General features: G+C 70.8%; 52 protein-coding genes (2 of these 52 only partly in view). 29 read left to right on the forward strand and 23 right to left on the reverse strand.

Annotation, left to right across the window (positions count from 1 at the left end):
• From ACTMTF_RS21445 to ACTMTF_RS21475, 7 genes are all read right to left on the reverse strand, one after another.
• On the reverse strand, positions 1-883 hold the 5' portion of the coding sequence (locus ACTMTF_RS21445; protein ID WP_441112291.1) for an ABC transporter ATP-binding protein. It extends 155 nt beyond the left edge of the window; the window shows 883 of its 1038 coding nt (coding positions 1-883); its start codon is at positions 881-883; its stop codon lies off the left edge, out of view.
• Positions 871-1668 carry an ABC transporter permease gene (locus tag ACTMTF_RS21450; RefSeq protein ID WP_441112488.1) on the reverse strand — a complete coding sequence of 266 codons (798 nt, stop codon included), beginning with the start codon at positions 1666-1668 and terminating at the stop codon, positions 871-873. The genes ACTMTF_RS21445 and ACTMTF_RS21450 overlap by 13 nt, the downstream gene beginning before the upstream one ends.
• 16 nt (positions 1669-1684) lie before the next feature.
• A complete protein-coding gene (modA, locus tag ACTMTF_RS21455) occupies positions 1685-2437 on the reverse strand; it encodes a molybdate ABC transporter substrate-binding protein (RefSeq protein WP_441112292.1) in 753 nt (250 codons plus the stop codon).
• A gap of 11 nt (positions 2438-2448) precedes the next feature.
• Positions 2449-2838 (reverse strand): TOBE domain-containing protein, encoded by a 390-nt coding sequence (locus ACTMTF_RS21460; protein ID WP_441112293.1) that lies wholly within the window; start codon positions 2836-2838, stop codon positions 2449-2451.
• A gap of 41 nt (positions 2839-2879) precedes the next feature.
• Entirely contained in the window at positions 2880-3338 is a 459-nt protein-coding gene (locus tag ACTMTF_RS21465) for a universal stress protein (RefSeq protein WP_397004523.1), read from the reverse strand.
• 66 nt (positions 3339-3404) lie between these two features.
• Positions 3405-4034 carry a DUF998 domain-containing protein gene (locus tag ACTMTF_RS21470; RefSeq protein ID WP_441112294.1) on the reverse strand — a complete coding sequence of 210 codons (630 nt, stop codon included), beginning with the start codon at positions 4032-4034 and terminating at the stop codon, positions 3405-3407.
• A 164-nt stretch (positions 4035-4198) separates the two neighbouring features.
• Complete coding sequence (locus ACTMTF_RS21475) at positions 4199-5125, reverse strand: anti-sigma factor RsbA family regulatory protein (protein WP_441112295.1); 927 nt, start codon at positions 5123-5125, stop codon at positions 4199-4201.
• 180 nt (positions 5126-5305) lie between these two features.
• On the opposite strand from ACTMTF_RS21475, the gene ACTMTF_RS21480 reads away from it, so the two are divergent.
• Positions 5306-5860: a DUF1707 SHOCT-like domain-containing protein gene (locus ACTMTF_RS21480; RefSeq protein ID WP_441112296.1), complete on the forward strand. Its 555-nt coding sequence runs from the start codon at positions 5306-5308 to the stop codon at positions 5858-5860.
• Here ACTMTF_RS21480 and ACTMTF_RS21485 read toward each other — a convergent pair.
• Positions 5827-6909 carry an aromatic ring-hydroxylating oxygenase subunit alpha gene (locus tag ACTMTF_RS21485; protein ID WP_397005431.1) on the reverse strand — a complete coding sequence of 361 codons (1083 nt, stop codon included), beginning with the start codon at positions 6907-6909 and terminating at the stop codon, positions 5827-5829. The two genes, ACTMTF_RS21480 and ACTMTF_RS21485, sit on opposite strands and share 34 nt — an antisense overlap.
• A gap of 231 nt (positions 6910-7140) precedes the next feature.
• On the opposite strand from ACTMTF_RS21485, the gene ACTMTF_RS21490 reads away from it, so the two are divergent.
• Together ACTMTF_RS21490 and ACTMTF_RS21495 are read left to right on the forward strand one after the other, a co-directional pair.
• Positions 7141-7512: a hypothetical protein gene (locus ACTMTF_RS21490; RefSeq protein ID WP_397004531.1), complete on the forward strand. Its 372-nt coding sequence runs from the start codon at positions 7141-7143 to the stop codon at positions 7510-7512.
• An 87-nt stretch (positions 7513-7599) separates the two neighbouring features.
• On the forward strand, positions 7600-9081 hold the full coding sequence (locus ACTMTF_RS21495) for a DUF2079 domain-containing protein (RefSeq protein WP_441112297.1): 1482 nt from the start codon (positions 7600-7602) through the stop codon (positions 9079-9081).
• Here ACTMTF_RS21495 and ACTMTF_RS21500 read toward each other — a convergent pair.
• From ACTMTF_RS21500 to ACTMTF_RS21510, 3 genes are read right to left on the reverse strand one after another with little or no spacing between them, the layout of a single operon-like run.
• Positions 9057-9521, reverse strand: a complete 465-nt coding sequence (locus ACTMTF_RS21500; RefSeq protein WP_441112298.1) for a hypothetical protein — start codon at positions 9519-9521, stop codon at positions 9057-9059. The two genes, ACTMTF_RS21495 and ACTMTF_RS21500, sit on opposite strands and share 25 nt — an antisense overlap.
• Positions 9518-9760: a hypothetical protein gene (locus tag ACTMTF_RS21505; RefSeq protein WP_441112299.1), complete on the reverse strand. Its 243-nt coding sequence runs from the start codon at positions 9758-9760 to the stop codon at positions 9518-9520. The genes ACTMTF_RS21500 and ACTMTF_RS21505 overlap by 4 nt, the downstream gene beginning before the upstream one ends.
• A 15-nt stretch (positions 9761-9775) precedes the next feature.
• Positions 9776-10867: a glycosyltransferase family 4 protein gene (locus tag ACTMTF_RS21510; RefSeq protein ID WP_441112300.1), complete on the reverse strand. Its 1092-nt coding sequence runs from the start codon at positions 10865-10867 to the stop codon at positions 9776-9778.
• A 38-nt stretch (positions 10868-10905) separates the two neighbouring features.
• Between ACTMTF_RS21510 and ACTMTF_RS21515 the strand changes: the two genes are divergently transcribed.
• From ACTMTF_RS21515 to ACTMTF_RS21525, 3 genes are all read left to right on the forward strand, one after another.
• Positions 10906-11724 carry a PIG-L deacetylase family protein gene (locus ACTMTF_RS21515; RefSeq protein WP_441112301.1) on the forward strand — a complete coding sequence of 273 codons (819 nt, stop codon included), beginning with the start codon at positions 10906-10908 and terminating at the stop codon, positions 11722-11724.
• Between the two features lie 38 nt (positions 11725-11762).
• Entirely contained in the window at positions 11763-12824 is a 1062-nt protein-coding gene (locus ACTMTF_RS21520; RefSeq protein WP_441112302.1) for a lysylphosphatidylglycerol synthase domain-containing protein, read from the forward strand.
• A gap of 78 nt (positions 12825-12902) precedes the next feature.
• Complete coding sequence (locus ACTMTF_RS21525) at positions 12903-16277, forward strand: BTAD domain-containing putative transcriptional regulator (protein WP_441112303.1); 3375 nt, start codon at positions 12903-12905, stop codon at positions 16275-16277.
• Here the strand turns inward: ACTMTF_RS21525 and ACTMTF_RS21530 are convergent.
• Positions 16246-16752 (reverse strand): hypothetical protein, encoded by a 507-nt coding sequence (locus ACTMTF_RS21530; protein ID WP_441112304.1) that lies wholly within the window; start codon positions 16750-16752, stop codon positions 16246-16248. The genes ACTMTF_RS21525 and ACTMTF_RS21530 overlap by 32 nt on opposite strands.
• Before the next feature lie 157 nt (positions 16753-16909).
• Between ACTMTF_RS21530 and ACTMTF_RS21535 the strand changes: the two genes are divergently transcribed.
• The 4 genes from ACTMTF_RS21535 to ACTMTF_RS21550 all read left to right on the forward strand — a co-directional run bounded on the left by ACTMTF_RS21535 (position 16910) and on the right by ACTMTF_RS21550 (position 20469).
• Positions 16910-17410 (forward strand): DedA family protein, encoded by a 501-nt coding sequence (locus ACTMTF_RS21535; RefSeq protein ID WP_441112305.1) that lies wholly within the window; start codon positions 16910-16912, stop codon positions 17408-17410.
• Between the two features lie 132 nt (positions 17411-17542).
• Complete coding sequence (locus ACTMTF_RS21540) at positions 17543-18385, forward strand: D-alanyl-D-alanine carboxypeptidase family protein (RefSeq protein ID WP_441112306.1); 843 nt, start codon at positions 17543-17545, stop codon at positions 18383-18385.
• 178 nt (positions 18386-18563) lie between these two features.
• Positions 18564-19370 carry a sugar phosphate isomerase/epimerase family protein gene (locus ACTMTF_RS21545; RefSeq protein ID WP_397004553.1) on the forward strand — a complete coding sequence of 269 codons (807 nt, stop codon included), beginning with the start codon at positions 18564-18566 and terminating at the stop codon, positions 19368-19370.
• Positions 19371-19392: 22 nt separating this feature from the next.
• Positions 19393-20469 (forward strand): Gfo/Idh/MocA family protein, encoded by a 1077-nt coding sequence (locus tag ACTMTF_RS21550; RefSeq protein ID WP_441112307.1) that lies wholly within the window; start codon positions 19393-19395, stop codon positions 20467-20469.
• A gap of 94 nt (positions 20470-20563) precedes the next feature.
• Here the strand turns inward: ACTMTF_RS21550 and ACTMTF_RS21555 are convergent, their stop codons facing one another.
• The gene (locus ACTMTF_RS21555; RefSeq protein WP_441112308.1) at positions 20564-21784 is read right to left on the reverse strand and encodes an RNA-guided endonuclease InsQ/TnpB family protein; all 1221 of its coding nucleotides are present in this window, start codon (positions 21782-21784) and stop codon (positions 20564-20566) included.
• Positions 21785-22012: 228 nt separating this feature from the next.
• On the opposite strand from ACTMTF_RS21555, the gene ACTMTF_RS21560 reads away from it, so the two are divergent.
• Positions 22013-22738 (forward strand): ThuA domain-containing protein, encoded by a 726-nt coding sequence (locus ACTMTF_RS21560; protein ID WP_441112309.1) that lies wholly within the window; start codon positions 22013-22015, stop codon positions 22736-22738.
• 7 nt (positions 22739-22745) lie between these two features.
• Positions 22746-23774 (forward strand): Gfo/Idh/MocA family protein, encoded by a 1029-nt coding sequence (locus ACTMTF_RS21565; RefSeq protein ID WP_441112310.1) that lies wholly within the window; start codon positions 22746-22748, stop codon positions 23772-23774.
• Between the two features lie 15 nt (positions 23775-23789).
• Here the strand turns inward: ACTMTF_RS21565 and ACTMTF_RS21570 are convergent, their stop codons facing one another.
• The 6 genes from ACTMTF_RS21570 to ACTMTF_RS21595 all read right to left on the reverse strand — a co-directional run bounded on the left by ACTMTF_RS21570 (position 23790) and on the right by ACTMTF_RS21595 (position 28611).
• On the reverse strand, positions 23790-25385 hold the full coding sequence (locus ACTMTF_RS21570; RefSeq protein WP_441112311.1) for a sulfatase family protein: 1596 nt from the start codon (positions 25383-25385) through the stop codon (positions 23790-23792).
• Positions 25386-25571: 186 nt separating this feature from the next.
• Positions 25572-25835: a DUF4235 domain-containing protein gene (locus tag ACTMTF_RS21575; protein WP_441112312.1), complete on the reverse strand. Its 264-nt coding sequence runs from the start codon at positions 25833-25835 to the stop codon at positions 25572-25574.
• Between the two features lie 131 nt (positions 25836-25966).
• A complete protein-coding gene (locus tag ACTMTF_RS21580; RefSeq protein ID WP_397004565.1) occupies positions 25967-26317 on the reverse strand; it encodes a hypothetical protein in 351 nt (116 codons plus the stop codon).
• On the reverse strand, positions 26314-26982 hold the full coding sequence (locus ACTMTF_RS21585) for a DUF6232 family protein (RefSeq protein WP_441112489.1): 669 nt from the start codon (positions 26980-26982) through the stop codon (positions 26314-26316). Before ACTMTF_RS21585 ends, ACTMTF_RS21580 begins: the two co-directional genes overlap by 4 nt.
• Positions 26983-27020: 38 nt before the next feature.
• The gene (locus ACTMTF_RS21590) at positions 27021-27836 is read right to left on the reverse strand and encodes a TrmH family RNA methyltransferase (protein ID WP_441112313.1); all 816 of its coding nucleotides are present in this window, start codon (positions 27834-27836) and stop codon (positions 27021-27023) included.
• A complete protein-coding gene (locus ACTMTF_RS21595; protein ID WP_441112314.1) occupies positions 27829-28611 on the reverse strand; it encodes a DUF4184 family protein in 783 nt (260 codons plus the stop codon). The genes ACTMTF_RS21590 and ACTMTF_RS21595 overlap by 8 nt, the downstream gene beginning before the upstream one ends.
• A 135-nt stretch (positions 28612-28746) precedes the next feature.
• Here ACTMTF_RS21595 and ACTMTF_RS21600 point away from each other — a divergent pair, with 135 nt between their 5' ends.
• The 10 genes from ACTMTF_RS21600 (at position 28747) to ACTMTF_RS21645 (ending at position 42371) form a co-directional block, all read left to right on the forward strand.
• Positions 28747-29382, forward strand: coding sequence for a hypothetical protein (locus tag ACTMTF_RS21600; RefSeq protein ID WP_441112315.1), 636 nt, complete (start codon positions 28747-28749; stop codon positions 29380-29382).
• 145 nt (positions 29383-29527) lie between these two features.
• On the forward strand, positions 29528-31303 hold the full coding sequence (locus ACTMTF_RS21605; protein WP_441112316.1) for a substrate-binding domain-containing protein: 1776 nt from the start codon (positions 29528-29530) through the stop codon (positions 31301-31303).
• A 135-nt stretch (positions 31304-31438) separates the two neighbouring features.
• Positions 31439-33058 (forward strand): sigma-70 family RNA polymerase sigma factor, encoded by a 1620-nt coding sequence (locus tag ACTMTF_RS21610; RefSeq protein WP_441112317.1) that lies wholly within the window; start codon positions 31439-31441, stop codon positions 33056-33058.
• A gap of 290 nt (positions 33059-33348) precedes the next feature.
• Positions 33349-33717 (forward strand): hypothetical protein, encoded by a 369-nt coding sequence (locus ACTMTF_RS21615; protein ID WP_397004579.1) that lies wholly within the window; start codon positions 33349-33351, stop codon positions 33715-33717.
• Positions 33714-34835 carry a GNAT family N-acetyltransferase gene (locus ACTMTF_RS21620; protein ID WP_397004581.1) on the forward strand — a complete coding sequence of 374 codons (1122 nt, stop codon included), beginning with the start codon at positions 33714-33716 and terminating at the stop codon, positions 34833-34835. The genes ACTMTF_RS21615 and ACTMTF_RS21620 overlap by 4 nt, the downstream gene beginning before the upstream one ends.
• A 222-nt stretch (positions 34836-35057) precedes the next feature.
• Positions 35058-35891 carry a glycosyltransferase family 2 protein gene (locus tag ACTMTF_RS21625; protein ID WP_441112318.1) on the forward strand — a complete coding sequence of 278 codons (834 nt, stop codon included), beginning with the start codon at positions 35058-35060 and terminating at the stop codon, positions 35889-35891.
• A 28-nt stretch (positions 35892-35919) separates the two neighbouring features.
• The gene (locus ACTMTF_RS21630; RefSeq protein WP_441112319.1) at positions 35920-36861 is read left to right on the forward strand and encodes a glycosyltransferase family 2 protein; all 942 of its coding nucleotides are present in this window, start codon (positions 35920-35922) and stop codon (positions 36859-36861) included.
• Positions 36858-37661, forward strand: coding sequence for a polysaccharide deacetylase family protein (locus tag ACTMTF_RS21635; RefSeq protein ID WP_397004587.1), 804 nt, complete (start codon positions 36858-36860; stop codon positions 37659-37661). Before ACTMTF_RS21630 ends, ACTMTF_RS21635 begins: the two co-directional genes overlap by 4 nt.
• Complete coding sequence (locus ACTMTF_RS21640) at positions 37654-38973, forward strand: lipopolysaccharide biosynthesis protein (RefSeq protein ID WP_441112320.1); 1320 nt, start codon at positions 37654-37656, stop codon at positions 38971-38973. Before ACTMTF_RS21635 ends, ACTMTF_RS21640 begins: the two co-directional genes overlap by 8 nt.
• Positions 38974-39062: 89 nt before the next feature.
• A complete protein-coding gene (locus ACTMTF_RS21645; protein ID WP_441112321.1) occupies positions 39063-42371 on the forward strand; it encodes a hypothetical protein in 3309 nt (1102 codons plus the stop codon).
• A 120-nt stretch (positions 42372-42491) separates the two neighbouring features.
• Here ACTMTF_RS21645 and ACTMTF_RS21650 read toward each other — a convergent pair whose 3' ends face one another.
• The 3 genes from ACTMTF_RS21650 to ACTMTF_RS21660 form a co-directional block, all read right to left on the reverse strand.
• A complete protein-coding gene (locus ACTMTF_RS21650) occupies positions 42492-43880 on the reverse strand; it encodes a GH39 family glycosyl hydrolase (protein ID WP_441112322.1) in 1389 nt (462 codons plus the stop codon).
• A 94-nt stretch (positions 43881-43974) separates the two neighbouring features.
• Positions 43975-44724, reverse strand: a complete 750-nt coding sequence (locus ACTMTF_RS21655; protein ID WP_441112323.1) for an SDR family oxidoreductase — start codon at positions 44722-44724, stop codon at positions 43975-43977.
• Positions 44725-44755: 31 nt separating this feature from the next.
• Positions 44756-45787, reverse strand: coding sequence for a phosphotransferase family protein (locus tag ACTMTF_RS21660; protein WP_441112324.1), 1032 nt, complete (start codon positions 45785-45787; stop codon positions 44756-44758).
• A 165-nt stretch (positions 45788-45952) separates the two neighbouring features.
• On the opposite strand from ACTMTF_RS21660, the gene ACTMTF_RS21665 reads away from it, so the two are divergent.
• Complete coding sequence (locus tag ACTMTF_RS21665; RefSeq protein WP_441112325.1) at positions 45953-47035, forward strand: GNAT family N-acetyltransferase; 1083 nt, start codon at positions 45953-45955, stop codon at positions 47033-47035.
• Positions 47032-48153: a DegT/DnrJ/EryC1/StrS family aminotransferase gene (locus tag ACTMTF_RS21670; RefSeq protein ID WP_441112326.1), complete on the forward strand. Its 1122-nt coding sequence runs from the start codon at positions 47032-47034 to the stop codon at positions 48151-48153. The genes ACTMTF_RS21665 and ACTMTF_RS21670 overlap by 4 nt, the downstream gene beginning before the upstream one ends.
• A gap of 6 nt (positions 48154-48159) precedes the next feature.
• Here the strand turns inward: ACTMTF_RS21670 and pdxR are convergent, their stop codons facing one another.
• Complete coding sequence (pdxR, locus tag ACTMTF_RS21675) at positions 48160-49542, reverse strand: MocR-like pyridoxine biosynthesis transcription factor PdxR (RefSeq protein ID WP_441112327.1); 1383 nt, start codon at positions 49540-49542, stop codon at positions 48160-48162.
• Positions 49543-49614: 72 nt separating this feature from the next.
• Here pdxR and ACTMTF_RS21680 point away from each other — a divergent pair, with 72 nt between their 5' ends.
• The 5 genes from ACTMTF_RS21680 to ACTMTF_RS21700 form a co-directional block, all read left to right on the forward strand.
• Positions 49615-50289 carry a pyridoxamine 5'-phosphate oxidase family protein gene (locus tag ACTMTF_RS21680; protein ID WP_441112328.1) on the forward strand — a complete coding sequence of 225 codons (675 nt, stop codon included), beginning with the start codon at positions 49615-49617 and terminating at the stop codon, positions 50287-50289.
• Between the two features lie 87 nt (positions 50290-50376).
• Complete coding sequence (locus ACTMTF_RS21685) at positions 50377-52860, forward strand: protein kinase domain-containing protein (protein WP_441112329.1); 2484 nt, start codon at positions 50377-50379, stop codon at positions 52858-52860.
• Positions 52861-52972: 112 nt separating this feature from the next.
• Positions 52973-54673, forward strand: a complete 1701-nt coding sequence (locus ACTMTF_RS21690) for a serine/threonine-protein kinase (RefSeq protein WP_441112330.1) — start codon at positions 52973-52975, stop codon at positions 54671-54673.
• Between the two features lie 20 nt (positions 54674-54693).
• Entirely contained in the window at positions 54694-56217 is a 1524-nt protein-coding gene (locus tag ACTMTF_RS21695; protein ID WP_441112331.1) for a hypothetical protein, read from the forward strand.
• A gap of 47 nt (positions 56218-56264) precedes the next feature.
• A protein-coding gene (locus ACTMTF_RS21700; RefSeq protein WP_441112332.1) for a DUF2510 domain-containing protein crosses the window boundary here: on the forward strand, positions 56265-56756 show its beginning. The gene runs 594 nt beyond the window's last position; 492 of the gene's 1086 nt are visible here — the first part of the coding sequence; the start codon lies at positions 56265-56267; its stop codon lies off the right edge, out of view.

A 56756-nucleotide genomic window follows, 5' to 3' on the forward strand; every position in this document is an offset into this window, starting at 1 on the left:
CCATGCCGTCGATGCGGCCCTCCCACAGGTTGCGCGGGGTGCCGTTGGGACGGGCTCGGTAGAGGGCCACGGCTGACGGCCGGAACGCCACGAACACCGGCCCGGTGGTCTCCTCCTGGGCCCGGAGCACCACCTCGGGCCCGAGCCGGACGAGGTGCCCGTCCGCGTCCCCCCGGTAGAGGTTCAGGCCGACCAGGCGGGCCACGTAGTCCGTACGGGGGCGGCGGGCCACCTCGGCGGGCGGTCCCTCCTGGACGACGGCGCCGTGTTCGATCACCACGAGCCGGTCGGCGAGCACCATCGCGTCCAGCGCGTCGTGCGTGACCAGCACGCACGCGCCGTCGAAGGCGGCCAGCCGCCGCCTCAGGTCCGCGCGGATCTCCAGCCTGGTGTGCGCGTCGAGCGCGGCGAGCGGCTCGTCCAGGAGGAGCAGTCTGGGCTGTACGGCCAGCGCGCGGGCCAGCGCGACCCGCTGCGCCTGCCCTCCGGACAGCTGTCCCGGCTTGGCGGCGGCGAAGTCGCCGAGGCCGACGCGTTCCAGCCAGGTCATGGCCGTACGGCGTGCCTCGGCCTTGGGTACGCCGCGCGAGCGGGGGCCGAAGGCGACGTTCTCCAGGGTCGACAGGTGCGGGAACAGCAGGTAGTCCTGGAACACCACCCCCACCGGCCGGGCGGCGGGCTCGGCCAGATGGAGCCGCTCCCCGTCCAGGTCGATGAACCCGCCGGCCAGCGGCTCCAGCCCGGCCAGGGCGCGCAGGGCCGTGGTCTTGCCGGCCCCGTTGGGACCGAGCAGCGCCACCACCTCGCCGGGCGCGACGTTCAGCGCCAGATCCAGCCGGAAGGCCGGCCGCTCGACCACGAGCCGTGCCCTCACGAGATCCACCGGTCCCTGAGCCCGGCCAGCACCACGATGGACACGGCCAGCAGGACCAGGCTGAGGACGATGGCGGCCTCGGGTTCGGTCTCCAGCGCGAGGTAGACGGCCAGGGGCATGGTCTGGGTGCGGCCGGGGAAGTTGCCCGCGAACGTGATCGTCGCCCCGAACTCCCCCAGCGCCCGCGCCCAGCACAGCACCGCGCCCGCCACGATGCCGGGCGCCACCAGCGGCAGCGTCACCCTGCGGAACACGGTCAGCCGCGAGGCGCCGAGCGTCGCCGCAGCCTCCTCGTAGCGCAGGTCGGTGCCCCGCAGCGCCCCCTCCACGCTGATCACCAGGAACGGCATCGCGACGAACGCCTCCGCCAGGACGACGCCCGCCGAGGTGAACGGGAGCTGGAATCCCAGGTACTGCCCGACGAGCCCGTTCCTGCCGAAGACCAGCAGCAGGGCCACGCCCCCGACGACCGGCGGCAGCACCAGCGGCACGGTGACCAGCGCCCGCACCACCCGCCTGCCCCTGAACTCCACCCGTGCCAGCACCCACGCCAGCGGCACCCCGAGCAGCAGGCACAGTCCGGTGGCGATGGTCGCGGTCACCAGCGACAGCCGCAGCGCGTCGAGCACCTGCGGCGCGGCGAGCCGGGCCCCGAGCGTCCCCCACGGCGCCTCGACCAGCAGCCCGGCCAGCGGGAGCACCAGGAACGCCAGTCCGACCGCGGCCGGCACCGCCAGCACCCACGGCACCCGTCCCCGGACCACCCCGGCCTTCACGCTCACCCGCTCCCGCACCGCCCGGCCTTCACCCTCACCCGTCACCGACGTCGAACCCGGCGTCGGTCAGCACCCGCTGTCCCTGCTCCGACAGGACGAGCGCGACGAAGTCCCGCGCCGCCTGACCGTCGCCGAGCGCCGCGATCGGGTAGTCGTTAACCGCCTTCGCCGACTCGGGGAACTCGATCCCCTCCACCTTCCCCTGGGCCGCGAGCACGTCGGTCCGGTAGACGAGCGCCGCGTCCACCTCGCCGAGCGTCAGTTTGGTGAGCGTCGCCTTGACGTCCCGTTCCAAGGTCACGGGCGTGACGCCCAGCCCGGCGAGCACGGTCGCCGCGGCGGCCCCGCAGGGCACCTGGGGCGCGCAGATGGCCACCTTCACCTCACTGCCGGCCAGATCCCGCAGCCCGGTGATCCGGGAGGGGTTGCCGGGCGGCACCGCGATCGTCAGCCGGTTGCGCGCGAACACCCGGGACGCCCCGGTGACCTGCCGCATCGTCGCGGGCGACGCCGCGGCGAACACGTCGGCCGGCGCCCCACGGCCGATCTGCTGGGCCAGGGTGGCACTCGACCCGAAGTTGAGCGTCACCTTCGTCCCGGGACGCGCCGCCTCGAAGGTCTCACCCAGCTCCGTGAAGGTGCCGGTCAAGGAGGCCGCGGCGAAAACGGTCAGCCCCGGCCCCGAGGCCGCACACGCCGTCGACACGGTGAAAAGGCAGACCCCGAGCAGGCAGTGGACAAGAACGCGGAGGCCCAGGAGGCGGGAGACGGGCGGCACACGACGCATCGGGGGCACTCCTAGGAAGCCAGCTCGATGACGACGTTCGTCGACTTGATCACGGCCACCGCGAGCACCCCCGGCGCCAGGCCGAGCTCGTCGGCGGCCTGGCGGCTCATCAGGGAGACCACTCTGTACGGCCCCGCGGCGAGCTCGACCTGAGCCATGACCGCGTCCTTGACGACCTCGGTGACGATGCCCCTGAACCGGTTGCGCGCCGAGGAGTAGCCCCACCGGCTCTCCTCGCCCACCTGGGACCGGGCGAAGACGGCGAGCTCCTCGCCCGGCACGACCCGGTGGCCCTGCTCGTCACGGGTGGCGGCGAGCCGGCCGGCGTCGATCCATCGGCGGACGGTGTCGGGGCTGACGCCGAGCAGCGCGGCCGCGTCGCCGATCCGAAATTCCGTCACAAAACCGTACGATATCCTGGCAGATACCAGGAGAGAACCCCCTAAGAGGTGGATTCTGCGCCTGGCACCACCAGCACGGGCCGGTGCGCGTGGTGGAGCACGCGGTCGGAGGTGCTGCCCAGGAGCAGCGACTTGACGCTGCCCATGCCCCGGGTGCCCGTCACGATCAGCGTGGCGTCGAGCTCGTCGGCCACGTCCACGATCGTGGCCCACACGGCGACGGAGTCGGGCTCGCAGCGGGGGGTGGCGTCCAGCCCGGCCTGCGTGGCGAGCTCGGCTCCCCCCTTGGCCAGCTCGGTCATGGCCTTGCCGACCGCCTCGTCCTCGGCGGCGGAGTTGTCGAGCGTCATGACGAGCCCCGCCGACGCGCGGGCGGTGGTCAGCGCCAGCCGCTCCCACACCGTCAGCACCACCGCCGACTGCCCCGGGAACAGCTTGCCTGCGAACGCGATCGCGGCCTTGGCGTCGTCCGAACCGTCATAAGCGATCAAAATGGTCATTTCCGGCCAACCTCCAGAAGTAAGCAGGCATTCCCTCTAACCCGGTGGGAGCCGTTCACGCCTGGATCAGGCCAGGACGGCCGAGATCCCGCTCTGGGAACGCCGGGCCAGCGGCTGTAGCATCGCCAGCCCGGCCAGGGCGAGCACGCCGAGCTCGGTGACGACCACGGTGCGCTGGATCAGCCCGGCGGGGATGTCGTCGTTGGACAGCGGGATGCCGAACCACCGCACCACGTACGGGACCACGACCAGCACCAGCGCGCCCAGGGCGATCACGCTGAGGATCCGCACGCATCTGGCGTAACGGATGCGGGCCCTGGCCAGCAGCAACCCGGCCAGCGGCATCACCAGGAAGGCCACGAAGGCGGCGTAACGATGGATGCCTCCGGACAGCGACAACGGCAAGCCGGGAGCGTCAGTGGGGAAGGCGCCGACCAGGAACATGCTCGCCCCCCACGTCAGCACCAGCGCCACGACCCAGCGATCCGCCCCCGACCGGCGCAGCGCCTCGGCGATCAACGCGGAGCCGAACGCGAACAACGTCAGGGACAGGGGGAGCATCCAGCCCGCCGCTTGGAAGGCGTACTCACTGATCACGGAGTGCAGTGGGTCGAGCCCCGCTTCCGTGTGCAGGGTGAGCATGGCGCCGGTTCCGGTGCCGATGGCGGTGAATCCACTTACGAGCAAAGCCTTCATGCCTCAAAGGTCGTGCAGCACGGCCTTTTCGAGTATCGGAGATATGCCCCAGCAGGCCCTGAACGATCCCCTAATACTTGAGTCTCACTACCCCTGAGACGACCGCCTGACCAGCGTGAATACCGTCTCCGGTAGGGAAGGCCCCCTCAGGGAGGGTAGGGGGGTCAGCGCGCGGGGACGTCGAAGTAGGTGCGGATGACCGTGGCGCCGGCTCGGGTGTGCACCCGGACCAGGTCGCTGAGCAGGTTGACGATGAGCAGCCCGCGCGAGCCGGCCACCCGCGGATCGACCGGATTGCGCCCGGCCAGCGGGTCGGTGATGTGGCCGGAGTCGCTCACCTCGCAGACCAGCCGGTCGTCCTCGCTCCAGATCCTGATCCGGCCGGAGCCGCCGCCGTGGTCGAGGCTGTTGGCGCCCAGCTCGGCGACCACCAGGCGGACGTCGTCGACCCTGACGGCGCCGAACCCCAGCTCGGCGGCACGGTCGGCGGCGAGGGTGCGGACCTCGGCGAGATTGGTGCGGTCGAAGTGGAGGACCATGAAGTCGACGGGGTCGGCGAGGGGTCCGTTGTGCCCGTCGACGACCCGCTGCGGGGCGTAGTGGTCGCTGACCCGCTCGCCGGATCCGTCGCGCAGCACGGGGTGCGTGATCGCGGCCTCGCGAATGACCTCGGGGTCGAGCCCCTCCAGGTCGTACGGGCACAGGATGGTGGCGTGGCGGCCCCTGAAGGCATAGTTGATCAGCGCCTCGTGCTGGGCGCACGCGGGATATTCGGCCTCGCTGCGGCCCGGCCAGATCGGCTCGCCGATGATCCGCACATGCTCGTCGGGGTGGCGGTCGGCGAACTCCCTGAGCACGCCCGGGATGATCCGCCCCGGATTGCGGCCGGCCTCGGTCATGTCGAGCAGCATGACCCGCTGCGCCTGAAATCCCAGCTCTTTCTCGATCAGCGCGAGGTTGCGCCCGGGAACCGCGACGGCCACGGGCTCGCCGGCTTCGAGGCCCTCGCGGACGAAGGCGGTGGTGGCAGTCACATACTCCCGGTCGCCTCTGTAGAAGAGTGCCGGGTGCGTGAACGGGTCCGCCAACATCGTCTACCACGCTACCCGTCGTTGAGGAGTTCAAGGCACACCGTTGGGTAGCTATTCACCGTGAAGACTCAACAGGTCGTCCAGCGCCCTCGGCCTCCCCGTCGGCCGCTCCCCCTCGATCTGCGCACTCCCACCGGCAAGTTGCTCCCGTTTTGAGACCCTTTTACCTATGCTCGAAGCATGTCGGACATGCAGATCCGCGCCTCCGACGCGGATCGAGAGCGCACCACCCAGCAGCTGCAACAGGCCTTCACCGAAGGCCGGCTGGACCACCTTGAGCTGGAGGACCGCCTGGAACGGGCGCTGACCGCCAAGATCAACGCCGATCTCACCGAACTGGTCGAGGACCTCCCCGCCGAAGCGCCATCGGCGGCGGAGGCCGTCCTGCTGGAGAGCGTGCACGATCAGGTGAAACGCACGGGCGACTGGGCGGTCCCCCGCCGCCTGCGGATCGTCGCCAAGCACGGCGGCGCCCACCTCGACTTCACGGAGGCGGTCATCCCGCACCAGGTCGTCGAGGTCGAACTCGACCTCAAGTACGGCTCCGCCAAGATCGTGCTGCCGGAGGGCGCCACCGCGAACATCGACGGCTTCCGCACCACCTACGGCACGGCCTCCTCCGCCGTGGCGGGCCGCCCCCGGCCCGGCGCCCTGCACCTGGTGGTGACGGGCGAGAGCAAGTACGGCCAGCTCGCGGTCCGCTATCCGCGCAAGCGCTGGTTCACCCAGTCGTGAAAGGCGGAGATGTGGTGCTCGCTGGGCACCAGCACGCCGCCCTTGCTGTAGGCACGTGACGACATGCCGGGCTGGGTCCGCTCGCAGGCGTCGAAGTCCTGCTCGTTGACCCGGTGGAACAGCTCGACCGACAGCGACAGGTCGGCCCCCGAGGCCACCACGTCGGGGTGGTAGAGCCAGTCGCACTCCACGATCGTGCGGTCGGCGGCCAGCGGGTACATCCGGTGCATGATCACATGGTCGGGCACCAGGTTGACGAAGACCTGCGGCTTGACGGTGATCGCGTAGTAGCGCCGGTCCTGCTCCTCCGACACGTCCGGCAGCTTGCCGAAGCCGGGACTGCCGTCCACCGTGAACCCCTCGACCTTCTTGGCGAACTCCGCCCCGTGGCCCACGTAGTACTGCGCGGCGTAGCCTCCGGCGAACTCGGGGAGCACCGCGGTCAGCTCGGGGTGGATGGTGGCGCAGTGGTAGCACTCCATGAAGTTCTCGACGATGAGCTTCCAGTTGGCGCGCACGTCGTAACGGATGCGCCGGCCCAGGGCGAGGGCGTCCACGTGGTAGTGCTCGATCGCGGCCAGGTCGCCCAGCCGTTCGACGGCCGCGTGCGTCACCGTCTCCTCGAACGAGGGCGGCTCGTCGGCCAGGCAGACCCAGGCGTACCCGAGCCACTCGCGCAGGCTCACCGGGATCAGGCCGTACTCGACGCGGTCGACGTCGGGCATCTTGACCAGGTTCGGGGCGGCCACGAGCGTGCCATCGAGGTCGTAGGACCAGGCGTGGTAGGCGCACCTGATGGTCCGCTTGACCTCACCGTCCTCCTCCAGGCACAAGCGCGCGCCGCGGTGCCTGCAGACGTTGAGGAAGGCCCGTAAGGCTCCGTCGCGGCCCCGGACGACGATCACGTTCTCCCTGCCCACCTGGACCGTCTTGAAGGCCCCCGGCTTGCTGAGCTGGTCCGATCTGACCGCGCAGAACCACAGCGCTTCGAAGATCTTCGCTTGCTCCTCGGCGAACACCGCCGGGTCGGTGTAGGAGCGTCCGGGCATGGTGGAGATCAAACTCGAAGTGCTGGTCAAGGGACACTCCTTGTTGCGTAATACGCACCGAGTTGCTCTATATGCGACATAGTCAGCTCGGCCCAGGAGGCTGTCAAGAGGGAGGTTCGCGCGCCGTCGTTTTACGCCCCCTTGATGCCGGTGGTGTTAGTGGGGTGCAAGCGACAGTCAAGAATGCGGCCATACTGTTTCCTCGTCTCCACAACAACGAAGGGCACGGAAATGACTCCCCCTCGCCGTCGCATCGCCATCGCGTTCGCGACGCTCACCCTTGCCGCGATGACCAGCGCCTGTGGCGCCGTCGGAACCGCGGTGGACTGCAACGCCGCCGCGCAAGAGGCAAGCAAGATCACCACTGACTGGTCCGGCACGGTTACCAAGAGCATGACCGACCCGGCGGCCATCGAGAAGGCCTCGCAGGACGCGGCCACGAAGACCAAGGACCTCGCGAGCAAGCACGACGGCGAGATCGCCGCCGCGCTGAACGACCTCGCCGCCGGATTCGAGAGCATGAAGGGCGACATGACCGACGTCAGCACCTTCACCACGAAGATCCAGGGCTTCCAGACCAAGATCACGGCTGCCTGCTCCTGATGAGTCCGGCGGCCGTTCCGCCTGCGGGGGGCAGGACGGCACGGCGAGCCGGGGCACGTTGATGTGACATCGGTAGTGTGATCACCCGTGAAGCGGGACACGCCGGCGGCGCGGTCCGGGGCGACCGTCGCCGCCGCCACCACCGGCCGGAAGGCCGGGCTCGGCGGACATCGCTCGCGCGTCGGTCTCATCTGCCTGGTGGCGGCCGCCGCCTACGCGATGATCGGCCTGGTCAAGCTGGCCACCTACCGGACCTCCACCTTCGACCTGGTCATCGTGGACCAGGCGGTGCGCAACTACGCCGCCTTCCAGCCTCCGTACGTGCCCGTTCTGGGGGCATGGCACGACCGGGGGCTGGACTACCTCCAGCTGGCCGACCACTTCTCGCCCGGCTACGCCCTGCTGGCGCCGTTCTACTGGGTGCACGACGGGCCGGAGTCGCTGATCGTCGCGCAGGCGCTGCTGTTCGCGGCGGCCGTTCCGTTCGTCTGGCTGTACACCCGGCGGGTGCTCGGGACCGCCCCCGCCTACCTGGTCGCGGTGGCGTTCGCGCTGTCGTGGCCCCTCGCGCGGGCGGCCTCGTTCGACGCGCACGAGGCGATGTTCGTCCCCCTGCTCTCCGCGATCGTGATCGAGCGCTACCACGCGGGCAGGCGCCTGCCCGCGTTCCTCGCCATGTTCGCCCTCCTGCTGGTCAAGGAGGACATGGGACTCATGGTGATCGGCTTCGGCGGCTACCTGTTCTGGATCGGCGACCGCCTGCGCGGCGGGTGCTGCGCCCTGGCCGGCCTGGCCGGGATCCTGGCGGCGCGCGGCGCGCTCATCCCCATGCTGGGCGGCGACCCCAAGGACTTCTGGGCCTACGGCCATCTCGGCGCCGACCTGCCGGGCGCGCTGCTCGGGATGGCGCGCGACCCCCTGGCAACCCTGCTGCTGCCGTTCAGCGCCGAGGCGAAGGTCGACACGCTGTTCCTGCTGGCCTGGCCCACGCTGCTGCTCTGCCTGCTGTCGCCGCTGTCGCTGGTCGCGCTGCCGCAGGTGCTGGAGCGCATGCTGTCGGACCGGCCTCTGTGGTGGCAGTCGGACTTCCACTACAACGCCTTCGTCGTGGTCATCCTGTTCTGCGCGGGCGTGGACGGCCTGGCCAGGCTGCTGCGCCGGCTCGGCCGGGGCGGCGACCGCTCGCTCGCGCTGACCTGGGCGGTGGCCGTCGCCGCCGTGGCCCTGACCCTGGTCCCCCGCTTCGGCCTGGAACAGCTCTACCATCGGGACTTCTACCGGGGCGACCCGGTCAAGACGGCCGCCGCCGCCGAGGCCGTCGCCAGGATCCCCTCGGGGGTGACGGTCGAGGCGGCCAACTCACTCGGCCCCGCGCTGACGCGGCGCACCACCGTCCTGCTGTGGACCGGCCGGCCGAACGGCGCTCCCTGGGTGGTGGCCGACACCTCCCGCTGGGAGTTCCCCTTCGGCGGCGCGGAGGAGCAGCTCGCCCAGGTGGACAGGCTGGTGTCGGAGGGGTACGCCAAGCTCTTCGAGCGCGACGGTTACGTGGTGCTCCACCGCGGCTGACCCCGGCGCAACAGGGTCGCGATGTCCTCCTCCCAGGACCGGAGGAAGGACGCGTAGCCCGCGGCGAAGTCGCTCAGCTCCCGCACGCCCTGCGGGGACAGGGCGGTGAGCTCGTAGGTGACCTGGACGGCGGCCCCGCCCCGGCCGTCGCCGTCCGCCGCCACCGTCACCTTGCCGGCCCGCGAGCCGGGGGTCACCCGTGCGTAGGCGATGCGGCGGCCCTCCTCACGCTCGGCCACCACCCAGGTGGTGTGCTCGCCGTCGGCGTGGGTCTCGAACACGGTGCCAGGGGCGGAGTCGTCGTCCGACGGCACCGGGAAGCGCGGCCGCCAGCCCGGCACCCACCGCTCCTCACCACGCGGCGTGAACAGCGCGAGCGCCTCGCCGGGCGGCAGCGCCACCGCGACCTGACCGGTGAGCGAGACCTGGGCCCCGCTCACTTCTCCACCAGCCGGTGGGCGTCGTCGGCGGTCAGCGTCAGGCCGTAGACGGCCTTGAGCTGGTCGATCTTCTCCAGCGTCTCGGGGGTGAACGGCGCGCGCCCCTCGAAGGCGTGCAGCGCGATGCCCTCGACCAGATCGCCCAGCGACATGTCGAGATACTCGGCGAGGCCCTTGAGGACCTTGAGCAGGTTCTTCTCTACGCGGAGCCCGGTCTGCGTCCGCTCGACTGTTACCATGGTAACAATGTACCGCTACATGCTCCTGCCGACGGCCTGGGCGTACGCCCGGTCGAAGCCGGCCAGGACGGTCGGCCACGAGCCCGCGGACGGGGTCGTGGACCGGTTGTGCGCGGTGATGCGCGCACGCAGGCCGGAGTCCACGCAGAGCCGGGCCACCGCCTCGGCCAGCGCGTCGAGGTCGCGGCCGAGCAGCCCCTCGGTGCCGTGCGTGACGAAGTCCGCGACGCCGCTCTGCGCCCGCGCGACCACCGGCAGCCCGGCCGCCCGCGCCTCCAGGGCCGCGATGCCGAACGACTCGCGCGGCGCGGGCGCCACGAAGACGTCGGCCGACTCCAGGACCTTGGCGATCTGCTCACGGGTGTAGCGGCCGGGCAGCGAGACCCACTCGGTCATGCCCTGTCTGGCCAGATAGCGCTCCATGGAGCCGCGGGCCGGGCCGTCGCCCACCACGGTGGCCCGGAGCTGGATCGCCGCCGGGACCCGGGAGCGCACCGAGGCGAGCAGCCTGAGCAGTCGTACGGGCTGCTTGCGCGGCGCCAGGCGGCCCACGGCGACCAGGTGGACGGCGTCCGTCCCGGACGGGGGCCCGGCGGGGGCGAGCCGCCAGCCGGACAGGTCGAGGCCGTTGGACACCACGTGCACCGGCACCCGGGGGCCGGCGACCGAGCGGATGGGGACGGCCGCGGCGTTGCTGACCGTGGTGGCCACCAAGGACCACCGCTGCCAGCCGTACCCGAGCCCGAGCAGGCGGTACAGGGCGCGGGTGAAGGGATCCCACATGCTGTGCACGGTGACCACGCACGGCAGCCCGGCGCGCACCGCGGCGCGCACCCCCATCCAGGCGAACGGCGAGACCGCCCCCGTGTGCACGTGCACCACCTCGGGCCGCGACAGCGCCAGCCGCCGCGTGAGATGCCTCACTCCGGCAGGGTGCACCGGCAGGTCGAAGGGCATCCTCGCGACGATCCTGTGCACGCCCGGCAGCGGCTCCCCACCGGTGGCCGTGGCCACCTCGACGTCGTGGCCGGACTCGCGCTGCATCCGGACGAGATCGGCCACCTGCACCTCGATCCCCCCGAGTCTCGGCAGGTAACAGTCACTCACGTGAAAGATCCGCACCCCTCCCAGACTAATCTGGCCCTGTGCCTCCACGTACCGCTGTGTTCTTCCATGCCCACCCCGACGACGAGGCCCTGCTGACGGCGGGCACGATGGCCATGCTCGCGTCCGAAGGACACCGCGTCGTGCTGGTGGTGGCCACCGCCGGCGAGCGCGGCCTGGCCGAGATGAGGCCGGGCGAGGCGCTCGGCGAGACCCGGATGAAGGAGCTCTACGAGTCGGCCGCCGTGCTCGGCTGCGCCCGCGTGGAGTGCCTCGGCTACGGCGACTCCGGGCTCAGCCCGCAGGGCGGGGTGGCCGACGAGCGCCCCGACAACGCCTTCATCGACGCCGACACCGAGAAGGCCGCCCAGGCGCTGGCCGCCATCCTGGAGGAGGAGGACGCCGACCTGCTGTCGATCTACGACCCGGCCGGCGGCTACGGCCACCCGGACCACGTGCAGGTGCACCGGGTCGGCAGGCGGGCGGCGGAGATCGCGGGCACGGAGATCGTCCTGGAGGCGACGGTCAACCGCGACCCGCTGGTCAAGCTGCTGAAGATGGCGGGCCGGGTCTACCGCTTCCCGCCCGAGTTCGACGTACGGACCTTCGAGAGCGCCTATTCGCCCAGCGAGGCGATCACGCACCGGGTGAACGTGCGCAGATTCGCCCGGCAGAAGCGGGCCGCCATGGCCGCGCACGTCTCCCAGGCCAGCGGCGGCGAGAGCGACCGCACGCTGGCCGTCATGCTGAAGGTCCCCAGCCCTGTTTACCGCCTCGTCTTCGGCACCGAGTGGTTCGTCCGCCGCGATCTGCCCCCGGGCACCCGGCTGGATCATCCGCTCGACCGATGGCCGAAATAGTCCGCAGGAAGGACTCCACGCCCGACAGACTGGTAGCGATGAAGAACAAGTGGCTCCAGATCGCCCTGTCCGTCCTGTCGCTGGGGCTGGCCGTGCTGCTCGTGGTCTACCTGCCGCAGATCGTGCAGGCGCTCACCGGCAAGCCCGTCTCCTGGCATGAGATCGGGGCCGTGTTCGGGGCGCTGGAGGCCGGCACGATCGCGCTGATGGCCGCGCTGTGGTTGCTGAGCCTGCTGGCCTACACGTTCGTGCTGACCGGCTCGCTGCCCGGGCTCAACAACCTGCAGGCGCTCACCCTCAACGCCGCCGGCAGCGCGGTGAGCAACCTGCTGCCGTTCGGCGGCGCGGCCGGGGTGGCGCTGACCTTCGCGATGACCAAGGGCTGGGGCTTCGCCAACCGGTCGATCGTGGTCATGACCCTGGTCAGCGGCATCTGGAACACGCTGTTCCGGTTCATCCTGCCGGCCGTGGGGATCATCGGGCTGCTCCTGGCCGGGCAGGTGCCCGACCGGACGGTGGCCAACGCGGGCTGGGCCGGCGCGGTCTCCATCCTGGCCCTGTGCGCGCTGGTCGCGGCCGCTCTCTACTGGGACCGCGCCGCCACCGCCCTGGGCAAGGGCCTGGACCTCCTCATGCGGCTGGTCCGGCTGAAGGCGCGGCCGTCGGCGGCCTTCCACCGGCTGCGGTCCGACACGGCCGAGATCATCAGGACCCGGTGGGGGCGGCTGTCGCTGGGCATGGCCGGCTTCCTGGTGCTCCAGTGGGCGATCATGGTGGCCTGCATGGTCGCCACCGGCGCCTACCCGGGGCTGGCGCAGTCGATCGCCGTCTTCGCGCTGTCGCGGGTGCTCACCTCCGCCCTGGTCACGCCCAGCGGGGCGGGGATCATGGAGGCCGGGGTGGTCTTCCTGCTCACCAGCGCCTTCGGCATGGCGGCCGCTCCGGCGACCGCGACTGCACTGCTCTTCGGCTTCTGGACTTACACTATCGAGATCCCGTTCGGCGGCCTCGCGCTGGGGGCGTGGGCGCTCCTGCGCAGGCGCAACAGCCGCGGCGCCGCCGCACAGCCACCATCAACGATCTCGAAGGCCCCCCAGTGACTATCCCGAACCGAACCAGCGATTATCGACCATGGGCCTTGTGCGTGATTCGGAAGCACGCATAGCGTGGCGGCTGACATGGTGGCGTTCCGAGTTCTGGGGCCAGTCGAGGCGTACGAAAACGACGAACTCGACCTCGGCGGGTTGCGGCAGCGGGCCGTCCTCGCCCGGCTTCTCGTGGCCAGGGGTCAGGTCGTGCCCGTCGACACGCTGCTCTACGACCTGTGGGCCGACGACACGGCCAAGGGCGCGCAGTCGGGCCTGCAGGTCTACATCTCACGGCTGCGCAGGGTGCTGGAGCCCGGCCGCCCGCGCGGCGGCCCCAACCGGCTGCTGGTGACGGTCGCCTCCGGCTACGCACTGCGGGTGGCCGCCGACCAGGTCGACGCGCTGCGCTTCGAGCAGCTCGTCAGGGCCGCGGGCGAGCACCTCGAAGAGGGCGATCCGCACTCCGCCAGGGGCCGTCTGGAGAAGGCGCTGGGCCTGTGGCGCGGCACCCCCTACTCCGACTTCGCCGACCAGCAGTGGGCCGAGGCCGAGGTCAACCGGCTGACCGAGCTGCGCCTGGTGGCGCGCGAGCGACACGCCGACACCGGGCTGCGCCTGGGTATGCACGCCGAGACCGTGCCCGACCTGGAGGCGCTCACCACCGAGCACCCGCTGCGCGAGGAGGGCTGGCGGCTGCTCGCCCTCGGCCTCTACCGGTGCGGCAGGCAGGGCGACGCGCTCGCCGCGCTGCGCAGGACCCGCGCCATCCTGGCCGACGAGCTCGGCATCGACCCCGGCCCCGCGCTGCGCAAGCTGGAGTCCGACATCCTCTCCCAGGCGCCGGAGCTAGAGCTGGCCGCGCCGCCGCGGACGTCCCGGCAGGTTCCGGCCGCCGACACCTGGCCGCCCAGGCCGGCCACCCCGGTCGAGCCACCGCCGCTGGACCCCGAGCCGTTCGTCGGCCGTGACACCGAGCTGGCCCGGCTCACCACGACCGCCGCCCGCACCGGCAGGTTCCAGGTGGCGATCGTCACCGGCGTGGCGGGCGCCGGCAAGACCACCCTGCTGCGCCGGCTCGGCCAGCAGCTCACCGCTGACGGCTGGATGGCCGCCTCCGGCGCCTGCCCCGACTCCAGCGCCACCCCGCCCGGCTGGGCCTGGGTGGAGATCCTGCGCACGCTCGTGGCCGGGACCGGCGCGGGCGAATACTCCCAGCTGCTGGCCCCGCTGCTGGACGACGCCGCGCCCGACCCCGACGACGACGAGGTGTCCGGCGGTTTCCGGCTGCACCGGGCCGTCGGCGGCTACCTGGCCGGGGTCGCGCGCCGGGCGCCGGTCCTGCTGACGCTGGAGGACCTGCACTGGGCCGACGACCAGACGCTGGCGCTGCTGCGCGCGCTGCCGAGCCTGCTGGCCACCAGCCGGGTGCTGCTCGTGGTGACGTGCCGGGAGAGCGAGCTCGACGACCGCCAGGCCGACGTGCTGGCCGCCCTGGCCAGGCTCGGCCCGGTCCGCGTGGGCCTGTCGGGGCTGGAGCCCAAGGCGGTGGCCGAGCTGGTCCGGGCCACCTGCGTGCGGGAGATCGACGAGGACGCGGTCGAGTCGATCGTGGAGCGCACCGGCGGCAACCCGTTCTTCGTCCGCGAGACCGTACGCCTGCTCGACGCCGAGGGCGCGGCCGACCGGGCGAGCGCGGCCGAGGTGCTGTCGCGGGTGCCGTCCGGCGTGCGTGACGTGCTGCGGCGGCGCATCTCCCGGCTGCCCGCCGGCGCGCAGCAGATCCTGCTGCAGGCCGCCGTGATCGGCCGCGACGTGGACGTGGACGTGCTGGTCGACGTCGCCGGCGACGAGGACGCGGTGGTGGAGGCGGTCGAGGCCGCGCTGCTGGCGGGGCTGGTGACCGAGCCGGGGCCGGGGATGCTCCGGTTCGACCATGACCTGGTCCGCGACACCATCTACTCCGACGCCTCCCGGCTGCGCCGTACCCGCCTGCACGCCGCCGTGGCGGCGGTGATCGAGCGGCGGGCGCCGTCCGACGTGGCCGCGCTCGCCCACCACTACTTCCTCGCCGACGCCGCCGAGAAGGCCGTCCACTATGCGGGGCTGGCGGCCGAGCAGGCCGAGCGGCGCTTCGCGCACCGCGAGGCGGCCACCCTGTGGGAGCAGGCCACCGCCGCGTTCGACCGCACCAGCGGCGACACCAAGCAGCGCCTGCAGCTCATGCTCCGCCGGATCAAGGCGCTGGCGCTGTGCGGCGACATGGCGGCGGCCAGGCTGTTGCGGCGTGACGCCATGGACGCCGCGCTGCCGCTGGGCGACCTGGAGCTGACCGCGCGGGTGGCGGCGTCGCTGGCCGTGCCGCACAAGGGCATCGCGCGCGACTTCACCCGCACCGCGTGGGAGATCGTCGACGTCACCGAGAAGGCGCTGATGGAGCTCCCCGAAGGGGAGCAGTCGCTGCGCGCGAGCCTGCTGACCACGCTGGCGCTGGAGCTGGAGGGCTCCTCCTCGCCCGAAAGGGGCCGTCAGGCGTCGCTGGAGGCACTGGAGGTGGCCAGGCAGAGCGGCGACCCGGTGCTCATCGCGGTGGCGCTGAGCGGGCGGCTGCGTCAGTCCTACGACATCCCCGCCGTCGACACCCGCGAGAGCATCGGCCGTGAGCTGCTGGACGTGGCGCAGCGGTCCGGTCAGATCGCCACCCAGGCGCTGGCCCATCTGGTGCTGCTGGAGTGCGCGGCGGCGCGCGGCGAGTTCGCCGTCGCCGACGAGCACGCGGCCGCGGCCGACCAGCTGGCCAGGCAGTACGACCTGCCCGCGCCGGCGGCCGTGCACGCCTGGTACTCCGGGCAGCGGCAGATGATCGCCGGCGACTACGCCGGCGCCGAGCGGGCCTACCGGGACGCCGCCAGGATGACCGCGCGGGCGGGCATGCTGGAGGGCCGCCAGGACCTGCCGCTGATCGCCGCGTTCTGCCTGCACCTGGTCTCGGGGCGGGCCGCCGAGATGGTCGACATGCTCGCCGAGAAGCACCAGCGCGGCGCCAAGTGGACCCTCGACGCCTACGCGCTGGCACTGGCCTCCGCCGGTCACCTGCCCGACGCCAAGGCGGTCGCCGCCGTGCGCCCGCCCGTGCGGCCGGACTTCCTGTACGAGCTCGCCATGACGTGGCGGGCGCTGGCCGGGATGCTGCTCGACGACCGGGAGCGGATGGTCGACTGCTACGACAAGCTCAAGCCGTTCGCCGACCGCATCGCGGGCGCCGGGACCGGGGTCGTGGCGCTCTGGCCGGTGGCGCTGACCCTGGGCGACCTCGCCGTGCGGCTGGACCTGCCCGACGCCGCCCGCGCCCACTACGACAAGGCGCTGGAGGTGGCCCAGCGGGTCGGGGTGCCCCGGTGGGTGGAGGCGGCGCGGCGCTCGGTCAGCAACTCGATCAGCAACTCACCTGAAAGCGATCGCTCCTGACGGTCTTGCGACCCTCGGCCTTGAGCTCGACGCGGTACCACCCGGGGTTGGCGGAGATCGTGTAGGCCCAGTCGGCGCTGTGCTCGGCGCCGGCGAAGCCCGAATAGTCGACCAGGTAGGTGTGCCAGGTGTTGGTGCCGGGGTTCCAGCGTGACAGCCGCCAGTTGTAGGAGACCGTCTCCCGCGGCGCCGGGTTGACGATGAGGCTGCGGGCCACGAACGTCTTGAGGCAGCTCGGGCCGGTGGCCCGCGTGCTGATGCCGATCCGGCCGGCGGCGACGGCGGGCTCCTGGGCCGCCGGCGCGACGATCGGCCGCTCGTCGGTGGACAGGTGCGCGGCGGGGGCGGGGGCCGAGTCGGCGGTGCCGTAGGCGGACAGACCGACGTAGGCTGCGGTGAAGGTGAGAGCCGCCACGAGGAACTTGGCCGCGCTCGCCGAGCCGCCTGCCAGAATCGTGCTACCGATCTTCGCCATGATCTTTACCCCTCTTCGCTCATATACAGGGATAAGGCAGAGTGGTTGAGCACGGCTTGTCGGGCGGTTGCACCGCGCTGCGGGCCGGTGTGGCGACGGCCTGCCCGTTGAACTAAGGTAAGGCTGACCTTACGGATTTGCTGGGAGGAGTGGGCAGATGCGGCACCTCCCGCTCGCCGTCCCGGGCCCGGCCGACCCCTTCCTGCTCGGCCTGCCCTACTGGCTGGTCGGCGCCGTCCTGATCCTGGCGCTGTTCGGCGCGTTCCAGGTCTACTACTGGGTCGGCCGCGCGCTCGGCGAGAAGATGTACGACTCCCGCCTCGGCCTCAAAGTGGGCCGGGAGCGGATCGAGAAGGTCGAGCGGGTCGTCGAGAAGTGGGGGGCGTTCGCCGTCTACGGCTGCTTCTGGGTGCCGATGCTGCGGCACACGCTGCCGTGGGTGGCGGGGGCGTTGCGGGTGTCGTATCCGTGGTACGTCGTGGCCAGCGCGCTCGGCTGCCTGACCTGGGCGCCGCTGTGGTGGTTCGGCCTGTGGGGCTGGCTGCACCTGGCCGTCCGGTCGCCGGTCACGGCCGCGGCCGTGGCGGTCGTGGTCATCGCGGGGGTGGTCGCGCTCGTCGTCCGGCGCAGAAGGAAGCGGGCGCGCGTCGCCGCTTGACCCGTCCCAAACCATCCGGATATGCCCGATTTGCCCTATTTGCCATTACTTTACTGCGACTAGTGCGTTGTTTCCGCGTCGCGAGTAATTTTCCCCACCCGGCGGCTCCGCCGGGATGCCACCATGTCCGGCATGCGTATTGCCGCTCTCATCAGCTCCACCATCCTCGCCCTGGCCATCGGGGCCTCCTCAGCCGCGCCCGCGACCGCCGCGGACGCCCCGGCCGTGGGAGCCAGGATCGCCTACGTGGTCGACTCGGCGGGAACGATCCACTACGACAAGCGCGAGACGGCCCGCGTCCCGGTCGCCAGCCTGGTCAAGGTGATGACCGCCTACGTGGTGCTGCGCGAGGCCGAGCCCGGCGACATCGTCAGGGTCACCGCCGAGGACGTCCGCTACGCCGCGAAGAACGGCGCCGCCACCGCGTCACTCCGGGCGGGCGAGCGGTTCACCGTCAGGGATCTGCTGTACGGCCTCATGCTGCCGTCTGGCGCGGACGCCGCCAACGCCCTGGCCCGCACGTACGGCCCCGGCAAGCCGGCCTTCATCCGCAAGATGAACGCCGCCGCCCGCTCGCTGGGCCTGGACGACACCCGCTACACCAACGCCGACGGCATGCCCACCCCGTCGCAGGGCGGCTACTCCACCGCCGTCGACCAGGCCAGGCTGGCGCAGCTGGCGCTGTCCGACCCCATGTTCGCGGAGATCGTCGGCAGCCGGGCGCACGTCGTGCGCAAGACCGCCGCGCACCGCGCGCACACCTGGCGCAACACCAACAAGCTGCTGACGCGCACGGATGACGTGCTGGGCGTCAAGACCGGCTACACCCGCGCGGCGGGGCACTGCCTGCTGTTCGCCGGTGAGCGCAACGGCAGGCTGGTGGTCGGGGTGCTGCTGAACGACCAGAACGAGCGCCGCTTCAGCACGGCCGAGAAGCTGCTCGACCATGCCGGCGACCAGATCGCCTTCAGCTGAGGATCGTACTGAAATTTCAGTGAAAAGGAAGTGATCGGGTACCGTATGCGCGCCCGGAGTGGACCGTCAAGTGGCGCGGGAGGCAGGAAAATCGCCCATCGCAACCCATTGACCTCATGAGCATCGCGTCGTAGTTTCACTGAAAATACTGCGAAAAGTGTGATTCGCGAGGAGACGTGTGAACACGATCGCGTTCATGGGCGCCAACTACGTCACCAGAGAGACCGGCTACCGCATGCCCTCCGCCGGATGGGGTGAGGCCGACCGGGTCACCAACGAACGGTTCGCGCCGCTCGACGGGTACGCCGAGCGGTTCGGGCAGATCGTCGCGGAGGTCGAGGAGCTCGGCTTCGACTCGATGGACGTCTGGACCGCCCACCTGAACCCGCGCTGGGCCACCGACGAGCATCTCCGGATCGCCGCCGGACTGCTCGCCGAGCACAAGCTCACCGTGCCGAGCCTGGCCGGGTCCGCGGGGGCCGACCTGGACTACTTCCGCGGCCTGTGCAGGATCGCCCGCGCGGTCGGCGCGCCGGTCATCGGCGGCATGGCGCCCGTGCTCGCCGCCGACCGGGCCGGCGTGGTGGCGGCACTGGAGGAGTACGACCTGGTGCTCGGCGTGGAGAACCACCCCGAACGCACCCCGCAGGAGTATCTGGAGTCCATGGGCGACGCGGCCGGCGGCCGGATCGGCGCGGCGCTGGACACCGGCTGGTTCGGCACGCACGGCTACGACGCCGCCGACGCGATCGAGGCGGTCGCCGACCGGCTCAAGCACGTGCACATCAAGGACGTGGCCGCGCCCGGCGGGCACGACACGGTGTCACTCGGCGAAGGCTGCGTCCCTGTTCAGCGATGCGTGGAGGTGTTGCGGCGCATCGGCTACGAGGGCACGATCAGCATCGAGCACGAGCCCGAGGACCGCGATCCGGTCCCGGAGGTCCTGAGATCACGAGAACTGCTGCGCCAGTGGCTGGCCGCCTGATCCGCTCAGAAGGGATGCCATCGTGACTTCCGAGACCACCGGCGTGGCCGTCGTCGGCTGCGGCAACATCGCCCAGGCCTACGCCCGCCAGCTCGCCGGCTACCCCGAGATCGACCTGCTCGGCGTACAGGATGTGGACGCCGGGCGGGCGGAGACGCTCGCCGCCGCGCACGGGGTGCGCGCCTACGGCTCCCTGGACGAGCTCCTGGCCGACCCCGGCGTGGAGATCGTGGTCAACCTGACCGCGCACCGCGCCCACTACGAGGTCATCCGCCGCTGCCTGGAGGCCGGCAAGCACGTCCACAGCGAGAAGCCGCTCGCCCTGACGCACGAGGAGGCGGCGGAGCTGGTCCAGCTGGCGGACAAGCGCGGCTTACGGCTCGGCGGCGCCCCCGCGACCTTCCTCGGCGAGGCCCAGCAGACCGCGCTCAAGCTCCTCCGCGAGAACGCCGTCGGCCAGGTCAGGCTCGTCTACGGCGAGGTGAACTGGGGGCGGATCGAGGTCTGGCATCCGGATCCGGTCGGCTTCTACGAGGTGGGGCCGCTGTTCGACGTGGGCGTCTACCCGCTGACGATGACCACCGCCGCGCTCGGCCCAGCCCGGCGGGTGACCGCGTTCGCCTCGATCGTGCGGCCACGGCGCGTGCGCCTCGACGGGGAGCCGTTCGCCATCACCACCCCCAACTACGTCGTCGCCCACGTCGAGTTCGACGGCGGCGTGCTGCTCCGGCTGACCTGCGACTTCTACGTCGACAACCACAACACCCACCAGCACGGGCTGGAGTTCCACGGCGACGACGGATCGCTGCTGCTGCACAGCTGGCAGAACTTCGACTCCGCCCTGGAGATGTCCGCCTTCCGCGAGGAGCTCCGGCCGGTCCCGCCGGTGCGGGAGCCGTACCCGGGAGTGGAGTGGGGCAGGCCCGTGCGGGACCTCGCGGCGGCGATCCGGGAGGACCGGCCGCACCGGGCCGCCGGGGAGCAGGCCGCGCACGTCGTGGAGATCCTCTGCGCCATCCGCGCGTCCTACGAGACGGGCAGGCCGGTCGACCTCGTCTCGTCGTTCGTCCCGGCGGCGCCGATGGAGTGGGCGCTTTGAAGGCTCCCCCGCCTGAAGGCGGGGGATTCCCGCCCGGCCTTGCGGCCGGACGCCGCTTGCGCGGCACCTTCGGGCGTGCGTGGGGATTCCAGGCTCAGGCAGCCTCCGGGAGCAGCGCTCCCGGAGGGCTTACGCCCTCAACACCTGCCGGGTTCCAACCTGCCCGGACCAGCATCACGCGGGCGCTGTTCTTGTCCCTGGGGGAGACAGCGCCGCACGCGGTGCAGGCATAGGTTCGTTCTGAGAGAGGTAGTACGTGCTTGGTTCTCGCTCCGCACTGCGCACAGTCCATGGTGGTGTGCGCGGGGTGCACGAGGCGGACGTCCCGCCCGTGCTTGCGGCCCATCTCGATCAGGGCGCGCTTGGTCGCCGAGATGGCCGCGTCCGCGGCCTTGCGTGCCATGCTCGACTTGGCCAGGAACTTCGGCCGGAAGTCTTCCACCGCGATCCGGTCGTGGTCGCGAGCAACGGCCTTGGCCCACTTTCGTCCGGTGTCCTGCCGCTGGGCTGCCACCTTCCGGTGCAGCTTCGCGGTCTGCCGCTTCACCTCGCGGTAGCCCTTCGATCCCGCCTGCCCTTTCGGGGGCTTGCGGCGAGCCATCATCCGCTGATAGCGGGCGAGCCGCCGCGCGGCCGTGCGCCCGTGCTCGGCGTGTGGAAGATCGTGGGTATCGCTGGTGGTCGTGGCCGTCTCTTTGACGCCCCAGTCGATACCTATCGCCCGGCCGGTTTCGGGCAGGGGCTCGGCCTGTACGCAGGCAACGAAGGACGCCCACCAGTGCCCCACCGCATCGCGGTACACACGCACCGAGGAGGGGTCGGCGGGCAGTTCCCGCGACCACACAGGGCGCAGCACGATTCCGCCCGCCAGATGCAGACGGCCGTCCTTGAGGCGAAACCCGCGCTTGGTGTAGTTCAGGCTCGGCACAGCCTCGCGCTTCTTCTTCCAGCGCGGCATCCCGGCCCGCTGCCGCATGGGCAACCGGTCCTTGATGTCCTTCTGGGCCTTGGCGCGGGACTTCCCGAAGTCGCGTATCACCTGCTGCTGCGGAACGCTGGAGCCTTCCGCGAGCCACGGCGTGCGCTTGCGGGCCTCGGTCAGCATCTTGTCGAGCTGCGCCGGGCCACACGTGCGCTTCTCGCCGGTCGCCTTGTTGTGCTGGTGCACCTGCTTGGACTTGGCGACCGACTCATTCCAGATCCACCGGCACCGGTCCCACTCGGCCTCAAGCTGACGCCGGGCCGTGGACGACAGGCGCACGTGGAAGGTGTACCGGGCGTGCCCGGCGTCCTCCGTAGCCGCTTCTGTCGTCATGCATCGGGAATCTACCCGGGAGGACTGACAGTTGAGGCTCTATTGATTTTTGGTGTCCCTCACCTGCGAGATGGTGGACGCCGGATCGCCCTGGCGGCGATCCGGCTACCTCTGCCCCGCTCCGCAGGAGTCCGATTCCTCCCCGGGCCTGAAGGCCGGAGCCTCCTCGGAGGGAAACGGTGACTGGGTAGGCCCTCACAGGACAAGAGGTTCCCAGGAAGGAATGCGATGCCGATCAGGGTCACGGTCTGGAGCGAGAACTACCACGAGCCACGCGAACCGGACGTGCGGCGGCGCTATCCGGACGGCATTCACGGCGCCATCGCGGCCGGGCTGGCCGAGCACCTCGGCGAGCGCGTCCGCGTGCGCACCGCCGTGCTGGAGGATCCCGAGCACGGCCTGTCGGACAAGGAGCTCGCCGAGACCGACGTGCTGACGTGGTGGGGGCACATGGGCCACGAGGACGTGGCCGACGAGGTGGTGGAGCGGGTACGCCGGCGCGTGCTCGGCGGCATGGGCCTGCTGGTGCTGCACTCGGGGCACTACTCGAAGATCTTCCGCGCCCTGATGGGCACCACCTGCAGCCTCAACTGGCGGGACGCGGGCGAGCGGGAGCTGGTCTGGACGGTGGCCCCCGGCCATCCCATCGCCGCGGGCGTCCCGCACCCGCTGATCATCGGCGAGCAGGAGACCTACGGCGAGCCGTTCGGCATCCCGCAGCCCGACGAGCTGGTCTTCATCAGCTCCTTCAGCGGCGGCGAGGTGTTCCGCAGCGGCTGCTGCTACCGCCGGGGCAAGGGCAGCGTCTTCTACTTCAGCCCCGGCGACCAGAACTACCCCGTCTATCACAATCCAGATGTACGCCGCGTCCTGGCCAACGCGGTGCTGTGGGCCGCCCCGGCCCGCGGGGTCGGCGAGCCGCTCGACAACGCGCACACCCCCATCCAGTGGTAGGAGATCCATGACCTTCGACACGGTCGACACGGACCGGCCGCTGCGCGGCGTACTCGTCGGGGCCGGGTTCATCGGTGGCCAGTGGGCCCCCGAGCTGCTCGCCCACCCCGGCACCCGGCTCGTGGGCTGGGTGGACGTACGGCCGGAGCGCGCCCGCGCCGCCGCCGCCGGGCTGGGGCTGACGGGCTTACCCGTCGGCGCGTCGCTGACCGCCCTGCTGGACGGCGAGGAGCCCGACTTCATCGTCAACTGCACCGTCCCGGAGGCCCACCACGAGGTGACCGTCACCGCCCTGGAGCGTGGCGTCTCGGTGCTCAGCGAGAAGCCGATGGCCGTCACGCTCGGCGAGGCCAAGAGCATGATCGCCGCCGCGGACCGGGCCCGGCGGCTGTTCATGGTCAACCAGAACCGCCGCTACATGCCTGCCTTGGCGGCCTACCGCAGGACCGTGGCCGACCTCGGCGAGCTGGGGCTGCTGGCGTCGGAGTTCCTCATGCCGTACAAGGGCGCCGAGTTCCTGTCCTCCCTGGAGCATCCGCTGCTGCAGGACATGGCGATCCACCTGTTCGACGCGGCCAGGGCCGTCTCCGGCGCCGACCCGGTCTCGGTCTACTGCGAGTCCTTCCGGCCGCCGTGGACCTGGTACCCCGGCGCCTGCTCGGCGATGGCGATCTTCGAGATGACCGGCGGGCTGCGCTACTCCTTCACCGGAAGCTGGTCCGCCCCCGGCCTGCCGACCTCGTGGACGGGAAGCTGGCGGGCCTCCGGCACGCGCGGCACCGCCCTGTGGGACGGCCAGGACGCCATCACGGTCGGCGCCGCGTGGGGCGAATCACTCAAACCCGCCGAACCCGAGCCGGACCCGTACCCGGAGCGCCGCCGCTACACCGGCCTGGCCGAAGGGCTGGCGGAGTTCGTCACCGCCCTGCGGACGGGCGACCGCCCGCAGGGCGAGTGCCACGACAACCTTCGCAGCCTCGCCATGGTGACGGCCGCCCTGGAATCCGCCCGCACCGGGAATCGGGTGCCGATCTGACCCCGGTGCGGTAGGTCAGCGCAGCTGGGAGGCGGTCCAGCAGTCCACCGCCCCCGGCTGCCCGCAGTCGCGCAACGTGTCCAGCGCCGTGGCGAGCCCGGCCGTCCCGGCGTGGTCCGGGTCGTTGTTCTCCTGGTGGGGATCGGCGACCGTGTCGTAGTACTCGGGCGTCGCCTCGCCCTCGTACTCGACGTACAGCTCCTTGGCCGTGCGCAGGGCCGCGTAGGTGGGCGGCTGTGCGTTGCCTGCCTGGCGGACGTCGGCGTCGGGGTCCGGCTCGCCCTGCGCGGCGGGGTCCGGCTTGACGTGCTCGATCAGCGCCGCGTCGCGCCAGTTCGCGACCTTACGGCCCTGGATGAGGGGCAGCAGGCTGCGGCCGTCGCGGCTGTCGCGCACCGCCCTGTCGACGCCGGCCATGTCGAGGAAGGTCGCGAACAGGTCCACGTTCTGCGCGACGGCCCCCGTCACCAGGTCGCCCTGCCGGCCCGCCGCCGGACGCTTGACCAGCAGCGGCACCCGGACGTCGTGGTCGTAGGCGGTGGACTTGCCGCGCACCAGGCGGTGCTGGCCCAGGTGGAAGCCGTTGTCGCTGGTGAACACCACGTACGTGGTGCGCTTCTCGTGCTCCGTCAGCGTGGACAGGACGCGCTCGACCATGTCGTCGATCGACTGCACCATCCGCACCCGGTCGCGGAAGTCCCGGCGCAACTCCTTGACGAGCTTCGCGCCGATCGGGGCGCGGCGCACCCAGGAGGGCTTGTCAGCGGTGTCTTCGTTGAAGCCGGGCAGCGTGGTCACGTCGAGGTCGGCACAGTCGGGGCCGCCGCAGTCACCGTGCGGGAACTCTCCCGCGGGCCACTGGGTCTTGGGGCGGTCCCGGCGCGCGGGCGGGAAGAGCGGCTCCTTCTCGCCCGGCTTGGCGCCGACCCTGGAGTGCGGCGAGAACGGCGCGACCTGGAGGAAGAACGGCTCGCCGGGGGCGTGCTCACGGGAGCGCTCGATGAAGGCGGTCGCCCGCCGCCCGAGCTCGTCCACAAGGTACGTGCCGTCGGAGGGGTCGAGCGGCTTCTCGCCGGCCGTCTCCTCCTTGATGTAACCGGTCAGCTTGTACTTGAACTCGTTGTAGCCGCCGCCCGCCGCCACGTGCCACTCGTCCCAGCCGGACGGCACCCGGTAGTCGGCGCCCACGGGGTACTCGTTGATGTACTTGCCCAGGTAGCCCGTGCGGTAGCCGGCCCCGTCCAGGGAGACGGCGTAGGTGCGGCCCTCGTGCTTCTCGAACGCCGGATAGCCGCCGCCGTCGGAGCCCTTGTTCGTGGCCACGCCCGTGTTGTGCGGGAACTGGCCGGTGAACGTGGAGGCGCGCGAGGGGCAGCACAGCGAGTTGGACACGTAGAAGTCGGTGAAGGTGGTGCCGCCGTCGGCCAGGCCGCGCACGGTGTCCATGTACTGGAGCAGTTCGGCGGACAGGTCGTCGACCTGGAAGAAGATGATGTTCGGTCGCTTGGGCGTGGAAACCGTGCCGGCGGGCGCCTGTGACGTCATCGTCAGGGCCAGGGCTACGGCCGGCGCCACCGCCAGATATTTCCGGATATTTCCGCTTAAGGCCATGACTGCCCCTTCAACACCGATTCGAGATCAAAGTTGCGGAAACGCTATTCTCCGGCCCGAGGGCAGGGCAACCGATCCCTCCTGCGGGTTCTCTGGCAAGCCTCCGGCGCTTCCGGAGCGGCCCGTCAGATCCAGGCCTTGTCAGATCCAGGCTCGTCAGATCCAGGCCCGTCAGATCCTCGCTCGTCAGCCCCTGGCCCGGCTCTCGATCGTCCGGCGCCGGAAGGTCTGCGCGCTCGCGCGGTGCACGGCGGCCTTGACCAGGCCGAAGAGCGCACCCTGCATCGCGGCGGCGACGAGGATCTCCGTCCAGCCGCGATCGAGGTCCTCGGCGTCCGGCGCGTCGTCCTCCCCGGACGACAGCTTCCACATCCTCCTGAACATCGCGGTCGCCAGCGCGGCGCTGACCAGGCTGATCCCCAGCGAGGTCACTTTCTCCACGGGGTGCATGTCGTCTCCTCACAGTGGTGTCCGACCACCCCTGGGCCACAGACCCACGGTCTGTGGCCCAGGGTCAGACGACACGCACTACCCCGTCCGGCGAAGAAGATTCGATCGCGGCCGGCTTGGACGAATGCGCCCTATGAACTCGAGAAGCAGCTCAGCAGTTCCTTGATCGCGGTGATCACCGGCACGCCCACTTCTCCGAGAAGGGCCGCGATTCCCGCGATTCGCTTCAGCGGCCCGTCGAGCTCCGCCGCGGTGCCGTTCGCGTCGAGTTGCCGAACCGCCGAATCGACCGCGGCCCGGTCCGTCTCATTGAGATGCCCTTTCAGAACCTGGACCGCCGCGAGCACATTCGCCATCGCGGCCGACGGCGATTCCGGGCCGTGAACGCGCTTGTCTCCGGCCACATTGTCGCCCGATCCGGTGTGCTGCTGCTTGCCGACGCTTCTGTCGCCGTACTGGCGAATGTGGTCGCCGCCGGTCATCTGCCGACCGTGTTGTTTCCGGAGCCGCTGTGCTGCTGCTTGCCGACGCTGCCCGCCCCGTACTGCTGGATCAGGTCGCCCTGGACGGCGTGCTCGACGTTGTAGATCAGCTGGGCTACGTCGGGCCGGCCGATCGCCTTGGCGACCTCGTTGACCAGGTAGTCGACCTCGGACCAGGCCGTGCTCCAGACGGCGTCGCGTTGCGTCCCGGAGGTGTTGACCACCAGGCCGTACAGGTCCGGCCTGGTGATCACCGAGATCAGCTTCCAGGTCAGCAGCGCCAGCACGGCGAGCAGGACGACGAGCCCGGCGGTGTCGAAGAACGGCACCAGAACGCCACCGACGACCAGGGAGATCAGAACACGGACGAGAAATCTCCGCCAGGCGGCCCCCTTGTCCACCTGGAGTATCCGCTGCCCGACATGAGAGATATTCCGCAATGGATAGGCTTCGCCGCCCACCCATAGTATTCCACCCTCGACCCTGACCTGGACCACTGAGTGGTTGATGGCCATTACCCCGCCCCTTTCTTTTGGCAGTGAAAAGAAATGTAGGCAGAGCCAAGACCACAAGCGCACAACAAACGATAACGATGCCATAACCCTAAAAAGCCAAAGAACCGCAAATCCCCCGTACGCCCCTATTGAATTATAATTACTTTGCATTTCGGCTTTTTCAGCAAAAATCGGTATAAGTGAGGAACTCAGTTCTCCTGGCTGGACCTCATCAGCCCATGGCAGGCGATGGCCGCCGCCGCCACGACGTTCAGGGAGTCGACGCCGTTGGCCATCGCCGACGGGCTCATCGGGATGCACACCGGCTCGTCGGCCTCGTGCAGCCAGCGCGACGACAGCCCGTCCCCCTCCGCCCCGAGCAGCAGCGCCACCCGGTCGCCCATCTTCACCCGGTCCAGCGGGGTGGCCGACTGGTCGGGGGTGAGCGCCAGCGTCTGGAAGCCGGCGCCGCGCAGCTCGTCCAGGCCGGTGTACCAGTTGTCCATGCGCGCGTACGGGATGGAGAACACCGCGCCCATGGACACCTTGACCGCCCGCCGGTAGAGCGGGTCCGCGCAGCGGGGGGACAGCACGATGCCGTCCACGCCCAGGGCCGCGGCGCACCTGAAGATCGCCCCGACGTTGGCGTGGTCCACGATGTCCTCCAGGACCACGACGCGGGCGGCGGGGTCGAGGACGGTCTCCGTCGAGGGCAGGGGCAGGCGCTCCATGGAGGCCAGGGCTCCCCGGTGGACCTGGAAGCCGGCGACGCCCTCCATGGTCTCGTCGCTGACCACGTACACGGTCGCCTCGCCGAGGACGTCGGCGAGGGAGGCCACCCAGCGGGAGGTGGTCAGGACCGAGCGGATGGGGTAGCCCGCCGCGATGGCGCGCCTGATCACCTTCTCGCCCTCGGCCACGAACAGGCCGCGCTCGGCTTCGAGGCTCTTGCGGAGCTCGACGTCCCGCAGCCGGGTGTAGTCGGCGAGTCTGGGGTCGGCGGCGTCCGTCAGATGTTCAAGCACCTTCCGATACTGCCACGAGGCGCCTGACCTGCCAGACCGCCGCGTAGCAGGTGAGCACCAGGCACAGGCCGACGACCGTGCCCGCGCCGACCTTGGTGATCACGCTGGCCAGGCCGAACGCCGGGTTCGGCTCGTCCACCAGGGGCCACAGGAAGGCGCCCGCGACGATGCCGGCCGAGCCGCAGCCGATGACCGCGCCGCGGACCCGGGCGGAGATCATGAGAGGGCCGGGCACCGGACTCGCGGGCATGGCGCGCAGGCCGCGCCAGGCCCACCGGACGACGAGCGCCAGGCCCACCGCCGAGGAGACGTACTGCAGGAGGCGGAAGACGGGCAGCACGCCGAAGATCATGACTCCGAGCCAGTGGCCCCACTCCGCGGCGGCGGTGGAGTGGGTGAAGGAGTCCCACAGGACATGGCTGGCCGCGCCGATCAGGGCGCCCGCCACGATGGCGGGCAGGCTGCGCGCGAGGTGACTCCACGAGGGCCGCAGGGTGGCGGCGCGGCCGGCCAGCGCGGGCGGCAGCAGTGACAGCAACGGGTCGCGGAAGAGGCCGTGGAACAGCACGAGCAGGATCAGGACCGAGGCCAGGTCGACCGTGACCACGCCCTGCCAGGAGTGCCAGTCGCTGTAGTCGGGCAGGATCGGCAGGAAGATCGGCAGGTCGGGGACCATGGCGCCGATGGCCAGCGCCCACGGATCGGCGAACCTGCGCAGCCGCGGCGACGATATGAGTGGCAGCACCGCCGCGATGTGGCTGGGCGTGAACGGCATCGGCCCCCGCTTCTCCCCGTCGTGATCATTTAACCCTACCCATTCTTTGCCACCACCCCCTAAGCGTCACGATTGGTAATGGGTAGGTTACGTATCGCTGTCGACGGCCGGAAGGCGGGAATGCGGAGGTTCAAGGTGCCTGAGCAGCGGGTTCATGCGCATCCGGCCGCGTCAGCCGATTGGTTCAGGGCTGCCCGCCTGACGCGGTCGCTGTCGCTGCTCACGCTGGCCTGGCTGGCCGTGGAGAGCTCGCTCGGACTCCTGGCCGGACTGTCGGCGCACTCCGTCGCGCTGATCGGGTGGGGGCTGGCGGCCCTGGTCGAGGCGGCGGGGAGCCTGATCGTGCTGTGGCGCTTCACCGGGGCGCGCACGCTGTCGCCGAACGCCGAGCACCGGGCGCGGCGAGCGATCGCGGTGAGCTTCTGGCTGCTCGCCCCCTACCTGATCATCCATGTGTGGTACGACCTGGACGCGGGACATCGGGCGGCGCCGACCGTCCTCGGCATCGTGGTGACCGCGTTCAGCCTGGTCAGCATGCCGGTCCTGGGGACGATCAAGCGGCGACTGGCGGTGCGACTGGGCTCCGGGGCGACCGCCGGCGAGGCCACCCAGAACTTCATGTGCGGCGCGATGGCGGCCGGAGTGCTGGCCGGCCTGTGGCTCAACACCATCGGATGGTGGTGGGTGGATCCGGTGATGGCGGTGGCGCTCGCGGCGGTCGCGATCAGGGAGGGAGGTCGCGCCTGGAGCGGTCACGGATGCTGCCACTGACCGTAACAGAGGGTCATCACTGCACCAAAAGGGCTGTTTTGCCACAGCAAGCGTACCGAGTATCGTTCCCCGAGTATCGCGGAGCATCTCCGGCTATGGTCTCCGGAAGGTCTCGAAGTCACCAAGCTCACACCAAGAGGACATCGTGGGGCGACACCGCACAGACGAGTTCGAAGGCGGCTACCAAGCCCAGGATCCATCCCCTCGCCGGCGCTCGCGTGCCGGCCGCGGCCGGGTGCTCGTCCCGCTCGCGGGAGCCGTGGCGCTCGCCATGCTGCTCGGTGTGGCCGCATTCGTGATCTTCAATCGGGAGCATGACTGTTCGAGCGGGAAGCTGCCGCTCCAGATCGTGGCGACGCCTGACATCCAGCCCGCCCTCGGCAAGATCGCGGATACGTACAACCAAGCCCTGCACTCGATCGACGCCAAGTGCGTCGAGGTCGCGGTGGCCAAGCAGGCCGCGACGCGGACCGAGAACTCACTGGCCGCCGGCAAGTTCGCGGCCGACGTCTGGGTCGCCGACTCGAGCCTCGTGGTGAACCGGGTGCGCAACCATCCGTCCGGCGCGGTCGAGCTCCCGGAGTCGTCCGGCTCGATCGCCAGCTCGCCCGTGGTGCTGGCGGCCGCCAAGTCCTCGGCGGCCAAGCTCGAAGGCAGCCTCAAGCCGAGCTGGTCGAGCCTGGTGGCGGCGGCCAACGTGGCGAACGTGGACGGTCCCGGCAAGAAGGTCCGGGTGCTGGCCCTCGACCCGCAGAAGAACTCGGCGGGGCTCGCCGCGCTGCTGGCCGCCGCCGGCACCGCCAAGGCGGCCAAGCAGGACAAGGCCCTGGTGGGCGCGCTCAAGGAGCTTTCGGGGCAGCTCGTCTCCGACCCGACCGCGCTGCTGGCCAGCCTCACGGTGAAGGGCGGCAGCAAGATCCCGCTCGGCGTCACCTCAGAGCAGGCGATTCACGCCCATAACGCGAAAAAGCCGGAAACGCCGGTCGTAGCGCTCTATCCCGGCGAGGGCACGCTGAGCCTCGACTACCCCGTCACGGTCGTCACCAAGGATCCCGAGGTGCGCAAGGCCGCCGCCGCCTTCAGCCAGGAGCTCGCCAAGGAGTCCGCGCAGCGGGTGCTGCGCGGGCAGGGCTTCCGCAGCCCGAACGGCGAGGCGGGCGAGGTGCTGACGGCGGCCAAGGGCTTCGTCCCCAGCCCTCCGAAGGCGCTGCCCGCCCCCAACGTCAAGACCGTGGCCACGCTGACCCAGACCTGGACCCGGCTGAACCTCGGCACCCGGCTGCTCACGCTGCTGGACGTCTCCGGCACCATGGCGCTGCCCGTCCCCGGCACGAACCTGACCCGCATGCAGGCCATCGGCAAGATCGCCACCGAGGGCCTGGGCCTCTTCCCCGCCGACTCCGAGATCGGCGTGTGGAAGTTCTCCACGCACCTCGACGGCCGGGGCAAGGACTGGCGGGAGGTCGTCTCCATCGGCCCGCTCACCGAGAGCATCGACGGCGTGCTGCGCAAGGACGCGCTGGCCCGCCAGATGGCCACCGTCCAGGCCAAGGCCACCGGCGACACCGGCCTGAACGACACGCTCAAGGCCGCCTACACGGAGATGACCAAGACCTACCAGCGGGACAAGATCAACACCCTGCTGATCCTGACCGACGGGGCCGGCAACGACGACCCCGACGGCGGCGTCACCAACGCGCAGATCCTGACGTTCCTCAAGAAGACCTACAACCCCGAGCGGCCGGTGAGCATTCTGCTGATCGCGTTCGGCCCCGAGGCGCAGTCGGGCAAGCGGCAGATGGACGCGGTGGCGCAGGCCACCGGCGGCGAGGCCTACATCGCCAAGGACCCGCTGCAGGTGCGCGACTTCTTCCTCCAGGGCATGGAGCGGCGCCTCTGCTCCCCCAACTGCGACGGCTGACGTCATCAGTCACATCTGACCCAGTTTTCCCTGGTCAATGCCTGTTCGGCATGATCTAGACGCGTATGTCAACCTGCCTGCCGCAGGCGGCGTCCTCTACGTCGAGGGGCCGCCGAACCTGCGGGGAGGGAATTCGTGGCTGGATGGCCGACCGTCGAACGCGCCGACGAGCTGGAGCTCGTCAAGGCGCTGCGCCGCGCCGACACCGGCGCCCCTGACAGGTTGTACGGCGCGTACGCCGAGCGGCTGTTCGACTACGCCTCCTCGCTGCTCGGTGACCGGGACCGCGCGGCCGACTGCGTGCACGACGCCCTGGTCACCGCTCAGGGATGCGTCGACCGGCTGAAGGACGCGGGCAGGCTGCGCCCCTGGCTGTACGCGCTGACCAGGTTCCAGGCGATGGCCCGGCTGGGACACCGCGGCCAGGACCGGACACCGCCGCCGGCGATCGAGGACCCGGAGGATCCGGAGCTGGCCGAGCTGGTACGCGAGACGCTGGGTGAGCTGAGCAGGAACGCGCGCGAGGTGCTGGAGCTGTCCCTGCGCCACGGGCTGACCGCGTCGGAGGTGGGCTCGGTGCTGGGGCTCACCTCGCGGCAGGTCGCCGGCCGGCTGGGCCGGGCACGCGACACCCTGGAGAACGCCGCGGCCGCCGTGGTGCTGGCGAGGACGCAACGAGCGCACTGCCCGGACCTGTCGGCGATGGTGGACTCCTGGGAGGGGCCGCTGACCCCGCTGCTGCGCCGGCGGCTGTCCGGCCATATCGGCCGCTGCGAGGTGTGCACCGAGCGGCGGCACCGGCAGGTGTCGGCGGGCCGGCTGCTCGGCCTGGTGCCCGTGCCGCTGCCGCCGCTCTCGCTGCGCGGCAAGGTGGTCGGGACCTGCGTGGACCCCGGGCTCGACCAGACCCGCACGCTGATCACCGACCGCGGCGACAGCTTCGACCGCACCGGTTTCCCCGTCGCGCACGAGGATCGCTCGCGACGCCGGGGCCGGCGCGGGCTCGCTCCGGTGGTGCTGGCCGGCGCGTGCGTGCTCGCGGGGACGAGCGCGCTGATCGTGCTCAACGCCGGCGAAACCGCCACGAGCGCGCTGCACGTACCGCCGAGCTCCCTCCCCACCGAGGACGAGGACTACGCCTTCGAGAGCCCCGAAGGCACGCCGAGCACCGAGCCGGTCGCCACGCCCACGCCCTCACCCTCGGGCGGCGAGCCCACCGGCGCGACGCCGAGCAGGCGGGCCGCCGTCACCGGCGCGACCACCCGGCCACCGGCCGTGCCCACGCCGACCCGCCGGCGAGCGGCGCCCGCCGCCCGGCTCTCCGTCGGCTGCCCGTCCGGGATCGAGGACGCCGCCGAGGTGGGCCTGAGGGCCCGCAACGCCGCCGTCACCTGGAGCGCCGGCACGTCGAGCGGCCTCAACGTGTCTCCCGCGACCGGCTCGATCAAGGCGGGCGGCTCGGTGGTGGTCTTGGTCACAGTGGACGACCCCGGCGCCGCCGGCAGCGGCACGATCTCGTTCACCTCGAACGGGGGCGGCGCCACCTGCTCGCTGTCGTGGCCCGGCGACGATCCGCGGCCGCAGACCCCGCCGTCCGAGGAGCCGCTCCCGGACCTGGACCCGACCGGGACACCCCGTGCTTCCTCGGAGAGCACGCCGGTTGAGAGCGCCGCGGACACGGCGAGAGACACGACCGGAGACGGTGTCCGAGAGGACGCCGGTTCCGAGTCGTTGCACGCCACCGACGGGCATTGATCACCATCGGATCGGCAAGCGCCGGTAGATAATGATTTACGCGACAAAGGGGTAGGTATCGGGCCCCGGGTCGCTACCTCTGCGACAAGTAGGGCATCCTGGGGTGCTTGGGAATGATGTCGGGGACCGGAACCTCTTTTCCATGTGTTGAACGCCACATGGAAAAATCTGCCTACCGGTAAACCAGATGACGCATCCAAGCGTCGGCGTTGACGTACACACGCGAGGATTGATCCCATGAATGCGATCGATCGTCGCTTCGTCCAGCGGGAACGGGAGAGAGACAGTAGATGCTCAAGCACCGCAGAGCGCTCACGTGGCTGCTCGCGCTCGCCTGCATCGCGGGAGCGGTGATCGCGCTCGTCGACATCGACACGCCACTGCGGCCACTGCTGATCTCCCTGTTCCTGCTCGTGGTTCCCGGGGCGGCCGTCGTGGGACTGTTGCGTGATCGTGATCCGCTTGCAGCACTATCTGTAGGAGCCGCGGCAAGTCTCGTCATCAACGTGCTGCTCGCCCAGGCCATGCTGCTCTTCAACGCGTGGTCGCCTCGGGCCGGCGTGGCGACGGTCGCCGTGCTCGGAGGATTCATGTACGTGCTTCGGGTGCTGTACCGGGGGAAGAACATGCAGACCGAACAGGGGGCCAGGGCAAGGTGAAGATCAACGTCATCCGCCCAGGAGAGCTCGGCGCTTCTGAGCGAGCCCGATGGCGGGAGCTTCAGAAGGCCGATCCCAGCCTGGACAACCCGTTCCTGTCGGTGGAGTTCGCCATCGCGATGGACCGTCTGCGCGACTATGTGAGAGTGGCCGTCATTCAGGACGGAAACCGCATAGTCGGCTTTCTTCCGTACGAACGGCACAGCTTCGGCATCGGCAAGCCGCTCGGCGGCTTCCTCACCACCTGCCACGGATTGATCGCGGTCCCGGATCTGAAGATCGACGCGCGGGTCCTCCTTCGGGCCTGCAAACTCACCGTCTTCGACTTCGATCACCTGGTCGCCGGCCAGCCGACGTTCGCGCCCTTCGAGAGCGACGTCCGCCCCGCGCCGGTGATGGACTTCACGCTCGGTTTCGACGCCTGGCTCGACCAGGTCAAGACCAACTCCCCGAAGAACCTGAAGACCGTGCGCTACAAGGAGCGCAAGCTCGGCAGGGAGCATGGTGAGCTCCGCTTCGAATGGTCCTCCGCGGACCCCGAGGTGCTGCGCACACTGCTCAACTGGAAATCGGACCAGTATCAGCGGACCGGCCGGGTCGACCGGTTCGCGCAGCCGTGGATCGTCGAGCTCATCGACCTCATGCACGCCGAGCGGTCGCCCGACTTCTCCGGCGTGCTCACCATGCTCTACTCGGGTGACGTGCCGGTCGCGGGCCATTTCGGACTGAGCACCGCCACCACCCTCGTCGGCTGGTTCCCGGCCTACGACACCGAGTTCGCCAAATACTCCCCCGGCATCGTCCACCACATGCAGATGGCCGAGGCCGCCGCCGCGAGCGGCCTGCACATGGTCGACATGGGCAAGGGCGGCAAGGAGTACAAGGACTGGCTCAAGAGCGGAGTCCTGTACGTCGCCGAAGGACGCGTCTCCCGACCGTCTCCCGCGGCGGCCGTTCACTGGATGGGCCGGACTCCTTTCAACAAGGCCCGAACAATTGTCATGGACCGACCGTCTCTCTATAGGGCGGCCGATCGCGTGCTGAAGGGTTTCGGCCGAGTACGCCGCTCCATGCAGCAGGACAACGCAGTCGCCAAGGATCCGACGGGGGCGGGCTGAGCCCGTCTCCGCCCCGGCACCACGGCAACGCGGCACCACGGCACCACAGCACCACAGCACCACAGCACCACGGCAGCACAGCACCGAAGCAGCACAGCACCAGCACAGCCCTCACCTCAGGACCCACCCGATGCACCGCTCGCCTCATCAGCCATTCCCTCAGCACCAGGGAGTCGCTGACCACGCGGTGCATCGGGAGGTCTCGGAAGGATCAACCTCGCCATGAGTCCCGAGATCACGAAGTACAACGGCAAGACACAGATCAAGCCGCTGCGCTCCATGCCCCCTATCGAGCGGTTCACCCCGGTCACACCTCACCTGGCCATCTCTCCGACGGTGAGCGTCGTGGTGCCCGCGATGAACGAGGCGGAAAACCTGCCTCACGTGTTCGCCACCCTGCCTCAGTGGCTCGACGAGATCGTGCTCGTGGACGGCAACTCCGTCGACGACACGGTGGCCGTCGCCCGCCGCCTCCGGCCCAACATCAAGGTCGTCACCCAGACCGGCAAGGGCAAGGGCGACGCCCTGGCCGCCGGTTTCGCCGCGTGTACCGGCGACATCATCGTGATGATCGACGCCGACGGCTCGACCGACGGCCACGAGATCATCTCGTTCGTCGGCGCGCTGGTGACGGGCGCCGACTTCGTCAAGGGCTCGCGCTACGCCGCGGGCGGCGGCAGCGATGACCTGACGTTCAACCGCCGCTTCGGCAACAAGGTCCTCACCGGCATCGTCAACACGATGTACGGCACCCAGTACACCGACCTGTGCTACGGCTACAACGCCTTCTGGGCCCGCCACCTCGACGTGCTCGACGTCGACTGTGACGGCTTCGAGGTGGAGACCCTGCTGAACATCAGGGCCGCCAAGGCCGGGCTGCGGGTGCACGAGGTGCCGAGCCACGAGCGCAACCGCATCCACGGTGAGAGCAACCTGCACGTGGTCCGCGACGGCCTGCGGGTGCTCAGGACCATCCTGCGCGAGTGGCGCCGCCAGCCCACTGTCTCGCAGCCCGAGCCCGCCGCGACACCGGCCGCTGACCGGGGCGTCGCGTAGGTCGTCCGAGTCGCTCGAAGGAATCGTTGTGAACACGTCTGTTGTCATCTGCGTCTACACCGAGGACCGGTGGGAGGACATCAGGCAAGCCGTGGAGTCGGTCGAGCGGCAAACGCGCCGGCCGTACGAGCTGATCCTGGTGGTCGACCACAATCCGGACCTGCACCTGAAGCTCAAGCGTGAGTATCCCGACGTGATCGTCGTGGAGAACACGCATGAGCAGGGGCTGTCCGGCGGCAAGAACACCGGCGTGGCCACGGCCACCGGTGACATCGTCGCGTTCCTCGACGACGACGCGGTCGCCGACGCTGGGTGGCTGGAGGCTTTGGAGGAGGGCTTCCAGGATCCCGGTGTCGTCGGAGTGGGCGGTCGCACCGAGCCGATCTGGGCGTCGAAGCGCAGGCCGCGCTGGTTCCCGTACGAGTTCGACTGGACGGTCGGCTGCACCTACCGGGGCATGCCCGAGGTGCGGGCGCCGATCCGCAACGTCATGGGAGGCAACGCGGCCTTCCTGCGCGAGGTGGTGTCCGAGGTGGGCGGGTTCCACAGCGGCATCGGCCGCAGCGTGCAGGGCCGTAAGAGCAGGCCGCTGGGCTGCGAGGAGACGGAGTTCTGCATCAGGCTGAGCCAGCGCAGGCCCGGCTCGGTCATGCTGTTCGAGCCGCGGGCGCTCATCGGGCACAAGGTGTCCGGGCAGCGGGAGACGTTCGGTTACTTCCGCTCCCGCTGCTACGCCGAGGGGCTGTCGAAGGCCCTGGTCACGCAGGAGGTCGGCACCCAGGACGGGCTGTCCAGCGAGCGGGCGCACGCGCTCAAGACGCTGCCGCTCGGCGCGCTGCGCGGTGTCGGCGAGGCGCTCAAGGGCGACGTGGGCGGGCTCGGCAGGGCCGGCGCGATCGTGGTGGGGCTGGCCTGGACGGCCTGGGGGTATCTCGTGGGTTCGGTACGGCTGAAAGTGGTGCGGTCATGATCCGGGTGCCGATCCTGATGTACCACTCGGTCAACGACAAGCCCAACGAGGAGACCAAACCGCATTCGGTACGGCCGTCCGACCTGGCCGAGCAGCTCGCCTACCTGAAGGAGAGCGGCTTCACCCCGCTGACCCTGGGCGATCTGGTGGCCTCGTTCAACAACAACAACGGCCGGGTCCTGCCCGACAAGCCCATCGTGCTGACCTTCGACGACGGCTACGCCGACTTCCACAGCCAGGCGCTGCCGCTGCTGGAGCGCTACGCCTTCCCCGCCACGGTCTTCCTGACCAGCGGCTGGGTGTCCGACGCGGGCAAGGACGCGGCGGGCAGGCCGCTGGACGACATGCTGTCCTGGACCCAGGCCCGCGAGGCCGCCGGGGCCGGCATCGAGATCGGCGGCCACAGCCACAGCCACCCGCAGCTCGACCAGCTCCCCAGCGAGGAGCTCCGCCAGGAGCTGCGCCGCAACAAGGCCCTGCTGGAGGACAAGATCGGCGCACCGGTCGCCACCATGGCCTACCCCTTCGGCTACAGCAGCGCCCGTGTCCGGCGTGAGGTGCGCAAGGCCGGCTACTTCGCCGCCTGCGCCGTGGCCAACTCGATCGCCGCCGACAAGCACGACATGCTCGCCATCCCGCGGCTGACGATCTCCACGCACACCACCACCGCCATGTTCAGGCGCGCGGTCGAAGGCACCGGTGTGCCCCTCATCTATCTGCGCGAGCGCATCCTGACCAAGGGGTACGCGGTCGTCCGGCGAACACGGTACGGGCTGCAACGGGTCCGCGGAAATGTCTAGCCTCTGGCAGAAACTGCTCCGCGACCTCCGCAATCCACTGTTCAGGAACGGCTACGCGTTGATGGCCAACACCGGCATCACCGCTGTTCTCGGCATGGGGTACTGGCTGCTCGCCGCGCACTACTTCTCCGAGGAGGAGTTCGGCCGCGGGCAGGCGGTGATCGTGCTGATGCGGCTGTTCGCGTCGCTGACCGCGCTGGGGCTGGTGGGCGCGCTGGCGCGCTTCCTGCCGGTGGCGGGCCGCCGCACCCCGGAGCTTATCCTGCGGGGGTACGGCATAGCCGCCGCCACCGGTGTGACCGCGGCGGTCGGCTTCCTGCTGACCCTGCCGCTGTGGGGTGAGACGTACTCCGTGCTGGCGGGGTGGGGGCCCGGCCTGTTCTTCCTCGCCGCGGTGGCGGTCTGGGCCGTCTTCACCCTCCAGGACGTGGCGCTGACCGGGCTGCGCCAGGCGACCTGGGTGCCGCTCAACAGCGTGGTGTTCGGCCTGGTCAAGATGGGGCTGCTGGTGGCTCTGGCCGGCGCGCTGCCCAACGGCGGGATCTTCGTCTCTTGGATCGTTCCCACGGCCGTCGCGCTGATCCCGATCAACTGGCTGATCTTCGGCGTCGTGGTGCCCCGGCACGTCAGGCAGACCACCGACATCGGGCAGAACCCTCCCGGGCTGCGCGAGGTCGGCAGGTTCCTGGCCGGCGACTTCCCGGGCGCCCTGTCGGTGCTGGCGATCGTCTACCTGGTGCCCGTGGTCGTCGCCACACAGGTGGGCGAGGCCACCTTCGGGCGCTTCTCGATGGCCCACACGCTGGGCTGCATGATCGAGGTGCTGGCGATCAACATGGCCGTGTCGCTGACCGTCGAGGGCTCCTTCGACCGGTCGCGGCTGGCCGCCAACTGCCGCCACGCGCTGCGGCGGGCGATGCTGATCATCGTACCGATCGTCGCGGTGGTGATCGTCGGCGCGCCGCTCATCCTGCAGATCTTCGGGTCGAAATTCGCCGACGAGGGAACTATGCTGCTGCGGCTCATGGCGCTCGCCGTGCTGCCACGGGTGCTCATCGAGGTCTACCTGAGCGCGCTCCGGGCGCAGAGCCGGGCGCACACGCTCGCGCTGGTCCAGATCGGGCTGGCGTCGCTCGTGCTGGCGTCTATCTTGGTCCTTTTCCCGTTCACGAACGTGAACGCGGTGGGATACGGAATGCTGCTCAGCGAGACCGTGGTGGCACTTTTGATCTTCGGAAAGCTACGTAAAATTCTCAAATATGGCGAAACTACGCGAACGGAAGTCGCTCAGGGGTCGCCCGGGGCCGCATGATGGTCAACGTGAGGCAACGGGACGGCGATGGTATGACAGCGGGGACCGGCTCTTCCGGCGTACGGGGGGACGCGGGAGAGGAGTCAGAGGTGCCATTCGATCCGGAGGCGACGGGGATCATCCCCCGGCTGGATCTCGAATCCGCCAAGGAGGCCCCACCGTCGGGCCCCGCCAAGACGCCGCCTGACTCGCCCGAACCCGAGCCTCAGCCCGAGCCCGAGGACGGCTCGAAGGCCGAAGCCGAGGCGGACTCCAGCGCCACCATGACCTTTCGCATCCCCGAGTCCGCAGCCGTGCGCATCGGCGGTCCGCCGACGCTCGAAGAGGCGGAGGAGACGGCCAGGCCCGCCCCCGCCGACGAGCAGGCCAAGGAGACCCGGCCCGCCCTCCCCCGCCCGGGCACCGGCAAGCGGCCCGCCCGCAAGCAGGCCACGCCCGGTGCCGGCGTTGCGGGTGGCGCCGAGGAAGTGACCGCCGTCCAGCCCACCCCGGTCGCATCCCCGGGCGAGACGGTCCAGGACGCTCCCACGGCGGATGCCACCGATGACACCGACGTGCCGCCGAAGCCCTCAAGCGGGCCGGCCCCCAAGGCGGGCGCCAGGCCCCACGCTCCCCCGCTGTCACCGGCCCCAGATTCACCAAGCGCCACAGAAGCCCCAAAGCCCGGCCCAGGCCAGCAAGGCCCCCGAAAGCCCGACATGACCCCGCAGAGCGCCCCAGGCGACGACCCTGAGGCGACCACGGCACTGCGAAGCACCACAGGCGACACCGACACCAAGACCGGCGCAGCATCACAGAGCGCCACGGGCGACACCAAGACCGACACGTCGCCCAAGAGCGCCTCGGCGGGCTCGGCGGGCTCGGCGGGCTCGGCGGCGGGAGTTTCGCCGCGTGGCGAGGATTCTCCGCCGGCGCGTGCGGGCGGCTCTCTGGGCGCTGCTTCTGAGGTCGACGACGCGTCGTCGAAGTCGTCCGGCGCTGAGTCACCCGCGGCCGACACCGACCCTGCGGGCCTCGGTACGGCTCCGGCATTCCCCGGGACGAAGCCCACCGAGCCGGGCACGATGCCGGCTGGGCCGCAGACGACGCCGATCGGACCGGGCGTGCAGCCGACTGGGCCGGGCGCGATGCCGATCGGGGCGGACGCGATGCCGTCCGTGCCCGGTGAGGCGGGATCGGCGGCCAGTGGGCGTACGCAGGTGCGGGAGCCTGCCGCGCGGGCGCAGGCGCCGGCAGTGGGGTTCAGGGGGAAGGTCACGGCGCTGATCGCCAGTGCGCCCAAGTGGCTGCCACTGGTGCTGGTGCTGGAAGGCCTGGTCATGTACGTGCTGGCCCTGAAGGTCAGCCCGGGGCCGCTGCGCGGGGTCGATCCGGCCGACATCAACGGCCTGGGCCTGATCGCGGCCCTGCCCACGAGCGCGTTCGTCGCCATCCTGATCATGCTGGTGTCGTTCTTCGTCACGGTCGCGCAGAGCACGGACCGTAAGTTCCTGCTGCTGTTCCAGATCGCCGCGATCACCTTCGCGTTGCACGGCGCCGGTGCGCTGGTGGCCGAGGAGCCCCGGTTCCCGACCGCGTACATCCACGCCGGTTTCGTGGAGTTCATCGGCAGGACCGGCGAGACGGCGATCAACATCGACGCCCGGATGGGCTGGCCCGGCTTCTTCGCGCTGTTCGCGTTCGTGACGAAGGCGGCGGGGATCACCGACCTGACGCCGATCCTGAACTGGACGCCGCTGCTGTCCAACCTGCTCTATCTGCTGCCGTTCGTGCTGATCCTGCGTCAGGTGGTGGCCACCACGCGGGCGCGCTGGTTCGCGGCGCTGCTGTTCGTGCTGGTGCAGTGGATCGGCCAGGACTACTTCTCATCGCAGGGTTTCACCTTCGCCCTCTATCTGGCGTTCGTGGCGATCCTGTTGCGATGGTTCGGGCGGGTGGAGCCGCGAAAGAAGCCCATCGCGCCGAAGGGGCTGCGCAGGCTGCTGGGCCGGCTGGACGCGATGACGCCGGGCGAGCTGGCCAACACCGGCATGTACCGCGCCGACAAGCTGCTCATGCTGATGTTGATGGTCGCCCTGTTCGTCGCCGCGACGGCCTCGCACCAGATCACCCCGTTCATGATGCTCGGGGTGATGACCGCATTTCTGATCGTGAAGCGGACCTCGCTGACGTGGGCGCTGCCGTTCTCCCTCGGCATGGTGGTGCTGACCTGGATCAGCTATCAGGCCGTCGGCTTCTGGGCGGGCCAGATCGAGGCCATCTTCGGCGGTCTGGGCAAGATCCTGACGAACCTGCAGACCAACACCGGTGACCGCATCGAGGGGACGGACCCGCTGCACGCGCTGGTGCTGCAGGCGCGGCTCGGCATCCTCATGGTGATTCTCACGCTGGCGGCGGTGGGCCTGTTCCGGCGGATGCGGCGCGGGGTGTTCGACCGGGCCGCGCTGATCCTGCTCTGCGTGCCGGTGCTGGCGCTGGGGCTGCAGAGTTACGGCGGCGAGATCGGGCTGCGGATCTACATGTTCGCGCTGCCCGGAGCCTGTTTGCTGGCGGCGTTCGCGTTCTTCCCGAACCTGCCGGCGGACAGCACCGACGTGCGGGAGGAGACCGTTCCGATCCGCAAGCGGAACGTGCGCTTCAACCCGGAGCTGACCAAGAAGGTGTCGCTCGTGCTGGCGGCCTGCTTCGCGGTGGCGTTCTCGATGGCCTTCCTCGTCGCCCGCTACGGCAACGAGAAGTTCGAGCGGGTGACCGCCGGCGAGGTCGCCGCCATGCACTACGTGTACGAGCACGACAAGCCGAGCGCCCGGGTGGTCTACCTGACGTCGCAGCTGGGCCCGGAGGTCACACCGACGCTGCCGTGGGGCGAGAAGGACATCGAGCTGGTCAACTTCGCCGGGCAGGCGCTGGTGCACAAGGACCCGACGATCGTCAAGGACGTGGTGGAGCGGCTGAAGCCCGGACCGGAGAGCCCGCGCAACACCTATCTGGTCGTGAACCGGGGACAGGTCAACTTCCTGCAGCTCAACGAGAACTTCCCGGAGGGCTGGGGGGAGAAGTTCCGGGCCGCGCTGGACGCCACGCCTCAGCTGAAGAAGGTCTACGGCAACAAGGACGCGGCCCTCTACACCTGGGGGTCGTTCGTCAGAGGGACGGAGACTCCGGATCCGCAGCCGTACCAGACGCCCGGCGACCCGAGCTCGCCGTGGACGCCGGTCGGCATCGTGGCGCTGATCGTGATGTGGGTGACCCTGTTCGGCTACGAGGTCATCCGGCTCAACGGGGCGAAGCGTGCGCCGCGGGCCCGCAGGTGGCTGCTGTTCATCGGCATCCCGGCCTTCGTGGTGGCCGTCGGAGTGATCGCCGAGCGGTTCGTCTACATCGCCGCGGGCGCCTGAACCGTCCCGATCGTACGGCGAAGGTCCCCTGTCACGCCGTGACAGGGGACCTTCGCCGTCCAGAGATGGCCGTCAGGCCGTCCAGAGGAGGCCGTCAGGTCGCGCCCCGGCCGCTCGCCGTCAGGTCGCGCCCCGGCCGCTCCACTGGATCTCGTACGGTTTGAGCGTCACCTGCTTGCCGTCGACCGTGGCGGTCAGGGCGGCGTCTGTGGTGTTGACCATGACCATCTGGCGGGCCTGCGCCAGCACCTTGACCCGCTGGTCGGAGACCTCGACCTGCTCGATCGGCACGCCGGCGGGGAACCACTTGGTGAAGCCGCTCAGCAGCCCCGCCATCGGCAGCTCGGCGCCGCTTCCGCCGTCCCACAGGCAGCCGGCGCAGGGGCCCGGGTTCTTGGTCTGGGGGCTCCAGTAGAGGGCCGTCGTCACCCCGGTCCTGGCGAACTCCATGAGCGTGGCGGCCTGCACGGCCATGCGCTTGTCCTCGGTCCAGTCGGAGCTCTCCGGCTCGACGTACCACTCGGCCCACCAGACCGGCATGTTGCCGCTCTTCTCCTTGAGCCAGGCGGTGATGGCGCTGAACTTGGCCGTGGCGGCGAAGTCGTCGGGGATGTTGCCCTTGTCCTTCGTCAGGGTCGCGCCGTCGACCACGATGAAGTCGGCGCCCTTCTTGTGCTCGATCCAGTACTCGATCGCGTCGAGGGTCCGCTGGTCGATCGTGCCGTAGGTGCCGGACAGCTCGGAGGGCGGGCCGCTCTGGTAGCTGTCGATGGGCACGTACGGGCCGCCGACCTGGATCTCCGGGTCCACCTTCTTCAACGCGTCGTAGACCTTGTTGTAGAGCTCTGTGTAGCCTTCGGCGTCCCAGCGGTTGGTGGCCGGGTTCCAGAAGCCCTTGAACTCGTTCCACACCATGTAGTGCTTGACCGTCGGGTACTGCTTGGCGACCTTGACCGCGAGCTTGGCGTAGTCGTCGAAGTGCTCCGGGTCGGGGGCGACCGTGTGGTTCTTGCTCCAGTCGGTGTAGCCCGCCCTGCCGCCCTTCATCCAGTCGGGCGCGCAGCACAGCGTGATGATCGGCAGCGCCCGCGACGACGCCATGAACTCCAGCCGCCGGTTGAGGTCACGGAAGTTGTACTGGCCCTGGCTGGGCTCGGGGTTGCCGGCGCCCCAGCCCATGATGTGCTGGTTCTGCAGCATCGGCACCCGGCCGAGGATCCCCTCGGCGGCCTCCCGTACCTGCTCGGCGGCGTTGTCGGCGCTGTACTGGGTGTGCGTGACACCCCAGCGGGGCCAGTCGTCGACCGGGGGCGGCGGCTCCAGGCTGGGCGCGGGCTCACTGGGAGCGGGCTTGGCCGCCTCGCCGCCGCTGAACTCGGGCCGGGACGCCGATCTCATGCTCGCGTACACCATGATGCCCGCCACGAGCAGGACGGCGAGGACACCGGCCCCTACGGCGATCGGCCAAGGCGACCGCCTGCGGGCATGTCGGCCGTCCGTCGGAATCACGGAATCCACCCCTCACGCGACGTTCAAAAGGCCGGGCGAGATCGCCCGGCCTATATAACCGTATAGGCACTACTTGCGCGCCACTTGCGACCGGTCAGGAAGATGGCGGGCGCTGGCCCGTCGCAGGACCGGGGACCCCCGCATAACGGTACGGCACCGGCTGCCTGCCCGGCTGCACGATGAGCAGGGTGCCCGTCTCCTCCGAGTAGAAGGCGGACTCCACGGCGGCGGCCACGTCGTCGGCGTCCAGCAGCGGGAATCCGGCGCTGGTGAACAACTCCCTGGCCTCGGCCACCAGCGGGGTGTCGGTGAAACCGGGGCAGACGGCGTCGATCCTGATGTTCTCCTTCGCCAGCGGGGTGGCCAGGCCTCTGACGAGGCCGACGACGGCGTGCTTGGTCATGGTGTAGATCGGGTCGCCGTCGTAGCCGACGAGCCCGGCCAGCGACGCCGTGACGACGATCGCGCCGCCGCCCGAGCGCTTGAGCAGCGGCAGGCTGGCGGCGACGCCGAAGACCACGCCGTCCACGTTCACCCCGACCGCCTTGCGGTAGGCGGCGGCGTCGAAGGCCGCCAGGTCCACCCCGCTGGTGATGCCGGCGTTGAGGTGCACCAGGTCCAGCCGGCCGTACTTCTCCTGGGCCAGCTCGACGGCGCGCAGCGAGGCCTCCTCGGTGCTGACGTCGGCGGCCAGCCACGCGCCGCCGACCTCCTTGGCCAGCCGTTCGGCGCCTTCGGCGTCGAGGTCGACCAGGACGCAGGTGGCCCCGCCCGTCGACAGGCGCCTGGCCACGGCGGCCCCGATGCCGCTCGCCGCTCCGGTGATCAGTGCAACAGTGCTCATGACGCTCCTCAGGGGTCGGACATGATGGGGATCACGACTCGTCGAGCATGCGGTGGGCGCGGGTGATCAGAGTGGGCACGGCGGCCCCGATCTGCTCGAAGCCCTCACCCACGGTCTTACCCTGCCGGAAGCGGGCGTGGATACCCTGCACGATGACCGCGAGCTTGAAGTTGCCGAAGGCCGTGTAGAAGCCGAGGTCGGAGATGTCGCGGCCGGACACCTTGCCGTAGTGGGCGGCGAACTCGGCGGCGTTCATGAAGCCGGGCGCGACCGTCACGTCCCCGGCCACCGGGATCCGGGCGCGCTCCTCGTCGCCGCGGTCCTGCCAGTAGGTCAGCGTGAGCCCGAGGTCGGCCAGCGGGTCGCCGAGCGTGGACATCTCCCAGTCCACCACGGCCATGATCTCCAGCTCCGCCGGACCGAGCCGGACGAGAGTGTTGTCGAGCCGGTAGTCGCCGTGCAGCAGCGTGCCGGCCGAGCCGGACGGCAGGCGCTCGCGCAGCCGGGTGCGGAGCCTGTCGTACTCGGGCAGGTCGTCGGTCCTCGACCGCTCCCACTGCTGGTTCCAGCGTTCGAGCTGGCGGGTCAGGTAGCCCTCGGGCCGGCCGAAGTCGGCCAGGCCGACCTCGCGGTAGTCGACGGCGTGGATGGCGGCCAGGATCTCGGCCAGCCGCTCCGACAGCCGCCGGGTCCGCGCGGGCGCGGGCTCGCCGAGCTGCTGCCTGCTGCGTACGGCCTCGCCCTCGACGTGGCCCATCAGGTAGAACGGCGCTCCGATGACGTCCTCGTCGGCACAGAACGCGATCGGCTCCGGGACGGGCACCGGGGTCGGGGCGAGCGCCGAGATGACCCGCCACTCGCGCCGCATGTCGTGCGCGGTCGGCAGGACGTGCCCGAGCGGCGGGCGGCGCAGCACCACACGCTGCTCGCCCATCTCGATCAGGTAGGTCAGGTTCGACCTGCCACCGGAGATCAGCGACACCGACAGGGGCTCACCGGCGTCGGGCACGTGCCGGCCCAGCCATCCGAAGAGCCGGGTCCGGTCAATCCCTGGTACGGTCATGGATCACCATTAGAACGTTATTCGGTCCTGAATGCCACCTGGGAGTTGGATAACGTTCTGAATCATGACCGGCCTACCACCGGCGCATATCCTCTAAGCTGGTCGAACATGTCTGCCCGCATGCTGATCCGAGTTCCGAGTAAGGCATGTCGACAGTAGGAGCCCATGCACGTCACGCTCGTTCGCCCCAGCGAGTTGGGAGCATCCGAAGTAGGCCGCTGGCGCGCGCTTCAGGAAGCCGACCCAGCTTTCGACAACCCGTTCCTGTCTCCCGAGTTCACGATCACGGTCGGCGAACTCCGCGACATGGTATGGGTAGCGGTCGTCTATGACGGACCCGACATTGTGGGATTTTTCCCCTTCGAGCGTCATCCGCTGGGCATCGGCAGACCGGTGGCCGCCGGCCTGACCGACGCGCAGGGCATGATCCACGTCAAGGACGCCGACATCCATCCGCAGCGGCTGCTCAAGCTGTGCGGGCTCGCCGTCTACGAGTACGACCATCTGGTCGCGGACCAGCCGGTGCAGGGCGCCATGGCGGACGCCTACCCGTCGCCGGTCATCAACCTGCGCGACGGCTACGGTCCGTACACCGAGTTCCTGCGCGAGCACTCCGGCAAGACCTACAAGAGCACGCTGGCCAAGTCGCGCAAGCTCCAGCGCGACATCGGCGAGGTCCGGCACGACTACGCGACCCCCGACCTGGCGCCGCTGCGCACGCTGCTGTCCTGGAAGACCGACCAGTACCGGCGCACCGGCCGCACCGACCGCTTCGCCCACCAGTGGATCGTCGAGCTGGTCGAGCGCCTGCTCGACACCCGCACCGACAGCTTCGCCGGCGTCCTCGACATGGTCTACGTCGACGGCACGCCGGTGGCCGGGCACTTCGGCATCCGCACCCGCACCACCCTGGCCGGCTGGTTCCCCGCCTACGACACCGCCTTCGCCAAATACTCCCCCGGCCTCATCCAGCACCTGGCCATGGCCGAGAAGGCCGCCGAGTCCGGCATCCTGGTGGTCGACATGGGCCGCGGCCACAAGGAGTACAAAGAGAAGCTCAAGAACGGCGAGCTCATGGTGACCGAGGGCCGCATCGCCCGGCGCAGCCCGTCGGCAGGCGTCCACTGGATGCTGCGGGTGCCCGCCCGCAAGGCCCGCGCCACGGTGCTGGCCAACCCCCTGCTGCACCGGACCGCCGACAAGGCGCTGAAAACGTACGGACGGTTGCGTGCCGTCCTGCCCCTGTGAGACTGATCGCGGAGCGCACCGGTAGGCACTGCTTACTGCTGCCCTCCAACCGCCTCGGCCTCTACCTGGCGCTGCGCCACTGGTGCACGCCCGGCCAGCGGCTCCTCATGTCGCCCATCTCGGCCGACGAGATCCTCTTCCTCGTGCTGGCGGCGGGCCTGCGCCCGGTGATCGCGCCGCTGTCGGCGCGTGACGGCAACATCGACGCCGCCCAGGTGGACCTCTCCACGGTCGACGCGGTCCTGACCACCAATCTGTACGGCCTGCCGGACCAGGTGTCGGCGTTCACCGGCAAGATCCTCATCGAGGACGTGGCGCACGCCATGGAGACCAGCGTCGACGGCCGGCCGCTCGGCACCTTCGGTCAGGCCGGGGTCTTCAGCCTGTCCAAGCATCCCGGCGCCGGCTCGGGCGGGGTCCTGGCCGTCGAGCACGCGGCGGACCTGAAGGCCCTGGAACGAGCCCGCGACCAGCTGCTCCAGCCGGGCGCCTTCCGCGCCGATTTGCTCAGTGTGGCCACCTCGATGGCCCGCCAGGCGGCGCTCAGGCTCGACCTCGTCCGTCCCGCGCTGCGGCTGGCGCGGGCGCTGGGGCTGCAGGAGCCCCGTGACGGCTACCGCATCCCGCTGCTGGCCGAGGCCCTGTCGAAGGCGCTGCCGCACGCTCCTCTGCTGCCGCCCTTCGACCCGTGGGTCCAGGCCGACCTGCACTCCTACCGCACCGAGCGGGGCCGACTGGCCCGGTGGTACCAGGAGCGGCGGGTGGCGGCGGTGCCCAGGGAGCGCTCGCGGAGGCTGGCGGGCGTGGCCCGGCTCGCCACCCTGCCGTCGGCCGCCTCAGCCGTCCGCGACCACCTCGATCAGCCGCTGTTCCGCGTCCCGCTGCTGGTGCGGGAGCGCGACGCCGCCATCGCCGAGCTGGAGCGGCACGGGGTGGCGACGGGCTATCTGTACGACCCGCCGTACGACGACTACGCCGAGCCCTTCACCCAGCCCTCCGACGACCCGGCCGCGGCCCGCTGGTGGGCGCGGCACGTCCTGCCTGTCGACCCGCTGTTCGCCTCCCGCTCGCTGCCGGTGCTGCGCAGCCTGGAGCCTGCCTGGGAACGCGTCCGATGACCCGGCTCAGGCCGCGCTGCCGATCAGCTCGGCGAGGATCCGGCACCCGCGCCTGACGTCGGTGAGCGACGCCGAGCCGTAGCCGATCACCAGGCCGTGCAGCCGCTCGGGGCCGAAGTGGTGCCGTTCGACCGTGTCGAGCAGGACACCGCGCTCCGCGGCCCGCTCCACGATGTCCGGCCCGGTCCCCGGCGCCAGCTCGGCCAGGACGTGCAGCCCCGCCGTGTCCCCGCGCAGGCGGCAGACCTCGCCGAGGACCTCGACGACCACGGCGCGGCGGCGCGCGTACTCCAGACGCATCCTGCGCAGGTGCCGGTCGAGGTCGCCGCGCTCCAGCAGGGTCGCCACCGCGTGCTGCACCGGGCCGCTCGTACGGTCACAGACGGCGCGCCTGATCTCGGCGATCCGGTCCAGCAGTTCGGGGGCGCCGACCAGCCAGCCGACCCCGATGTCCGGCGCCAGCGACTTCGACAGCGTGCCCAGCAGCACCACACGGGCCGGGTCGAGGCCGTAGAGGGCGGGCAGCGGGGCGACGTCGTAGCGGAACTCGGCGTCGTAGTCGTCCTCCACGACGATCGCGCCGGTGCGCCTGGCCCAGGCGAGCAACCGCTCCCTGCGCGGGATCGGCAGCCGCCCGCCCACGGGATACTGGTGCGCCGGCGTGGTGTAGAGCAGGCGCAGGTCGTCGGGCAGCCCTTCGGCGATCACCCCGTCCTCGTCCACCGGGCACGGCACCACCTCCGCTCCCCTGGCGGCGAACACGGTGCGGGCCACGTGATAGCCGGGATCCTCCACGCCCGCCCTGGTGCCGGCGCCGAGCAGCGCCAGCGCGCAGAGGTCGAGCCCGTTGCCGGTGCCCCTGGTGACCAGGATGTTCTCCGGCCCCACCGGCACGGACCTGGCCCTGCGCAGGTGGTCGGCGAGCAGCTCTCTGAGATGCGGCAGGCCGTAGGGGTCGGGGTAGTCGCCCGGAGGCAGCTCGGCGGCCTTGCGCCAGGCCCGCTTCCAGGCCGCCCGGTCGTAGTCGCGGACCCACGGGTGGCCCGGCGTCAGGTTGATCTCCTTCTCGCCCGGCACGACCCGACGCCGCATCCTGGGGCTGGGGGTCTCCGGCACCGAGCGGCGGGGCGAGTCCAGCGTGGCGACGAACGTGCCGGAGCCGTGCCGTCCCTCCAGCCAGCCCTCGGCGTAAAGTTGCTGGTACGCCTCCGTGACGACCGTCCGGCTCACGCTGAGCTGGTCCGCGAGCCCACGCGAGGAGGGCAGCCGCTCCCCGGGCGCCAGCGACCCGGACAGCATCGCGCCGCGCAGCCAGTCGGCGAGCTGCGTGGTGAGCGGGACGGCCGCCTCCCGGGACAGGGAGATGGGCAGGTCAACAAGGGAACGCACGGAAGTGGTCTCCGGAAAGTGTCCGATAGTGGCTCTCCAGGATAGGTCCACTTTCCCGTTACGGTCGTGCTCATGCTCTCCACCACCGCCCGGACCCGCCTCGGCCGCGAGAAGAACCGGGGCAGCGCTGACCGGAACGATCTGTACGACGTGCTCGACGCCGGCCTGATCTGCCATCTGGGCGTGGTGGTCGACGGCCACCCGATGGTGATCCCCACCGGCTACGGCCGGATCGGCGAGACCCTCTACCTGCACGGCTCGACCGGCGCCCGGTCCCTGCGCGCCGCCGGCTCAGGCGGCTCGGACAGCTCGGGCGGCTCCGGCGGCTCCGGCAGTGACGTGTGCGTCACGGTCACGCACGTCGACGGCATCGTGCTGGCCCGTTCGGTCTTCAACCACTCGGTCAACTACCGCTCGGCGATGATCTACGGCCGGGCCCGGCCGGTGACGGACGAGGAGGAGCGGATGGCGGGCCTGCGGGCGCTGACCGAGCAGCTCGCCCCCGGCCAGTGGGACTACGCCAGGCCGCCCACGGCCAAGGAGCTCGCCGCGACCGCCGTGCTCGCGCTGTCTCTGGAGGAGGCGTCGGTCAAGATCCGCCGGGGCGCGCCGATTGACGACGAGGCCGACTACGCGCTGCCCGTATGGGCGGGAGTGCTGCCCATTGACACCAGATGGGGCGAACCACAGCCAGACCCGGTGCTTCCCAAAGAAATCGGTATACCTGTTCACATATCAAGCCGGTAGTAGTTCCATAAACACGGGCCGCCAGGCAAACCCGGCCCCCGGATCGAACGTCTCATCAGGTGGGCCGACTTCTGATGGGAGAGCCAAATGGAGTGGGAAGCTCCTGGTTACACGGAAGTCAAGCAGATCGGGGCCGGTGTCAGCGGCCGGGTCGTGCTGGCGGTGCACGACGAGACGGGCATCAAGGTCGCGATCAAGTACCTCTCGCAGAGGTGGCGGCACGATCCGGTGGCCCTGGCACGGTTCCGGTCCGAGGCCCGGCTGCTGACCACGCTGCGCGACCCGAACGTCGCCACGCTGTGGGAGTACATCCAGGACCAGCACGGCGCCGCCATCGTGATGGAGTTGGTCAACGGCGTCTCCCTGCGTGCCCTGCTGCGCGAGAACGGCACCACCGGGCCGGAGGCGGCGCTGGTCGTGCTCAAGGGCTCGCTGCTCGGCCTGGCCAAGGCCCACTCCCTGGGGCTGGTGCACCGGGACTACAAGCCCGAGAACGTGATCGTCCGCGAGGACGGCGCGAGCAAACTGGTGGACTTCGGCATCGCCGTACGGGAGGGGACGATCTCCCAGCCCGAGGGGACGCCTCCGTACATGGCGCCCGAGCTGTGGTCCGGGCAGCCCTCCACGGCCGCCACCGATGTCTACGCCGCCACGGCCGTGTTCTTCGAGTGCCTGACCGGGCACCGGCCCTACCGTTCGACCGAGCCGACCGTCCTCGGCTACCAGCACGTACACGTCCCGGTGCCCGCCCACGACGCGCCCGAGCCGGTGCGCGAGCTCATCCTGCACGGCATGGCCAAGGACCCGGCGGCCCGCCCCGCCAGCGCGGAGGCGTTCCTGGCCAAGCTGGAGGCGACCGCCAGGGCCGCCTACGGCGAGGACTGGGAGGAGCGCGGCAGGCGCCGGCTGGGCGCGCTGGTGGTGCTGCTCGGCCTGCTCTTACCGGTGCCGCAGACCTCGCCGCCCGCGCAGGTCACCACGTCACTGGCACAGACGGTATTCCGGAGCGGGCGCGGCGGCGCGGTCAAGGCGGCGAAGGGCGCCACGCGCGGGGTGCGCGGCGGCGCGGTCAAGCTGGCGATGGGCACCACGCTCGCCGCCCTGGTGGCCGCGACGGTGATCATCGTGATGGCCAACCGTGACCGGCCGACGCCGTTCAACCCGGTGGCGGCCGCGCCCTCGGAGTCGAGGCCACCGGCCGGGCTGTCGTCGCCGCCCTCCGCCGCGCCGAGCCGGACGACGGCCGAGACCCCGGCGGCCGTCCCGCAGGTCGGCCCGCAGCAACTGATCACCGACAGTCCGTCCCTCGGCCAGCCGCCCGCCTCCGACTCCCTCTCCCCCACGACGACCACCGGCCCCCCACCCGCCTCGACGCCCCCCTCCACCTCGACCCCGACGTCGAGGTCGACACCGTCGTCGCCCCCCACCGCGACGTCCACCCGCAGCACACCGCCGAACTCGGGCCCGCCCACCGGCACCCCGACCACCCCGCGGGTCACCACCCCGCCCGCGACCACCCCACGAGTCACCACCCCGCCGGTCACGACACCACCCGTCACCACCCCACGAGTCACCACCCCGCCCGTCACCACGCCGCCGGTGACCACGCGGCCCGTCACCGCTGTGTCGCGGCTCACCGTGGACCGCTTCACGGTGGACCGCGCCGTGGCCGGTGGGACGTACACCGTCGGCGCCACCGGCACCGCGCCGATCGTCCTGACCGCCGCCTGGCGGGTGGGCGGCGAGACAGTCCACAACGAGCGGGTACGGCTCAGCGGCGCCACCTCCTACACCGGCTCCCTGCGGCACGTCCTGCGGGAGCCGCCGTGCGGCGAGCGGGTCACCTTCACCGTCAGCACCACCCCGGCGGCCCCCGGCGGGGCGAGTTCGTCCACGGTCAGCGTGCCCGAGTGCCCGACGCGGGTGACCGGGCTGCGCGTCGGCCTCCGGATGGACGCCGCGTCCGGCGTCGCCCGCGCCCAGGTCACCATGACGACCAGCGGCACCGCGGCGGTGCCCGTGACGGCCGCGTTCGCGGTCAACCGGGATCAGGTCGGGACACGGGAGGCGACCCTGTCCGGGCGGACCTCGTACAGGCAGTCCTTCACGCACACCTTCAGGTCCCGTCCGTGCGGTGCCGTCGTCACGGTGCGGGTGCGCGCGGGCGGGCGCACGGCGACCGGCCGCGCGGAGGTCACCTGCCCGGCTGAGGTGAAGCGGGTGTCGATCTCACGCGCCGTGCTGGACGGGAACACCGCCACCGCGTCGATCGCGGTGACCACCGGCAACACACGGCCCGTACGGGTGAACGTGGTTTTCGCCCTGGACGGCAGGATCGTCGGCGCCAAGGCGGTTACCCTGTCCGGCGAGACCTCGTACCTCACGACCGTGAGCCACGCCTACGGCGAGGTGCCGTGCGGGGCGTCCTGGCGGGTACGGGCCGGCACCCGGCCCGCGGCGGGCAACGGAGGCGACTCGGCGGGCGGCAGGACCCCGGCCTGCCCGCAGCCCGAGGAACCCACGAAGAGCCCCCGGCCAGAGAGTTCGGATACGGGCGAAACCATTAACTGACCTGCCCTTACTTACTTATCGGGATATTACCTGTCATAGGTCTGTAGCGGCTGGATAAACTACGCTCCTTCTGTATAGGGCGGGGGCCCAGAGGACTCCAGGAGGAGACCGTATGTACGGGGATAGTCAGTGGGGGGTTCCCGGATACACCGAGGTTCGCGAACTCGGCAGCGGAGCGACCGGCAGAGTGGCCCTGGCCCGGCGGGACCACGACGGGGCCGAGGTCGCCATCAAGTACCTGTCCGACGAGCTCAGGGCCGACGTGGGCTTCGTGGCGCGCTTCCGGCACGAGGCCAGGCTGCTCGGCACCATGCGCAGCCCGCACAACGCCCGCCTGATCGACTACGTCGAGACGGGCTACGGCGCGGCCATCATCATGGAGCTGGTCAACGGCGTCTCGTTACGCGAGTTGGTCAGGTCGCAGGGCCCGACGGGCCCCGAGGCCGCGCTGACGGTTCTCAAGGGCTCGCTGCAGGGTCTTGCGGCCGCTCACGCGATGGGCGTCGTGCACCGCGACTTCAAGCCGGAGAACGTGATCGTCCAGGGCGACGGTGAGAGCAAGCTCGTCGACTTCGGCATCGCGGTCATGGCCGGAGAGGGCACGAGCGCCGCCGGCACCCCGCCGTACATGGCGCCGGAGCAGTGGGCCGGCCACCCGGCCTCGCCCGCCACCGATGTCTACGCCGCCACCGTGGTGTTCTTCGAGTGCCTGACCGGCGCCCGCCCCTATCGGGCCCCCAACCTCGCCGCGCTCGCGCGGCAGCACCAGAGCGCGCCGCCGCCGGTCGAAGAGGTGCCCGGCCCGCTGCAAGGACTGGTCGAGCGGGGCCTGGCCAAGCACTCGATCGAGCGCCCACCGTCCGCCGAGGCGTTCCTCACCGAGTTGGAGGCCATCGCGGCCGACGCGTACGGGCCCGATTGGGAGGAGCGCGGCAGGCGCCGGCTGGCCAGTCTGGCCGGTCTGCTGCTCCTGATGTTCCCGAACGCGCCCGAGGCTCCCGCCGAGGTGGGGACCACCCTGGCGGAGACCCGCTTCAGCGAGCCGGCCAAGGTGATGGGCAGGTTCCCGGCCAAGGTCGTGATCAGCACGGCGTGCGCCGGCGTGGTGATCGCGATCGGGGTCGTGCTGGTGAACACCCTCGACGAGGAGCCCGTGCTGCGGGCGCAGACCTCGCAGGTGACGCCGAGCGCGCTCCCGCCCGAGACCGAGCCACCCGGGGCGGAGCCGACCGAGACCGAGCCACCCGTCGAGCCCGAGGAGGAACCGACACCCGAGGCGACCCCTGCGGAGCCGACGGAGACCGCGAGCGTCGCCCCGCCCGTCGTGAACCCGACCACCACCAAGACTCCCATCAGGAGCCCCAAGGTGAAGACCCCGGCGGCCAGGCCCACCCGCACGCGGGTGAAGACGCCCGCCCCCACCACCGCCGGGCCCTCGGACCCGGTGCTGAACAGCAAGCCCCGGAACGACGACGACGGCGTGCCGATGGTCACCCGGACCCCGCAGCCGACCCGATCGCCGGTTCGCACCCCCGACACCCGGCCCACCCGGTCCGAGATCCCCACCACGAATCCCGGTACGCCCACCACCTCGTCCAGCGGGGGTTCCACTCCCCGCGACACACCTACCGACTCCGACGGGAACCCGGTCACCCCGCGCTCGACGAACGTTCCCGAGATCAAGCGGGTGCGGGAGTCCGCGGTCGCGGCCCCGGCCGCGCTGCTCGCGCTCGGCCTGATGACGTCCGGCGCGGTTCCGGTCACACTGGCGGTGAAACGTCGCATGGCGGGACGGCACCGCACGAAGCGCTAGACGGGCCGGGGGAATCGTCGATGACCAATCCGAGAAACGGCATCGCCGGATTCCAGTTGACCGAGCACACCTGGATCACCGAGGTGGGCAACTGGATCGACGCGATCTCGCCCGATGGCCGCCGGGCGGGAGCGCTGCTGTTCGACGCCCGCATCATCGACACGCCGGGCGTGCGCGACCGGGTCGTGTCGGCCGTGCTGACCGACCGCGGGCTGGCCCTGGGCGGGCTGCCCGGCCTCATCCCGGTCGCCGACGTGGTGGCGGCCGGGCCGCAGGTGTGGCTGCTGACCGCGCAGGCCGTCACCCCGACCCTGACCGGCCTGCTGGCCACCGGGTCGGTCGACGCGAGCGGCGCGGCGTCCGTGCTCGCCGAGACGGCCCACACCCTCGTCGCGCTGCACGCGGCGGGGGTCACGCACGGCTCGGTGCATCCCGGCACCGTGGTGATCACGGCCGAGGGCGGCGCGCTGCTGTCGGAGCGCGGCCTGTCGGACGCCATCCACGGCCGGCTGTCCACGCCCGAACGCGACGCGTCCGGATGGGCGGCGCTGGCCCGCGGACTGGCCGCCTCGTGCGCGCGCGACGCTCCCAGGGCCGCCGACCTCTTCGAGCGGGCCGCCGTGACGGCGACCACGCGGGGGCTCGCGGCGGCCAGGAGCATGCTGCTGGCCGAGCGTGACCTGCTGCCCGGTGGCGTGCTCAGCCGGCACGGGCTGGCCCAGGCGGCCCGCGGCCAGTCGGTGTTCGCGCAGCCGGCCGCGTACACCAGACCGGAGGACGCGGCCGGTCGCGGCCGGGAGGCGGACCGCGACGAGGGCGACATCGTCACACTGCTACGCGTCCCGGGCACAAGCACCGGCCCGGGCCTGGGCACCGGCCCCGGTGCGGGCGCGGGGGCCGGGATGGGCACGGGACCGGGGGGTCAGTATCCCGGCTCGGACGCCGGTGGGTTCGGGCAGGCGTCCACCGGGGGGCAGGCGATGCTGGGCAGCCAGGCGTCGACGCACCCCAGTCCCGGCGACCAGGGCGGGGTGCGCTTCGGGCCCGGCGTGGGGGCCGGGGCCGACACCGAGACACCGGCCGAGCGGATCTGGCGCGAGGGGCGCGACGGGCCCCGGCGGGGCTCGGCGAGGCGTGCCAAGGCGCGCCGCCGCCGGACGATCCTGGCCGCGGGCATCCTCGCGGTCGTCCTGGCCGGCGCGGCCGTCGCCTGGCTCAGGCTGGGCGACTCGCCGGACCTGGCGGTCGCGTCCGTCGCCGTCAAGGCCCCGAAGAAGACCCAGCGCTGCAACAGCTCCGTGCTCATCACCGGCACGATCGTCACCAACGGCGAGGCCGGCGAGATCACCTACGAGTGGCGCAAGAACCTGGACAAGGAGGTGGTCAAGGCGACCCTGGAGACCACGTCCGACAAGACCTCCTACAGTGTGCCGCTGAGGTGGTCGCTGCAGGGCAAGAGCACCGTCAAGGCCACCGCCACGTTACGGGTGCTGTCGCCGGGCCCGGCGCGCACCGGGAAGGCGAGCTTCACTTACCGGTGTTGAACCACGCAACAATGCATCTCAAACCGGTTCTTACTACTCTGACGGACATGACCACGCAGACCCCCGCGGGCTGGTACCCCGACCCCTACGGTTCGCCACAACTCAGGTGGTGGGACGGCTCCCAGTGGACGGACGCCACCCACCCCTTGGAACAGCAGGGACCCCAGCAGCAGCCGCCCGCCGGCCCCCAACCGGCCTCGGGCCCGCAGCAGCCCTACGGCAACCACCAGCCCGACTGGTCGGCCACCCCCGCGAACCCCACGCTCGCGTACGGCCAGGCGCCGCAACCTCCCCACGGCCGGCAGCAGCCCACCCAGTGGGGCGGCGCCCCGCTGCCCGGCGCCGGCTACGGCCCGCCGCGCAAGCAGAGCAATCCTCTGCCGTGGGTGTTCGGCGGGCTGGCGGCGGTGGTCGTGATCGCGGTGATCGTGGTGGCCGGCGTCTTCGTGGTCAACAACAGCTCCGCCCCGGTCGCGATGCCCTCCGAGTCGCCCTCGCAGAGCCTGGAGGAGACGCCGGAGCAGACTCCTGAGTCGACG

The organism is Nonomuraea sp. ZG12, from assembly GCF_052068115.1.
Lineage (GTDB): Bacteria > Actinomycetota > Actinomycetes > Streptosporangiales > Streptosporangiaceae > Nonomuraea.

What these genes read in the sequence shown, in the direction of transcription:
- modA (WP_441112292.1), bottom strand. Translation starts at nt 2,437, where the DNA reads ATGCGTCGTGTGCCGCCCGTCTCCCGCCTCCTGGGCCTCCGCGTTCTT.
- ACTMTF_RS21465 (WP_397004523.1), bottom strand. Translation starts at nt 3,338, where the DNA reads ATGACCATTTTGATCGCTTATGACGGTTCGGACGACGCCAAGGCCGCG.
- ACTMTF_RS21470 (WP_441112294.1), bottom strand. Translation starts at nt 4,034, where the DNA reads ATGAAGGCTTTGCTCGTAAGTGGATTCACCGCCATCGGCACCGGAACC.
- ACTMTF_RS21475 (WP_441112295.1), bottom strand. Translation starts at nt 5,125, where the DNA reads ATGTTGGCGGACCCGTTCACGCACCCGGCACTCTTCTACAGAGGCGAC.
- ACTMTF_RS21480 (WP_441112296.1), top strand. Translation starts at nt 5,306, where the DNA reads ATGTCGGACATGCAGATCCGCGCCTCCGACGCGGATCGAGAGCGCACC.
- ACTMTF_RS21485 (WP_397005431.1), bottom strand. Translation starts at nt 6,909, where the DNA reads ATGCCCGGACGCTCCTACACCGACCCGGCGGTGTTCGCCGAGGAGCAA.
- ACTMTF_RS21490 (WP_397004531.1), top strand. Translation starts at nt 7,141, where the DNA reads ATGACTCCCCCTCGCCGTCGCATCGCCATCGCGTTCGCGACGCTCACC.
- ACTMTF_RS21505 (WP_441112299.1), bottom strand. Translation starts at nt 9,760, where the DNA reads ATGGTAACAGTCGAGCGGACGCAGACCGGGCTCCGCGTAGAGAAGAAC.
- ACTMTF_RS21520 (WP_441112302.1), top strand. Translation starts at nt 11,763, where the DNA reads ATGAAGAACAAGTGGCTCCAGATCGCCCTGTCCGTCCTGTCGCTGGGG.
- ACTMTF_RS21525 (WP_441112303.1), top strand. Translation starts at nt 12,903, where the DNA reads ATGGTGGCGTTCCGAGTTCTGGGGCCAGTCGAGGCGTACGAAAACGAC.
- ACTMTF_RS21530 (WP_441112304.1), bottom strand. Translation starts at nt 16,752, where the DNA reads ATGGCGAAGATCGGTAGCACGATTCTGGCAGGCGGCTCGGCGAGCGCG.
- ACTMTF_RS21535 (WP_441112305.1), top strand. Translation starts at nt 16,910, where the DNA reads ATGCGGCACCTCCCGCTCGCCGTCCCGGGCCCGGCCGACCCCTTCCTG.
- ACTMTF_RS21540 (WP_441112306.1), top strand. Translation starts at nt 17,543, where the DNA reads ATGCGTATTGCCGCTCTCATCAGCTCCACCATCCTCGCCCTGGCCATC.
- ACTMTF_RS21555 (WP_441112308.1), bottom strand. Translation starts at nt 21,784, where the DNA reads ATGACGACAGAAGCGGCTACGGAGGACGCCGGGCACGCCCGGTACACC.
- ACTMTF_RS21560 (WP_441112309.1), top strand. Translation starts at nt 22,013, where the DNA reads ATGCCGATCAGGGTCACGGTCTGGAGCGAGAACTACCACGAGCCACGC.
- ACTMTF_RS21565 (WP_441112310.1), top strand. Translation starts at nt 22,746, where the DNA reads ATGACCTTCGACACGGTCGACACGGACCGGCCGCTGCGCGGCGTACTC.
- ACTMTF_RS21570 (WP_441112311.1), bottom strand. Translation starts at nt 25,385, where the DNA reads ATGGCCTTAAGCGGAAATATCCGGAAATATCTGGCGGTGGCGCCGGCC.
- ACTMTF_RS21575 (WP_441112312.1), bottom strand. Translation starts at nt 25,835, where the DNA reads ATGCACCCCGTGGAGAAAGTGACCTCGCTGGGGATCAGCCTGGTCAGC.
- ACTMTF_RS21580 (WP_397004565.1), bottom strand. Translation starts at nt 26,317, where the DNA reads ATGACCGGCGGCGACCACATTCGCCAGTACGGCGACAGAAGCGTCGGC.
- ACTMTF_RS21585 (WP_441112489.1), bottom strand. Translation starts at nt 26,982, where the DNA reads ATGCAAAGTAATTATAATTCAATAGGGGCGTACGGGGGATTTGCGGTT.
- ACTMTF_RS21595 (WP_441112314.1), bottom strand. Translation starts at nt 28,611, where the DNA reads ATGCCGTTCACGCCCAGCCACATCGCGGCGGTGCTGCCACTCATATCG.
- ACTMTF_RS21615 (WP_397004579.1), top strand. Translation starts at nt 33,349, where the DNA reads ATGCTCAAGCACCGCAGAGCGCTCACGTGGCTGCTCGCGCTCGCCTGC.
- ACTMTF_RS21625 (WP_441112318.1), top strand. Translation starts at nt 35,058, where the DNA reads ATGAGTCCCGAGATCACGAAGTACAACGGCAAGACACAGATCAAGCCG.
- ACTMTF_RS21635 (WP_397004587.1), top strand. Translation starts at nt 36,858, where the DNA reads ATGATCCGGGTGCCGATCCTGATGTACCACTCGGTCAACGACAAGCCC.
- ACTMTF_RS21640 (WP_441112320.1), top strand. Translation starts at nt 37,654, where the DNA reads ATGTCTAGCCTCTGGCAGAAACTGCTCCGCGACCTCCGCAATCCACTG.
- ACTMTF_RS21655 (WP_441112323.1), bottom strand. Translation starts at nt 44,724, where the DNA reads ATGAGCACTGTTGCACTGATCACCGGAGCGGCGAGCGGCATCGGGGCC.
- ACTMTF_RS21660 (WP_441112324.1), bottom strand. Translation starts at nt 45,787, where the DNA reads ATGACCGTACCAGGGATTGACCGGACCCGGCTCTTCGGATGGCTGGGC.
- ACTMTF_RS21665 (WP_441112325.1), top strand. Translation starts at nt 45,953, where the DNA reads ATGCACGTCACGCTCGTTCGCCCCAGCGAGTTGGGAGCATCCGAAGTA.
- ACTMTF_RS21680 (WP_441112328.1), top strand. Translation starts at nt 49,615, where the DNA reads ATGCTCTCCACCACCGCCCGGACCCGCCTCGGCCGCGAGAAGAACCGG.
- ACTMTF_RS21685 (WP_441112329.1), top strand. Translation starts at nt 50,377, where the DNA reads ATGGAGTGGGAAGCTCCTGGTTACACGGAAGTCAAGCAGATCGGGGCC.
- ACTMTF_RS21690 (WP_441112330.1), top strand. Translation starts at nt 52,973, where the DNA reads ATGTACGGGGATAGTCAGTGGGGGGTTCCCGGATACACCGAGGTTCGC.
- ACTMTF_RS21695 (WP_441112331.1), top strand. Translation starts at nt 54,694, where the DNA reads ATGACCAATCCGAGAAACGGCATCGCCGGATTCCAGTTGACCGAGCAC.